The organism is Streptomyces akebiae (assembly GCF_019599145.1).
In the GTDB taxonomy this organism is placed as follows: domain Bacteria; phylum Actinomycetota; class Actinomycetes; order Streptomycetales; family Streptomycetaceae; genus Streptomyces; species Streptomyces akebiae.
This window is the reverse complement of sequence record NZ_CP080647.1, coordinates 1,604,223-1,661,893: the sequence shown is the minus strand read 5'-3', so window position 1 is coordinate 1,661,893 and position 57,671 is coordinate 1,604,223. Positions and strand designations below refer to the sequence as shown.

Annotated in this window: 45 protein-coding genes and 1 tRNA gene (1 of these 46 only partly in view); 26 read left to right on the top strand and 20 right to left on the bottom strand. The window is 70.1% G+C overall.

Annotated features, from left to right (window positions below):
- Nucleotides 1-35: 35 nt before the first annotated feature.
- Both K1J60_RS07255 and K1J60_RS07250 read right to left on the bottom strand, forming a co-directional pair.
- Nucleotides 36-1,475, bottom strand: a complete 1,440-nt coding sequence (locus tag K1J60_RS07255) for a hypothetical protein (RefSeq protein ID WP_220645453.1) — start codon at nt 1,473-1,475, stop codon at nt 36-38.
- A 37-nt stretch (nt 1,476-1,512) separates the two neighbouring features.
- Nucleotides 1,513-1,983 (bottom strand): GtrA family protein, encoded by a 471-nt coding sequence (locus K1J60_RS07250; protein WP_259407602.1) that lies wholly within the window; start codon nt 1,981-1,983, stop codon nt 1,513-1,515.
- 100 nt (nt 1,984-2,083) lie between these two features.
- On the opposite strand from K1J60_RS07250, the gene K1J60_RS07245 reads away from it, so the two are divergent.
- Nucleotides 2,084-3,076: a glycosyltransferase family 2 protein gene (locus K1J60_RS07245; RefSeq protein ID WP_220645452.1), complete on the top strand. Its 993-nt coding sequence runs from the start codon at nt 2,084-2,086 to the stop codon at nt 3,074-3,076.
- Nucleotides 3,077-3,142: 66 nt separating this feature from the next.
- Here the strand turns inward: K1J60_RS07245 and K1J60_RS07240 are convergent, their stop codons facing one another.
- A complete protein-coding gene (locus tag K1J60_RS07240) occupies nt 3,143-3,691 on the bottom strand; it encodes a YciI family protein (protein ID WP_220645451.1) in 549 nt (182 codons plus the stop codon).
- A gap of 229 nt (nt 3,692-3,920) precedes the next feature.
- Here K1J60_RS07240 and K1J60_RS07235 point away from each other — a divergent pair, with 229 nt between their 5' ends.
- The 17 genes from K1J60_RS07235 (at nt 3,921) to K1J60_RS07155 (ending at nt 25,259) form a co-directional block, all read left to right on the top strand.
- The gene (locus K1J60_RS07235; protein WP_033529733.1) at nt 3,921-4,859 is read left to right on the top strand and encodes a beta-ketoacyl-ACP synthase III; all 939 of its coding nucleotides are present in this window, start codon (nt 3,921-3,923) and stop codon (nt 4,857-4,859) included.
- A gap of 218 nt (nt 4,860-5,077) precedes the next feature.
- Nucleotides 5,078-5,752, top strand: a complete 675-nt coding sequence (locus K1J60_RS07230; protein ID WP_220645450.1) for a GntR family transcriptional regulator — start codon at nt 5,078-5,080, stop codon at nt 5,750-5,752.
- A 325-nt stretch (nt 5,753-6,077) separates the two neighbouring features.
- Nucleotides 6,078-7,259 carry an ROK family transcriptional regulator gene (locus K1J60_RS07225; protein WP_220645449.1) on the top strand — a complete coding sequence of 394 codons (1,182 nt, stop codon included), beginning with the start codon at nt 6,078-6,080 and terminating at the stop codon, nt 7,257-7,259.
- Between the two features lie 140 nt (nt 7,260-7,399).
- Entirely contained in the window at nt 7,400-8,941 is a 1,542-nt protein-coding gene (locus tag K1J60_RS07220; RefSeq protein ID WP_220645448.1) for a sugar ABC transporter ATP-binding protein, read from the top strand.
- A complete protein-coding gene (locus K1J60_RS07215) occupies nt 8,938-9,957 on the top strand; it encodes an ABC transporter permease (RefSeq protein ID WP_220645447.1) in 1,020 nt (339 codons plus the stop codon). The genes K1J60_RS07220 and K1J60_RS07215 overlap by 4 nt, the downstream gene beginning before the upstream one ends.
- Nucleotides 9,958-9,993: 36 nt before the next feature.
- A complete protein-coding gene (locus K1J60_RS07210; RefSeq protein WP_220645446.1) occupies nt 9,994-11,031 on the top strand; it encodes a substrate-binding domain-containing protein in 1,038 nt (345 codons plus the stop codon).
- 104 nt (nt 11,032-11,135) lie between these two features.
- Nucleotides 11,136-12,521, top strand: coding sequence for a Gfo/Idh/MocA family protein (locus tag K1J60_RS07205; protein ID WP_220645445.1), 1,386 nt, complete (start codon nt 11,136-11,138; stop codon nt 12,519-12,521).
- 11 nt (nt 12,522-12,532) lie between these two features.
- Complete coding sequence (locus tag K1J60_RS07200; protein ID WP_220645444.1) at nt 12,533-13,537, top strand: sugar phosphate isomerase/epimerase family protein; 1,005 nt, start codon at nt 12,533-12,535, stop codon at nt 13,535-13,537.
- A 93-nt stretch (nt 13,538-13,630) separates the two neighbouring features.
- Complete coding sequence (locus tag K1J60_RS07195) at nt 13,631-16,123, top strand: PQQ-dependent sugar dehydrogenase (protein ID WP_220645443.1); 2,493 nt, start codon at nt 13,631-13,633, stop codon at nt 16,121-16,123.
- 9 nt (nt 16,124-16,132) lie between these two features.
- On the top strand, nt 16,133-17,557 hold the full coding sequence (locus K1J60_RS07190; protein ID WP_220645442.1) for a ThuA domain-containing protein: 1,425 nt from the start codon (nt 16,133-16,135) through the stop codon (nt 17,555-17,557).
- Between the two features lie 129 nt (nt 17,558-17,686).
- Nucleotides 17,687-18,871, top strand: a complete 1,185-nt coding sequence (locus tag K1J60_RS07185) for an inositol-3-phosphate synthase (protein ID WP_220645441.1) — start codon at nt 17,687-17,689, stop codon at nt 18,869-18,871.
- On the top strand, nt 18,868-19,995 hold the full coding sequence (locus K1J60_RS07180; RefSeq protein WP_259407601.1) for a sugar phosphate isomerase/epimerase family protein: 1,128 nt from the start codon (nt 18,868-18,870) through the stop codon (nt 19,993-19,995). The genes K1J60_RS07185 and K1J60_RS07180 overlap by 4 nt, the downstream gene beginning before the upstream one ends.
- A complete protein-coding gene (locus K1J60_RS07175) occupies nt 19,992-20,696 on the top strand; it encodes an EboA domain-containing protein (protein ID WP_398683139.1) in 705 nt (234 codons plus the stop codon). Before K1J60_RS07180 ends, K1J60_RS07175 begins: the two co-directional genes overlap by 4 nt.
- Nucleotides 20,696-21,544, top strand: a complete 849-nt coding sequence (locus tag K1J60_RS07170) for a TatD family hydrolase (RefSeq protein ID WP_220645440.1) — start codon at nt 20,696-20,698, stop codon at nt 21,542-21,544. Before K1J60_RS07175 ends, K1J60_RS07170 begins: the two co-directional genes overlap by 1 nt.
- Nucleotides 21,545-21,547: 3 nt before the next feature.
- Nucleotides 21,548-22,717 (top strand): metabolite traffic protein EboE, encoded by a 1,170-nt coding sequence (gene eboE, locus K1J60_RS07165; protein ID WP_220645439.1) that lies wholly within the window; start codon nt 21,548-21,550, stop codon nt 22,715-22,717.
- Between the two features lie 16 nt (nt 22,718-22,733).
- A complete protein-coding gene (locus tag K1J60_RS07160; RefSeq protein WP_220645438.1) occupies nt 22,734-24,128 on the top strand; it encodes a nucleotide pyrophosphatase/phosphodiesterase family protein in 1,395 nt (464 codons plus the stop codon).
- Nucleotides 24,129-24,215: 87 nt separating this feature from the next.
- On the top strand, nt 24,216-25,259 hold the full coding sequence (locus K1J60_RS07155) for a sugar phosphate isomerase/epimerase family protein (RefSeq protein ID WP_220645437.1): 1,044 nt from the start codon (nt 24,216-24,218) through the stop codon (nt 25,257-25,259).
- An 84-nt stretch (nt 25,260-25,343) separates the two neighbouring features.
- Here the strand turns inward: K1J60_RS07155 and K1J60_RS07150 are convergent, their stop codons facing one another.
- The 4 genes from K1J60_RS07150 to K1J60_RS07135 all read right to left on the bottom strand — a co-directional run bounded on the left by K1J60_RS07150 (nt 25,344) and on the right by K1J60_RS07135 (nt 31,945).
- Complete coding sequence (locus K1J60_RS07150) at nt 25,344-26,732, bottom strand: OFA family MFS transporter (protein ID WP_220645436.1); 1,389 nt, start codon at nt 26,730-26,732, stop codon at nt 25,344-25,346.
- 118 nt (nt 26,733-26,850) lie between these two features.
- Nucleotides 26,851-28,995 carry an acetate--CoA ligase family protein gene (locus K1J60_RS07145; protein WP_220645435.1) on the bottom strand — a complete coding sequence of 715 codons (2,145 nt, stop codon included), beginning with the start codon at nt 28,993-28,995 and terminating at the stop codon, nt 26,851-26,853.
- 3 nt (nt 28,996-28,998) lie between these two features.
- Entirely contained in the window at nt 28,999-30,249 is a 1,251-nt protein-coding gene (gene frc, locus K1J60_RS07140; RefSeq protein ID WP_220645434.1) for a formyl-CoA transferase, read from the bottom strand.
- A 10-nt stretch (nt 30,250-30,259) separates the two neighbouring features.
- Nucleotides 30,260-31,945, bottom strand: coding sequence for a thiamine pyrophosphate-binding protein (locus K1J60_RS07135; RefSeq protein WP_220645433.1), 1,686 nt, complete (start codon nt 31,943-31,945; stop codon nt 30,260-30,262).
- Between the two features lie 155 nt (nt 31,946-32,100).
- Here K1J60_RS07135 and sucC point away from each other — a divergent pair, with 155 nt between their 5' ends.
- The 4 genes from sucC to K1J60_RS07115 all read left to right on the top strand — a co-directional run bounded on the left by sucC (nt 32,101) and on the right by K1J60_RS07115 (nt 35,970).
- Nucleotides 32,101-33,231, top strand: coding sequence for an ADP-forming succinate--CoA ligase subunit beta (sucC, locus tag K1J60_RS07130; RefSeq protein ID WP_220645432.1), 1,131 nt, complete (start codon nt 32,101-32,103; stop codon nt 33,229-33,231).
- A gap of 11 nt (nt 33,232-33,242) precedes the next feature.
- Nucleotides 33,243-34,127, top strand: a complete 885-nt coding sequence (sucD, locus tag K1J60_RS07125; RefSeq protein WP_220645431.1) for a succinate--CoA ligase subunit alpha — start codon at nt 33,243-33,245, stop codon at nt 34,125-34,127.
- 1 nt (nt 34,128) lies between these two features.
- Complete coding sequence (locus K1J60_RS07120; protein ID WP_220645430.1) at nt 34,129-35,697, top strand: aldehyde dehydrogenase family protein; 1,569 nt, start codon at nt 34,129-34,131, stop codon at nt 35,695-35,697.
- Between the two features lie 185 nt (nt 35,698-35,882).
- Nucleotides 35,883-35,970 (top strand) — tRNA-Leu (locus K1J60_RS07115).
- 241 nt (nt 35,971-36,211) lie between these two features.
- On the opposite strand, the gene K1J60_RS07110 is transcribed toward K1J60_RS07115, so the two are convergent.
- Together K1J60_RS07110 and K1J60_RS07105 are read right to left on the bottom strand one after the other, a co-directional pair.
- Nucleotides 36,212-38,110, bottom strand: a complete 1,899-nt coding sequence (locus K1J60_RS07110) for a hypothetical protein (RefSeq protein ID WP_220645429.1) — start codon at nt 38,108-38,110, stop codon at nt 36,212-36,214.
- Nucleotides 38,107-39,111 (bottom strand): site-specific integrase, encoded by a 1,005-nt coding sequence (locus K1J60_RS07105; protein WP_220645428.1) that lies wholly within the window; start codon nt 39,109-39,111, stop codon nt 38,107-38,109. The genes K1J60_RS07110 and K1J60_RS07105 overlap by 4 nt, the downstream gene beginning before the upstream one ends.
- A gap of 21 nt (nt 39,112-39,132) precedes the next feature.
- On the opposite strand from K1J60_RS07105, the gene K1J60_RS07100 reads away from it, so the two are divergent.
- Nucleotides 39,133-39,453 carry a helix-turn-helix domain-containing protein gene (locus K1J60_RS07100; protein ID WP_079259476.1) on the top strand — a complete coding sequence of 107 codons (321 nt, stop codon included), beginning with the start codon at nt 39,133-39,135 and terminating at the stop codon, nt 39,451-39,453.
- A gap of 210 nt (nt 39,454-39,663) precedes the next feature.
- Here K1J60_RS07100 and K1J60_RS07095 read toward each other — a convergent pair whose 3' ends face one another.
- On the bottom strand, nt 39,664-40,185 hold the full coding sequence (locus K1J60_RS07095) for a hypothetical protein (RefSeq protein ID WP_220645427.1): 522 nt from the start codon (nt 40,183-40,185) through the stop codon (nt 39,664-39,666).
- 278 nt (nt 40,186-40,463) lie between these two features.
- Here K1J60_RS07095 and K1J60_RS07090 point away from each other — a divergent pair, with 278 nt between their 5' ends.
- Complete coding sequence (locus K1J60_RS07090; RefSeq protein ID WP_220645426.1) at nt 40,464-41,231, top strand: IclR family transcriptional regulator; 768 nt, start codon at nt 40,464-40,466, stop codon at nt 41,229-41,231.
- 24 nt (nt 41,232-41,255) lie between these two features.
- On the opposite strand, the gene K1J60_RS47095 is transcribed toward K1J60_RS07090, so the two are convergent.
- From K1J60_RS47095 to K1J60_RS07060, 6 genes are all read right to left on the bottom strand, one after another.
- Nucleotides 41,256-41,702: an NUDIX hydrolase gene (locus K1J60_RS47095; protein ID WP_398684231.1), complete on the bottom strand. Its 447-nt coding sequence runs from the start codon at nt 41,700-41,702 to the stop codon at nt 41,256-41,258.
- Nucleotides 41,703-41,834: 132 nt separating this feature from the next.
- Nucleotides 41,835-42,545, bottom strand: coding sequence for a DUF262 domain-containing protein (locus tag K1J60_RS07080; RefSeq protein WP_259407600.1), 711 nt, complete (start codon nt 42,543-42,545; stop codon nt 41,835-41,837).
- 88 nt (nt 42,546-42,633) lie between these two features.
- Nucleotides 42,634-44,814 (bottom strand): UvrD-helicase domain-containing protein, encoded by a 2,181-nt coding sequence (locus K1J60_RS07075; RefSeq protein WP_220645424.1) that lies wholly within the window; start codon nt 44,812-44,814, stop codon nt 42,634-42,636.
- 49 nt (nt 44,815-44,863) lie between these two features.
- Nucleotides 44,864-46,408: a serine/threonine-protein kinase gene (locus K1J60_RS07070; protein WP_398684230.1), complete on the bottom strand. Its 1,545-nt coding sequence runs from the start codon at nt 46,406-46,408 to the stop codon at nt 44,864-44,866.
- 169 nt (nt 46,409-46,577) lie between these two features.
- Nucleotides 46,578-47,039 (bottom strand): ATP-binding protein, encoded by a 462-nt coding sequence (locus K1J60_RS07065; RefSeq protein WP_259407599.1) that lies wholly within the window; start codon nt 47,037-47,039, stop codon nt 46,578-46,580.
- Nucleotides 47,040-47,208: 169 nt separating this feature from the next.
- On the bottom strand, nt 47,209-47,544 hold the full coding sequence (locus tag K1J60_RS07060) for a hypothetical protein (RefSeq protein WP_220645422.1): 336 nt from the start codon (nt 47,542-47,544) through the stop codon (nt 47,209-47,211).
- A gap of 1,079 nt (nt 47,545-48,623) precedes the next feature.
- Between K1J60_RS07060 and K1J60_RS07055 the strand changes: the two genes are divergently transcribed.
- Nucleotides 48,624-49,460: a helix-turn-helix domain-containing protein gene (locus K1J60_RS07055; RefSeq protein ID WP_220645421.1), complete on the top strand. Its 837-nt coding sequence runs from the start codon at nt 48,624-48,626 to the stop codon at nt 49,458-49,460.
- A complete protein-coding gene (locus K1J60_RS07050; RefSeq protein WP_220645420.1) occupies nt 49,457-49,639 on the top strand; it encodes a DUF397 domain-containing protein in 183 nt (60 codons plus the stop codon). Before K1J60_RS07055 ends, K1J60_RS07050 begins: the two co-directional genes overlap by 4 nt.
- 54 nt (nt 49,640-49,693) lie before the next feature.
- Here the strand turns inward: K1J60_RS07050 and K1J60_RS07045 are convergent, their stop codons facing one another.
- The 4 genes from K1J60_RS07045 to K1J60_RS07030 all read right to left on the bottom strand — a co-directional run.
- Entirely contained in the window at nt 49,694-52,879 is a 3,186-nt protein-coding gene (locus K1J60_RS07045; protein ID WP_220645419.1) for a type I restriction endonuclease subunit R, read from the bottom strand.
- Nucleotides 52,876-54,081: a restriction endonuclease subunit S domain-containing protein gene (locus tag K1J60_RS07040; protein WP_220645418.1), complete on the bottom strand. Its 1,206-nt coding sequence runs from the start codon at nt 54,079-54,081 to the stop codon at nt 52,876-52,878. Before K1J60_RS07040 ends, K1J60_RS07045 begins: the two co-directional genes overlap by 4 nt.
- A 41-nt stretch (nt 54,082-54,122) precedes the next feature.
- A complete protein-coding gene (locus tag K1J60_RS07035; protein ID WP_220645417.1) occupies nt 54,123-56,114 on the bottom strand; it encodes a type I restriction-modification system subunit M in 1,992 nt (663 codons plus the stop codon).
- Nucleotides 56,115-56,242: 128 nt separating this feature from the next.
- On the bottom strand, nt 56,243-57,671 hold the 3' portion of the coding sequence (locus K1J60_RS07030; protein WP_259407598.1) for an N-6 DNA methylase. It continues 791 nt past the right edge of the window; the window shows 1,429 of its 2,220 coding nt (coding positions 792-2,220); the start codon falls outside the window, past its right edge — the gene reads right to left on this strand; it ends in the stop codon at nt 56,243-56,245.

Sequence of the window (57,671 nt, the reverse complement as noted above, 5' to 3'; positions counted from 1 at the left end):
GCGTCGCCCACCCCGCACACTCGGTGGAGAGGTCGTCACGTCGGAGGCCGGTCCTCGGGGGGAGTCGGCTGATGTGCCGTCACGGCGCTGGGGACGGTGACGGCGGCGCTGCCGCGCTGGACGCCGGAACCGGCCGTGGTCCGGCCCGGTCTGCCGCGGTCCAGCCACAGCAGGACGAGACCGAGCGCGCAGGCGAGCGCGGGCCAGTAGACGTAGCGGTAGTTCGTCGCCGGCACGATGGGCAGGTAGCCGAGCACGTAGGCCAACGAGCTGATGCCCAGGGCCCGGATCGGCAGGGAGAACGTCCCCCGGCCCGGGCGGACCGCCAGGACGAGCGCGACGGCCACCCAGAACCATCCCCGGAACAGCGGCTTCAGATCGGTGGCCGCGCCGTTGACGTACGAGGCGAGGGTGGCCTCCAGCCGGGGACGGGCCACCTCGATGCCGAGGTCGTTGGCGAAGACCCCCGGCTGGTACGGGTAGCCGGTCTCGAAGAGCAGGGCGGTGAACACCCGCAGCCGGTACTGGAGATATCCGGAGGCGTGTCCGCGCATCTCGCGCAGCCACAGGGACGTGAGCTCGTCCGCGTCCCCGGTCAATCCGTCCGCCGGGCGTTGGTAGCAGGCCCAGTAGGTGTCCGACAGGGCGCCGACGCGCTCGCATTCCCCGGCGGCGGCCACCAGACGGTCCCGCAGGTCCGGCCGGACATCGGCCGACCGCAGGTCCTCCACGGTCAGGACGTGGAGCAGGTCGTCGAGCATGATCTGCGCGCCCTGATCCGTCTGTACGGGCCGTGCGATCAAGGAGATCGCGGCGGCGGGCAGGACGACGGCGGCCACGAGCGCCGCCGTGCACGCGGCCCAGGTGCGGCGCCCCGGGGAGCGCCACAGCGCGAGGACGAGCAGGACGAACATCGGGATCGCGGCGAGGAACGCGTTCTTGCGCACGAGCACCGCGTAGGAGAGGAAGAGCACGCCCAGCCAGAGCAGACCCCAGCGCGTCCTGGCGGAGAGGCCGCGGTCCCGCAGTCGCAGCCCGATGAACGACACCGCGCAGGCCGCCAGCAGCGCGCAGGCCGCGTGGACGTCCTTCCACACCACGCCGACGAACGTCAGCACGGGGGGAGTCAGCCCGAGGCCGAGAACGGCGAGCGAACCGGCACGGCTCGCGGTCAGCTCCCAGACGCACCGGGCGAGTACCCACAGCGCTCCCCACAGGACGAGGGACTGGAGAGCGGCCATGGCCGCGGGCGTGCCGGTGACGGCGATGAGCGCGCGCCACACCAGGCTCAGCACCGGCGGATGCCAGTCGGTCAGGGGCGTCCTGCCCATGGCCTGTTGGAGCTGGTCGATGCTGTCGGGACTCATGTACCCGGGGATGAAGACGACGATCGTGGTCACGCAACACGCCGCGGCGACAGCGGCCAGCCACCAGTTCCAGCGCCTTTCGCCTGAAATGAGGGTGTTTTGTCCCATGTGGCGGATGCTAACAGCGCCGACCGGACCGAACGGATCAGGGCGCGACGAAGACGTAGCGCCGGTAGGTGACGAAGCGGAACAGAGTGGCGAGGACCCAGCCGAGGACGCGGGCGGCGTTGTCGCTGCCCATCGATTCCAGCCCGAGCAGATGCCGCGAGGCGAAGACCGTGCCCGCGGTGATGGCGACACCGACCACGTTCACGAACAGGAACAGGGCCAGTTCCTGCGTCATGTTCTCGCGATGCTGGTGGCGGTAGGTCCAGTAGCGGTTCCCCGCCCAGCTGAAGAGCGCCGCGGCGGCTGTCGCGACGACGGAGGCCCGCACGGGCGCGGCCCGCATCACCCCGCCCTCCGTGCCGCCGGGAAGACCGAACACCAGCAGGTTGTAGCCGCCGTTGTCCACCACGAAGGCCAGCGCCCCGACGACCCCGAACTTGGCGGCCTCGCGCCAGACGCCCCGGACGGCGTCACGCACACGCAGCGCCATGGATACGAGGACCAGCACACGGCGAGAGTAACGACCCGGCGCGTCCCGACCACCCGGACGCGCCCATAACGCATTATTTCGTATCGTAATCCGACACTGGGTCAGGTAAGGAGCGGCCGTGCAACCGACGATCGCGTGTGTCGTGCCGTGCCACAACGAGGAGGCCGCCGTCGGCAAGGTGGTGCGCGACCTGAGGATGGCACTGCCCGAGGCCGACATCTACGTGTACGACAACGCCTCGACCGACCGCACGGTCGAGGTCGCCCGTGCGGCGGGCGCGATCGTCCGGGAGGAACCGCGCAAGGGGAAGGGCAACGTCATCCGGCGTGCCTTCGCCGATGTCGACGCCGACGCCCTGCTCATCATCGACGGTGACGACACCTACGACGCGTCCCGGGCGCGCGACCTGGTCAACCTGCTCTTCGAAGGACCGTACGACCAGGTGGTCGGCGCCCGCCGCGAAACGGTCAGCGCCGCCTACCGGGCGGGGCACGCGACCGGCAACAGGCTGCTCACGGGCGCGGTGCGGTTCCTGTTCGGCAACGACGTGACCGACATGCTGAGCGGCTACCGCGTCTTCTCGCGCCGCTTCGTCAAGTCCTTCCCGGCACTGGCCCGCCAGTTCGAGACCGAGACCGAGATGACCGTCCACGCACTCCACCTCCGGCTCCCCACGGCCGAGGTGGAGGTGGACTACCGGGTCAGGCCCGCCGGGAGCGAGAGCAAGCTGCACACCTTCCGGGACGGCTGGCGCATCCTGCGGGTCATCCTCGATCTCGCGCGGCGCGAGCGGCCTTCGCTCGTCCACGCCGTCGTCGCGGGACTCCTCGCCCTCGTCTCGGTCGTCCTCGGCGTCCCCGTCATCGCCGACTTCGTCCGCACGGGCACCGTGCCGCGCATCCCCACGGCGATCCTCGCCGCCGCGATCATGACGATCGCGGTGCTCGTCCTGCTCGTCGGGTACATCCTGGAGTCCCTCATGCACATGCGTCAGGAACACTCCCGGCTCGTGCACCTCGCCTACGCGGCGCCGGGCCGCACACCGCGCCACATCAGACCCCGGCCCGGCTCCGGCCCGGCGCCCGCCAGAAACATCTCCGGCAGCCGCTGACAGCCGCTGACCGGCCGGGGCGTCCAGGTGCGGCCCGTGCGGGTGGGAGCGGAGCCCTCCGATCCGTCAGCGTCGTCCGCCGAACTCCCAGTCGTGGACCTCGATGTCGGCGTACCGGTCCGCGGTCAGCACGGCGCGCGCCGTGGCCGGGTCCGGGGCCCTGAGCAGCACCGCCGTCCCCAGCCACGTGGCGCCGTCGTCGGACAGCAGCGGCCCGTACGCGATCAGATCGTCCCGCCCGCACGGCACGTCGACGTCGGCGGCCTCCCCCGATCCCAGGCCGAGCACCAGATACCGGTTGCCGCCGCTCCGGCCACCGGGGAATTCCCCCATGGTGCGCCCCAGCAGGTTGCGCCACCGGCGCAGCAGGACGTCCCGGTACGCGCCGGCCTGGTAGTTGGGCTCGTCGAAGGCGAACGCGCGGGCGGCGGCGGGATCGGGCAGGTCGACGATGTGCACGCTGCCGGTGGGGGTCTCACCGTCGTCGGCGAAGGTCGGACCGCGCGCGATCAGCTCCTTCGCGTACCCGTCCATGTAGGACCAGTGCGCTTCCAGCAACTCCTCGCGCAACGGGAGCGATCCGAGCCGGTCGCGGTGATAGCAGAAGTACTCCATGGGCCCGACCCTCCACCACACCCGCAGGCGCGTCCCCCTCCCGCTCTGTGAGCCTTCTCACGAAGCGGTCACCGCAACAGACTCGCGGCGTTTCCGGAAGCCGACGCGGCTCTGACAGAAGCCCACAACTCGGGCCACGCTTTACTGTCGCCTCACCCGTCCTCGTACCGGTGAGTCACTGATCAGACTGGTGGATCCCGCTGACCACAGGCAACGAGGGGAACCACCCATGAACGGCTCGCGAATCGCCGCCGTCGGCCACTACCAGCCCGCCAAGGTCCTCACCAACGAGGACCTGGCCGGCCTGGTCGACACCAGTGACGAGTGGATCACGAGCCGCGTGGGCATCCGCACCCGGCACATCGCGGGACCCGACGAGCCGGTGGACGAGCTGGCCGGGCACGCCGCCGCCAAGGCGCTCGCCGCCGCCGGACTCGGCCCGGAGGCCATCGACCTGGTCGTGGTCGCCACCTCCACCGCCGTCGACCGCTCCCCGAACATGGCGGCCAGGGTCGCGAACCGGCTCTCCATCCCGAACCCGGCCGCCATGGACGTCAACGTCGTCTGCGCCGGGTTCACCCACGCCCTCGCCACCGCCGACCACGCCGTGCGCGCGGGCGCCGCCACCCGGGCGCTCGTCATCGGCGCCGACAAGATGTCCGAGGTCGCCGACTGGACCGACCGCACGACCTGTGTCCTCGTCGGGGACGGGGCGGGCGCGGCCGTCGTCGAGGCGGCGGAGGAGCCCGGCATCGGGCCGGTGCTGTGGGGGTCGGTGCCCGAGATGGGCAACGCCGTACGGATCGAGGGCACGCCCGCCCGCTTCGCGCAGGAGGGGCAGAGCGTCTACCGCTGGGCCACCACCAAGCTGCCGCCCCTCGCCCGTGCCGCCTGCGAGAAGGCCGGGCTCGTGCCCGCCGACCTCGCCGCGGTCGTGCTCCACCAGGCCAATCTGCGCATCATCGAGCCCCTCGCCGAGAAGATCGGCGCGGTGAACGCCGTCGTCGCCCGGGACGTCGTCCACTCCGGCAACACCTCGGCCGCCAGCATCCCCCTCGCCTTCTCCAAACTCGTCGAACGCGGTGAGATCTCCTCCGGCGACCCCGTGCTGCTGTTCGGCTTCGGCGGCAACCTCTCGTACGCGGGACAGGTCGTCCGCTGCCCCTGAGCTGGGCGGTCGTGACGCGGTGACGGCGATGTGACGAGTCCGACCCTCCATCGGGCTGGCCCTTGTGGGCCGTAGACTGTAGACGAAAGACAATCCATACTGGCTGTGACTTGGGAATTCCCGTTCTTCCCGTTCTTCCCGTTCTTCCTGTTCTTTCCAGTGCGGGCCGTCGACTTTCCGTGTGCAGTACATCCAGTGGTGCTCTGGAGGGGGACCCGATGTTGTCCACAGGACTTCCGCAAGGGGCCGTGCCCAAGCTCGAACGCCCCGGTCCGCTGCGCGACCGTGTCTACGAGGCCCTGCTCGAACTCATCACCACACGCGCGCTGCGCCCCGGCCAGCACCTCGTCGAGAGCGAACTCGCCGGGCACCTCGGGGTGTCCCGGCAGCCCGTCCGCGAGGCCCTGCAACGCCTCAACACCGAGGGGTGGGTCGATCTCCGGCCCGCGCAGGGCGCGTTCGTGCACGAGCCGACGGAGGCGGAGGCCGACCAACTCCTCACGGTCCGCACCCTGTTGGAGGCCGAGGCCGCCCGCCTCGCCGCGGCGAACGCCGGTACGGCGGGCATCGCGGCCCTGGAGGAACTCTGCGCGGAGGGCGAGCGAGCCGTCGAGGCCGACGACGTCGACGCGGCCGTCGCCCTCAACGCCCGCTTCCACGCCAAGGTCATGGAGCTGGCCGGCAACACCGTCCTCGCCGAACTCGCCGCCCAGGTCGACCGTCGCGTCCGCTGGTACTACACCCCCGTCGCCCGCCGGCGCGGCCACCAGTCCTGGATCGAACACCGCGACCTCATCACGGCGATCTCGGACCGCGACGAACAGAGGGCCACGGAGGTCATGCGGGCCCACACGGAGCACACGCGGAAGACGTACCACGAGCGGGAGAAGTGACCGAGGCGCGGGTGGCGGGCGGACATCGGTGACGCCGTAACCGCAGTTCGCCGCCGGCCGTCGTCGCCCGCCGTCGCCCGTCCGGGAAGCCCCGTACCCTCTCCGGATCCTCGTCCACGTGCCCCGCGGCGCGGGGTGGTCCGGCGTACCGCCGCGAGACCCTTTGTCCTGTCAGTGGAGAAAGTTGGCGGCAATCTGTGCGTGACTTCTTCCCAGCCCCGGCAGCCGCTGCTACGTTCCCCTGCGAAAGGTCGGTCGCGGTGATGCGGCCGACAACCCGACGGACGTAGCGGCCGGTTGAGGCGGGGAGGGGCTTGTGAGACGTATGACGGCTCGACCCGCGAACGCGCATCAGGCACGGCTGCTGCGGCTGTTGCGGGACGGTGGCCCCAACTCACGGGCCCAGCTCGGCGATCGGGTGGATCTCTCGCGGTCGAAACTGGCCGTGGAGGTGGACCGGCTCCTGGAGACGGGACTCGTCGTGGCCGACGGGCTCGCCGCCTCGCGCGGTGGCCGCCGGTCGCACAACATCCGGCTGGCTCCCCAACTGCGTTTCCTGGGCGTCGACATCGGCGCCACCTCGATCGACGTGGCCGTCACCAACGCCGAGTTGGAGATCCTCGGCCACATCAACCAGCCGATGGACGTGCGGGAGGGCCCGGTCGCCGTCTTCGAGCAGGTGCTGTCCATGGCGGCCAAGCTGAAGGCCTCCGGCCTCGCGGAAGGGTTCGACGGCGCCGGCATCGGCGTCCCCGGACCGGTCCGCTTCCCGGAGGGCGTCCCGGTCGCCCCGCCGATCATGCCGGGCTGGGACGGGTTCCCGGTCCGCGAGGCGCTCAGCCAGGAACTCGGCTGCCCCGTCATGGTCGACAACGACGTGAACCTCATGGCGATGGGGGAGCAGCACGCGGGCGTGGCCCGCTCCGTGGGCGACTTCCTCTGCGTCAAGATCGGCACCGGCATCGGCTGCGGCATCGTCGTCGGCGGTGAGGTCCACCGCGGTACGACGGGCAGCGCCGGCGACATAGGGCACATCCTCGCCGTACCGGACGGCCGCCCCTGCGCCTGCGGCAACCGGGGCTGTCTGGAGGCCCACTTCAGCGGCGCCGCGCTCGCCCGCGACGCCAAGGAAGCCGCCCAGCACGGGCTTTCGGCGGAACTCGCCTCGCGTCTGGAGACCAACGGCACCCTGACCGCCGTCGACGTGGCCGCCGCGGCCGCTGCCGGCGACGCCACCGCGCTCGACCTGATACGCGAGGGCGGCAACCGCACCGGCCAGGTCATCGCCGGGCTCGTCAGCTTCTTCAACCCCGGCCTGGTGGTGATCGGTGGTGGGGTGACCGGCCTCGGCCACACCCTGCTCGCCGCCATCCGCACCCAGGTCTACCGTCAGTCACTGCCCCTCGCGACCGGCAATCTGCCCATCGTGCTGGGGGAGTTGGGGCCCACGGCCGGAGTCATCGGCGCGGCCCGTCTCATCAGCGACCACCTGTTCTCACCCGCGTGAGCCCTCTCCCGTTCGCACTCGCCTAGGCCCTGTTCCGCCCGGGCCCTCCAGCACAGCGCTCTGCCTCGCCCTGCCCGAAACGCCTGCCCAGCAGACGGATTCGCCCTGAAACCGGCCCGCACGCCCGCCAAGGGGAACTCATGGCACCAGAACCACCGCTGCTCACCATGTCCGGCATCACCAAGTCGTTCCCCGGAGTCCGGGCCCTGGACGGCGTCGACCTCGACGTCCAGGCCGGAGAGGTCCACTGTCTGCTCGGCCAGAACGGCGCCGGGAAGTCGACCCTGATCAAGGTCCTGGCAGGCGCCCACCAGCCCGACGACGGCACCATCACCTGGCGCGGCGAACCCGTCACCCTGAAGTCCCCGATCGCCGCCATGCGCCTCGGCATCGCCACCATCTACCAGGAACTCGACCTGGTGGAGGGCCTGTCGGTGGCCGAGAACGTCCACCTCGGACACGAGCCCACCGCCGCCGGCTTCGTCGTACGGGGGAAGGCGGCGCGGGCGTCGACGGCCGCACTGCTGAGGCGACTCGGCCATCCGGAGGTCGATCCGGCGCGGCTGGTCGGTGAGTTGTCGGCCGCCCAGCAGCAGATCGTGTCCATGGCGCGGGCCCTCTCCCACGACGTACGGCTGATCGTGATGGACGAACCGTCGGCCGCGCTCGACCCGGACGAGGTCGACAACCTGTTCAGGATCGTCGGCGACCTGACCGCCGACGGGGTGGCCGTCGTCTACATCTCGCACCGCCTGGAGGAGATCCGCCGGATCGGCGACCGGGTGACCGTACTGAAGGACGGGCGGGCCGTGGCGGGCGGGCTGCCCGCGAAGTCCACGCCGACGCGCGAGGTCGTGGCCCTGATGACCGGACGCAACGTCGAGTACGTCTTCCCCGACCGGCCGCCCGCGCCCCCGGCCGCGGTCGAGCCCGTCCTCCAGGTGCGGGGACTGGCGCGTGCCGGGGAGTTCGAGCCGTTCGACCTGGAGGTGCGGCCCGGCGAGATCGTGGGGCTCGCCGGACTCGTCGGTTCGGGACGCTCGGAGATCCTGGAGACGATCTACGGCGCCCGAAAGCCCACGGCCGGTCACGTCAGTGTGGACGGGCGGCAGTTGCGGCTCGGCAGCGTACGGGCCGCCGTACGGGCCGGGCTCGGGCTCGCCCCCGAGGAGCGCAAGGCGCAGGCACTGCTGATGCTGGAGTCCGTCACCAGAAACGTTTCCGTGTCGTCGATGTCCCGCTTCGCACGCGTCGGCTGGATCGACCGAGGCGCCGAACACCGTGCCGCGCGAGCCGCGACCCGTGAGCTGTCCCTGCGCCCCGACAACCCCGCCGTACCCGTGCGCACGCTCTCCGGGGGCAACCAGCAGAAGGCGGTCCTCGCCCGCTGGCTGCTGCGCGGCTGCCGGGTCCTGCTGCTCGACGAGCCGACCCGGGGCGTCGATGTCGGAGCCCGCGCCGAGCTGTACGCCGTGGTCCGCCGACTCGCCGACGAGGGGCTCGCCGTACTGCTGGTCTCCAGCGAGGTGCCCGAAGTCCTCGGCCTCGCCGACCGGGTGCTCGTCCTGCGCGAGGGCCGGGTCGTGCACACCGCGCCCGCCCGTGAACTCGACGAACACCGTGTCCTCGACCTCGTCATGGAAGGAAGCCCCGTGGCCACAGAAGGGAGCCCGGCGTCATGACGCAGCCCGTGTCCCCGCCCAGGGACAGCATCGACAAGGCCCCCGCGGCTAGCGGGCCCCCGGCCTGGCGGACCATGCTGTTCCGGGCCGACGTCCGCACGCTCTCCCTCCTCGGCGTCCTCGCCGCGCTGATCCTCATCGGCGGCGTCACCAAGCCCGACGAGTTCCTCGACACCCGCAACCTCCAACTCGTGCTCACCCAGGCCTCGGTGATCGGCGTGGTCACCGTCGGCATGACGTTCGTCATCACCTCCGGCGGCATCGACCTGTCCGTCGGCGCGATCGTCGCCCTGGCGTCGGTCTGGGCGACGACCGTCGCCACACAGGAGTACGGCTTCGTCGGCATCCTCTTCACGGCGGTGATCGTCGGCGTCGGCTGCGGCCTGGTGAACGGGCTGCTCATCGCGTACGGCGGGATGGTCCCCTTCATCGCCACCCTCGCCATGCTGGCCTCGGCCCGCGGCCTGGCCCTCCAGATCACCGACGGCAGTACCCAGGTCGTCACCGTCGACGCCATCCTCGACCTCGGCGAGCGCGACGCCTACGTCCTCGGGATCCCGCCGCTCGTGCTGGTCTTCGCACTCGTGACGATCATCGGCTGGCTGGTGCTGAACCGCACGACCTTCGGCCGGCGCACGGTCGCCGTCGGCGGCAACGCGGAGGCGGCCCGGCTCGCGGGCATCGACGTCCGCCGCCAGCGGCTCTATCTGTACCTGCTCTCCGGACTGTGCTGCGGCATCGCCGCCTTCCTGCTGATCGTGCTCTCCGGCTCGGGCCAGAACACCAACGGCAACCTCTACGAACTCGACGCCATCGCCGCCGCGATCATCGGCGGCACCCTCCTCAGCGGTGGCCGGGGCACCATCACCGGCTCCGTCCTCGGCGTCCTGATCTTCACCACGATCACCAACATCTTCGCCCTCAACAACCTGCAGAGCGACGTCCAGCAGATCGCCAAGGGCGCGATCATCGTCGCCGCGGTCCTGGTCCAGCGACGCACGGCCAGCACGACCTGACACACCGAAGAGCCGACACGCGAAAGGTCCACCGCCATGCCAGAGTTCACCAGCCGCAGAGGACTGCTCTTCGGGACCGCCGCCGTCTCGGCCGGCGCCCTCCTCGTGGGTTGCACCAGCAACGAGACCAAGGACGATCCGGCGGCGAACGACCAGCCGGCCGCCGACGACAAGCCCGGCAAGGCGGTCACCATCGGCTTCGCCGGACCGCAGGCCGACCACGGCTGGCTCAACGCGATCAACCAGAACGCCAAGAGCCGCGCCGAGCGGTACGAGGACGTCACCCTGGAGATCACCGAAGGGTCGAACGACACCGCCCAGCAGATCGGGCAGATCGAGACCCTCATCAACAAGAAGGTCGACGTCCTGGTCGTGCTGCCCGCCGACGGCAAGGCGCTCACCCAGGTAGGTCTCAAGGCGATGCGGGCCGGTATCCCCGTCGTCAACCTCGACCGCATCTTCAACTCCCCGCAGGCGTACCGCTGCTGGATCGGCGGCGACAACTACGGCATGGGCCTCAACGCCGGCCACTACATCGGCGAGAAGCTCAAGGACAAGGGCGACGCCAGGGTCATCGAGCTCGCCGGGCTGGACAACCTGGAGCTGACCAAGCAGCGCACCCAGGGCTTCGACGACGCCCTGAAGAACTACCCGAACATCAAGAAGGTGGCCCGGCAGGCCGCCGAGTTCACCGTCGAGTCCGGGCAGGCCAAGATGGCCCAGCTCCTCCAGGCCCAGTCGGACTTCGACGCCCTGTGGAACCACGACGACGACCAGGGTGTCGGTGCCCTGCGCGCCATCGAGCAGGCCGGGCGCGACGACTTCCTGATGGTCGGCGGCGCGGGCGCGCTCTCCGCCTTCCAGGCGATCAAGAAGGACGACGGCGTGCTCAAGGCGACCGTCCTCTACCCGCCGACCATGGCCGCCTCCGCGATCGACCTCGCCCGCGCCCTCGGCCAGGGCAAGGGGGTCGGCGGCCTCGCCGAGTTCGAGATCCCGTCCTCGCTGACGCTGTACTCGGCCGTCGTCGACAAGGACAACGTCGACCAGTACATGGCCACCGGCTTCAAGTGACGGGTCCCGCCCGACGGGCCCGGGCCGGGTCGACGCGGGACACGGCCCCGGGCCGCCGAGTCGGGCCCCACCCCCCACCGCGCCACCACGAGGAGGACACACGCATGGGACAGCCGCAGCAGCCCGACCAGGCCGAGGCGGAGGAGCCAGCAGCGCCGGGGCCCGACGCGGGGGCCGGGACCGTTCCCCGTGCCGGTGCCGGTGCCGGTGCCGGTGCCGGTGCCGTGGCCCCGCCCGCCGGTCCGAGGGACGGCGACGGTCCTCGCGTCGGGTACCGGCCCGCCGGGCTCGCCGGTGTGACGGAGAAGCCGCAGCTGCGGGTCGGGATGGTCGGCTACGCCTTCATGGGCGCCGCGCACTCGCAGGGGTGGCGCACGGCGGGACGGGTCTTCGACCTGCCGCTCACCCCCGTGCTCGCCGCCGTGTGCGGGCGGGACGGTGACGCGGTGCGGGCCATGGCGGACCGGCACGGGTGGGCGGGGACGGAGACCGACTGGCGGCAGTTGATCGCCCGCGACGACATCGACCTCGTGGACATCTGCACCCCCGGCGACAGCCATGCCGAGATCGCCCTCGCCGCACTGGCCGCCGGCAAGCACGTGCTCTGCGAGAAGCCTCTCGCCAACACGGTCGCCGAGGCGGAGCAGATGGCGGCGGCGGCCGAAGAGGCGTACGCGCACGGCGGGTTGGCGATGGTCGGCTTCAACTACCGCCGGGTGCCCGCCACCGCGCTCGCCCGCCGCATGGTCGCCGAGGGCCGGCTGGGGTCTCTGCGGCACGTGCGGGTGACGTACCTTCAGGACTGGCTCGTGGACCCGGAGTTCCCGCTGACCTGGCGCCTGCGCAAGGAGTCCGCCGGTTCCGGGGCGCTCGGCGACCTGGGCGCCCACATCGTCGACCTCGCGCAGTACCTGGCGGGGGAGCCGGTGGTCGGGGTGTCCGCGCTGATGGAGACCTTCGTACGCGAACGGCCCCTGCCGGCCGGGGCGTCCAGCGGCCTCGCGTCCTCCGGTGGCACCGCCGGCCGGGGCGCGGTCACCGTCGACGACACGGCCCTGTTCACCGGTCGCTTCGCCTCCGGAGCCGTCGCCTCCTTCGAGGCCACCCGCTTCGCCACCGGCCGCAAGAACGCCCTGCGCATCGAACTCAACGGTGAACGCGGCTCCCTGGCCTTCGACCTGGAACGGCTCAACGAACTCGCCTACCACGACCACACCGAGCCCGCCGCCCACGCCGGCTTCCGTCGCATCCTCGTCACCGAGCCCGACCACCCCTACCTGGACGCCTGGTGGCCGCCGGGGCACGGCCTCGGGTACGAGCACACCTTCGTCCACCAGGCCCGCGACCTGGTCCACGCCGTCGCCGCGGGCCGGCGGCCCGAGCCGTCGTTCGCCGACGGGCTGCAGGTGCAGCGGGTGCTCGCGGCGGTCGAGGAGAGCGCCGAGAAGAACTCCGTCTACACCCCGACCCACACCCCCACAGCGGTCTGAGGAGACCCGACATGCCGCGCGACTTCACGCTCTTCACCGGCCAGTGGGCCGACCTGCCCCTCGAAGAGGTCTGCCGCCTCGCCCGCGACTTCGGCTACGACGGGCTCGAACTCGCCTGCTGGGGCGACCACTTCGAGGTCGACAAGGCGCTCGCCGACCCGTCGTACCTCGCTTCGCGCCACCAGCTCCTCGACAAGTACGGCCTCAAGTGCTGGGCCATCTCCAACCACCTGGTGGGACAGGCGGTGTGCGACGCCATCATCGACGAACGCCACCGGGCCATCCTGCCCGCCCGTATCTGGGGCGACGGCGAGCCCGAGGGCGTACGGCAGCGGGCCGCCGCCGAGATCGCCGACACCGCGCGGGCCGCCGCCGCCTTCGGCGTGGACACCGTCATCGGCTTCACCGGCTCCGCCATCTGGCATCTGGTCGCCATGTTCCCGCCCGCCCCCGAGTCGATGATCGAGCGCGGCTACGACGACTTCGCGACGCGCTGGAACCCGATCCTCGACGTCTTCGACGCCCAGGGCGTGCGCTTCGCGCACGAGGTCCACCCGAGCGAGATCGCCTACGACTACTGGACGACCCAGCGCGCGCTGGACGCGGTCGACCACCGACCGGCGTTCGGACTGAACTTCGACCCCTCGCACTTCGTGTGGCAGGACCTCGACCCGGTCGGGTTCCTGTGGGACTTCCGCGACCGGATCTACCACGTCGACTGCAAAGAGGCCCGCAAGCGGCTCGACGGACGCAACGGCCGCCTCGGCTCGCACCTGCCCTGGGGCGACCCGCGCCGAGGCTGGGACTTCGTGTCCGCCGGCCACGGCGACGTCCCCTGGGAGGACGTCTTCCGGATGCTCCGCTCGATCGACTACCGGGGCCCCGTCTCCGTCGAGTGGGAGGACGCCGGCATGGACCGGCTCCAGGGCGCCCCCGAGGCCCTCACCCACCTCAAGGCATTCGACTTCGAGCCGCCCACCGCCTCGTTCGACGCGGCCTTCGGCGGCAACGAGTAGCGCTCTCTCCGTCTTCCGGGGTGACGGCGCACCCCGGCGTACCGCACACACCCGTACACCTCCGTACGACCAGCCCCTTACTGGAGGCATTTCGTGCACCCGTACGACGACAACAGACACCCCACCAGCATCTTCGGACGCCGTGGACTGCGCGGACCGATCGCCCTGCTGAGCGGGCTGCTGCTCGCGGGCGCGTCGCTCTCGCTCACCGCGCCCGCGGCGGGTGCGGCCGACGCCGAGCCGAAGGCCGCCGCTGCCGAGGACTTCCAACAGGTCACCCTCGCCAAGGGCGAACCGGAGGTCGGCGAGCCCATGTCGCTCGCCGTCCTCCCCGACCGCTCGGTCCTGCACACCTCGCGCGACGGTGAACTGCGGCTGACCGACGCGGCGGGCAACACCGAACTCGCCGGCAAGCTCGACGTGTACTCCCACGACGAGGAGGGCCTGCAGGGCATCGGCGTCGACCCGGGCTTCGCCGACAACCGCTTCATCTACCTGTACTACGCGCCCCCGCTGAACACCCCGGCCGGTGACGCTCCCGAGACCGGGACGGCCGCGGACTTCGCGCCCTTCGACGGCGTCAACCGGCTCTCCCGCTTCGTCCTGAGGACCGACGGCACCCTGGACAAGGCCAGCGAGACGAAGGTCCTCGACGTCCCCGCCTCGCGCGGCATCTGCTGCCACGTCGGCGGTGACATCGACTTCGACGCGGCGGGCAACCTGTACCTGTCGACGGGCGACGACAGCAACCCGTTCCAGTCGGACGGCTTCACCCCCATCGACGAGCGGTCCCACCGCAACCCGGCCTTCGACGCCCAGCGCACCTCCGGCAACACCAACGACCTGCGCGGCAAGATCCTGCGCATCAAGGTGAACGCCGACGGCTCGTACTCCGTCCCCGACGGCAACCTCTTCGCGCCCGGCACGGACAAGACGCGCCCCGAGATCTACGCGATGGGCTTCCGCAACCCGTTCCGGTTCAGCGTCGACAAGAAGACCGGCATCCTCTACGTCGGCGAGTACGGCCCCGACGCCGGCGCCGCCAACGCCTCGCGCGGCCCGGCCGGACAGGTCGAGTTCGCCCGTGTCACCAAGCCGGGCAACTTCGGCTGGCCGTACTGCACCGGCAAGAACGACGCCTACGTCGACTACGACTTCGCCACCGGCACCTCCGGCGCGGCCTTCGACTGCGCGGCGCCGAAGAACACCTCGCCGAACAACACCGGCCTCACCGACCTGCCGCCCGCCGAGCCCGCGTGGATCCCCTACAACGGCAACTCCGTCCCGGAGTTCGGCGACGGCTCCGAGTCCCCGATGGGCGGCCCGGTCTACGACTACGACGCCTCGCTCGACTCCCCGGTGAAGTTCCCCGAGGCGTACGACGGCGACTTCTTCGCCGGTGAGTTCGGCCGCCGCTGGATCAAGCGGATCAGCAGCGACGCCGACGGCACGGTCCAGTCCATCGACGACGTGCCCTGGACGGGAACCCAGGTCATGGACATGGCCTTCGGCCCGGACGGCGCGCTGTACGTCCTCGACTACGGCATCTCCTGGTTCGGCGGCGACGAACACTCCGCCCTGTACCGGATCGAGAACGCCACCGACGGCCACTCCCCGGTCGCCCAGGCCGCCGCCGACCGCACCTCCGGCCAGGCGAGACTGAAGGTCCGCTTCTCCTCCGCCGGCACCAGCGACCAGGACGGCGACGCCCTCACGTACAGCTGGGACTTCGGCGACGGCGGCACCTCCACGGCCGCGAACCCGACGCACACCTACAAGAAGAACGGGACCTACACGGCGACCGTGACCGCGAAGGACCCCTCGGGCCGCACCGGCAGCGCGAGCGTGCAGATCGTCGTCGGCAACACCGCGCCCGAGGTGACGCTGGAACTCCCGCAGGACGGCCAGCTGTTCGCCTTCGGTGACGCCGTACCGTTCAAGGTGAGGGTGAGCGACCCGGAGGACGGCCGCCCGATCGACTGCGCCAAGGTCAAGGTCACCTTCATCCTCGGCCACGACAGCCACGGCCACCCGGTGACCTCCGCCAACGGCTGCACCGGCACCATCCAGACCAGCGCCGACGGCGGCCACGACGAGAACGCCAACATCTTCGGTGTCCTCGACGCCGAGTACACCGACGGCGGAGGCGGCGGCCAGGCCCCGCTGACCACCCACGACCGACACGTCGTCCAGCCCACCCACCGCCAGGCCGAGCACTACGGCGACTCCTCCGGCATCGCGGTCCAGTCGAAGCCCACGGCCCACGGCGGCAAGACGGTCGGGGACATCGACAACGGCGACTGGATCTCCTTCAAGCCCTACGTCCTCTCCGACGCCACGAAGATCACCGCGCGTATCTCCTCCGGGGGCGCCGGCGGCAAGCTGGAGGTCCGGGCGGGTTCGCCGACCGGCCGTCTCCTCGGCAGCGCGACCGTGCCGGTGACCGGCGGCTGGGAGAACTTCCAGGACGTCACCGCGAACCTGTCCCGCGCCCCGCGCGGCACCACGACGCTCCACCTGGTGTTCAAGGGGACCGGCTCCGGCGGCCTGTTCGACGTGGACGACTTCACGTTCACGAAGCGGTGAGGGGGCGTCATGCCGACGAACGGACGAGGACGCCTGTGGGCCGCGCTGGGTGGCGCCGCCCTGCTGATCGGCGGCGTGTCGGGGCCGGCCGTGTCGGACGAGGCGGGCGGCTCCGGCGGCCGGGGCGGTCCCGGAGGTCCGGGGCAGCACGGGGAGGAGCGCCGGGTGCTGGTCTTCTCCAAGACCGCCGGCTTCCGCCACGACTCGATCCCCGAGGGCATCACGGCCGTACGGGAACTGGGGGCCGCCCACGGCTTCGCGGTCGACGCCACGGAGGACGCGGGCGCCTTCACCGCCCGCAACCTCGGGCGCTACGACGCCGTGGTCTTCCTCTCCACGACCGGTGACGTCCTGAACGCGGCCCAACAGGGCGCGTTCGAGCGGTACATCAAACGCGGGGGCGCCTACGTCGGCGTCCACGCGGCCGCCGACACCGAGTACGACTGGGCCTTCTACGGCGGGCTCGCGGGCGCGTACTTCCAGTCGCACCCCGCGATCCAGCCCGCGACGATCGACGTCGAGGACCACGCCCACCCGGCCACCGCCCATCTGGGCGCCACCTGGAACCGCACGGACGAGTGGTACGACTACCGCTCCAACCCCCGTGAGAGGGCCCATGTCCTCGCGTCGCTCGACGAGTCGTCGTACAGCGGCGGCACCATGAACGGCGACCATCCGATCGCCTGGTGCCAGGACTACCGGGGCGGGCGCGCCTTCTACACCGGCGGTGGCCACACCAAGGAGTCCTTCGCCGAGCCCGCCTTCCGGCAGCACCTGCTGGGCGGCATCCGGTGGGCGATCGGCGAGGCCCAGGCCGACTGCCGTCCGGAGAACGGCTACCGGCCGCTGTTCGACGGCACCGCCGACTCGCTCGCGGCATGGCGACAGGCGGGCCCGGGGTCCTTCACCCTGTCCGACGACGGCACGATCACGTCGTCCGGTGGGATGGGCATGCTCTGGTACGCGGACCGGAGCTTCGGGTCGTACTCCCTGAAGCTCGACTGGAGGATGTCCGGCCCCTCGGGCGACGACAACTCCGGTGTCTTCCTCGGTTTCCCGCCCTCCGACGACCCGTGGTCGGCCGTGAACAACGGTTACGAGGTCCAGATCGACGCCACGGACGTACCCGAGAGGACCACCGGGTCCGTCTACGGCTTCCGCTCCGCCGACATCGGCAAGCGCGACCGTGCGCTGAACCCGCCGGGGGAGTGGAACACGTACGAGATCCGCGTGGAGGGCGAGCGCCTGCGCGTCTGGCTCAACGGCGTGAAGATCAACGAGTTCACCAACACCGATCCGGTACGGAGCCTGCGCGACGGCCACTTCGGCATCCAGAACCACGGATCCGCCGATCAGGTGTCCTTCCGTGACATCCGGATCAAGGAACTGCCCGCGCGGGCCGCCGACAGGGTGGATTCGCCCCCGGGCGACTGAGCGACGGCGGGCGGGGGACGCCGGACCTCCGCCCGCCGTCTTGCCCCTTTCGCTAGCCCCTTCCCCTTCCCTTTTCCCCACGGAGGGTTCCCGGCCCTTCCCACCACTGGCCCGACGAGGAGGCTGCCCATGTCCGCGTCCGTGTCCGTCACCCCACCCAGCGTCGGCGTCTGGCTGATCGGGGCACGGGGTTCCGTCGCCACCACCGTCGTCGCGGGCTGCGCGGCCGTCACGGCGGGCCTGCACACCCCGACGGGCATGGTCACCGAGACCCCTGTCTTCGCCGACACGCGCCTTCCGCCCCTGTCCTCCCTCGTCTTCGGCGGCCACGACACGGTCGACTGCCCCCTGCCCAAACGTGCCGAAGCCCTCGCGGCCGGGGGCGTCCTGCCCCAGGGCCTTCCCGTGGCCGTCGGAGCCGAACTGGCCGCCGCCGACCGGGAGATCAGGCCCGGCGGCCCCCTCCCCGGCGACACCAGGACCCCCGACGAGCTGATCTCCTCCCACGCCGCCGACATCCAGGACTTCGTACGACGCCGGGGGCTGGCCCGGGCCGTGGTGGTGAACGTCGCCTCCACGGAACCGGCGCCCACCGGCGCGGCACTGCCCCCGAGTTCCCTCTACGCGGCGGCGGCCCTGCGCGCCGGCTGCCCCTACGTGAACTTCACGCCGTCGACCGGCCTCCAGCACCCGGCCCTGGCCTCGCTCGTCGCCTCCTGTGGACTTCCGTACGCGGGCCGTGACGGCAAGACGGGCCAGACCCTGCTCCGCTCGGTCCTGGGCCCGATGTTCGCGCAACGGGCCCTGACCGTCCGGGCGTGGTCCGGCACCAACCTGCTCGGCGGTGGCGACGGCGCCGCCCTCGCCGACCCGGCCGCCGCCGCTGCCAAGAACGCCGGCAAGGAGCGCGTCCTGACCGACAGTCTCGGGGCGACCCCCGAGGGCGAGACCCACATCGACGACGTCCCCGCCCTCGGCGACTGGAAGACCGCCTGGGACCACATCGCCTTCGAGGGCTTCCTCGGCACCCGGATGGTCCTTCAGACCACCTGGCAGGGCTGCGACTCCGCCCTCGCCGCTCCCCTGGTGCTCGACCTCGCCCGCCTCCTGGCCCGCGCCCACGAAGCGGGCCTCACCGGCCCCTTGGCCGAGCTGGGCTTCTACTTCAAGGACCCGGTGGGGGAGAGCCCGGCGGCACTGGGGGAGCAGTACGCGGAGCTGACGGGACTGGCGGAGCGACTGCGGGCCGCGGGGCCGCCGCTCGGCGAGCCCGGTGCCGGTCAGCATCCGACGCCGCACGAGGAGACCCGATGAGCGGGGGCCGTCGTCGAGGGCGGGCCGACGCCGACGCGGCCGCCGAAGCCGCTCGCTCACCCCGTCCGCCGCACACGCCCCGACCGCCTCTGCCCTCCCGGCCACTCCAGCCCTCCCCACCGCCTCTGTCCTCCCGGTCACTCCACACCTCCTCCCAGCCGTCCGAGTCACCTCAGCCGACCGCCCCGACCGCCCCGACCGCCCCGACCGCCCCGACCGTCACCTCCCCGACCACCCCCCTCTCCTTCGGCTACGGCACCAACGGCCTCGCCGACCTCCGGCTCGACGACGCGCTCGCCCTCCTCGCCGACCTCGGCTACGACGGGGTCGGTCTCACGCTCGACCACATGCATCTCGACCCGCTCGCCCCCGACCTCGCCGCCCGGACCCGGCGGCTCTCCCGGCGGCTGGACGAGCTCGGTCTGTCCGTCACCGTGGAGACCGGCGCCCGTTATGTGCTGGACCCGCGCCGCAAACACGGCCCCACACTCCTGGACCCCGACCCGGACGACCGCGCCCGCCGGGCCGACCTGCTCGTCCGTGCCGTGCGCGTCGCGGCCGACCTCGGCGCCCACGCCGTGCACTGCTTCAGCGGGGTCACCCCACCGGGCACGGACGAGGACACCGCCTGGAAACGTCTCCCCGACGCACTCGCCCCCGTCCTCGACGCCGCCACCGCCGCCGGTGTTCCCCTCGCGATCGAACCCGAACCCGGTCACCTCCTCGCCACGCTCGCCGACTTCCACCGCCTCCGCGCCGCCCTCGACAGCCCCGCCGTGCTCGGCCTCACCCTCGACATCGGCCACTGCCAGTGCCTCGAACCCCTCCCTCCGGCCGACTGCGTCCGCGCCGCCGCGCCCTGGCTGCGCCATGTGCAGATCGAGGACATGCGCCGCGGTGTCCACGAACACCTCCCCCTCGGCGAGGGCGAGATCGACTTCCCGCCCGTCCTCGCGGCGCTCGCCGCCGTCGACCACCGGGGCCTGACCGTCGTCGAACTGCCCCGTCACTCCCACGCGGGCCCGCACTTCGCCGAGCAGTCGCTCTCCTTCCTCGAACAGTCCCTCACCCTCCGCCACGACGACACGTCCGGCCGCACCGCCCTTCCCGGGAGCAGCTCGTGATCCACCACCACACCCCGGCCGCGCAGACGACCGGTCAGGCCCACCCGGCCCACCACCCGGCCCACACCGCCCTCGCCGACCTGCGCCGCCACCTGGACGCCCATCTCACGGGCGCCGCCCACGCCTGGCTGGGCCGGGCGCTGGACGAGGCCGCCGATCACCCGGACAGCCACGGGCCGATCTCCGCGTGGGAGTTGCGCCTCGCCGAGGCGGGCAGGCGCTGCGGCACCGAGCACGCCGACGCCGTCCGCGTCCTGATCCTGCACGCGGCCCGCGCCGACACCGACGCGCTCACCCGGGTCTACCGCCAGGGCACCGCCGACGAACGCCGCGCGGTCCTGCACGCGCTGCCCCACCTCGTGCCGGGCCCCGAGGCGCTGCACCTCGTCGAGGACGCCCTGCGCACCAACGACACCCGCCTCGTCGCCGCCGCCCTCGGCCCGTACGGCGCCCGCAGGCTGGCCCCGCACCCGTGGCGGCAGGCCGTCCTCAAATGCCTGTTCGCCGGCGTGCGCGTCGACGAGGTCGCCGACCTGGCCCGCCGTGCCCGGGGCGACACCGAACTCGCCCGGATGCTCCGCGCCTTCGCCGAGGAGCGCACCGCCGCGGGCCGTTCCGTACCCGAGGACCTGTACCGCGTCCTGGCCCTGACCGCGCCCCCACCGGCCGCCGAGCACGGCCTCGACGGCGAGGAGTCCTGATGCGCATCTTCGACCCCCACATCCACATGACGTCACGCACCACCGACGACTACGAGGCGATGCACGCGGCGGGCGTCCGCGCGGTCGTGGAACCGGCCTTCTGGCTGGGACAGCCCCGCACGTCGCCGAACTCCTTCGTCGACTACTTCGACTCCCTGCTCGGCTGGGAACCCTTCCGCGCCGCCCAGTACGGCATCGCCCACCACTGCGCCCTCGCCCTCAACCCCAAGGAGGCGAACGACCCGCGGTGCACCCCTGTGCTGGACCTGCTGCCCCGCTACCTGCTCAAGGACCGGGTCGTGGCGGTCGGCGAGATCGGCTACGACTCCATGACCCCGGCCGAGGACCACGCGCTCGAACACCAGCTTCAGCTGGCCGCCGACCACGGCCTGCCCGCCCTCGTCCACACCCCCCACCGGGACAAGCTCGCCGGTCTGCGCCGCACCCTCGACGTCGTACGGGCGTCCGCCCTGCCCGTCGAGCGGGTGCTGCTCGACCACCTCAACGAGACCACCGTCGAGGAGGCCAGGGACAGCGGCGCCTGGCTCGGCTTCTCCGTCTACCCGGACACCAAGATGGACGAGGAGCGCATGGTCGCCGTCCTCAAGAAGTTCGGGCCGGAGAAGGTGCTGGTCAACTCCGCCGCCGACTGGGGCAGAAGCGACCCCCTGAAGACCCGCAAGGTGGCCGACGCCCTGCTCGACGCCGGCTTCGACGAGGACGACGTCGACCTCGTGCTGTGGCGCAACCCGGTCGCCTTCTACGGACTCAGCGGCCGGCTCGACCTCGACGTCACCGCGACGGACGCCACGCACGAGGGCAACAGCATCCTGCGCGGCGGTGAGTGACCGATGCGCTTCCGCCACCCCGACGGCTCCACCGTCCACCTCGCCTACTGCACCAACGTGCACCCGGCCGAGACCCTCGACGGCGTCCTCGCCCAGCTCCGCGACCACTGCGAGCCCGTACGCCGCCGCCTCGGCCGCGACCGCCTCGGCATCGGCCTGTGGCTGGCCAGGGACGCCGCCGCGGCCCTGGTGACCGACCCGTCCGCGCTGCGCGGCCTGCGCACCGAACTCGACCGGCGCGGCCTCGAAGTGGTCACCCTCAACGGCTTCCCCTACCAGGGCTTCGGCGCCGAAGAGGTCAAGTACCGCGTCTACCGGCCGGACTGGGCCGACCCCGAGCGCCTCGACCACACCACCTCCCTCGCCCGGGTGCTCGCCCAACTCCTCCCGGACGACGTCACCGAGGGCACCATCTCCACCCTGCCCCTGGCCTGGCGCACCGCCTACGACGACACCCGCGCCGCCCTGTCCCACACAGCCCTGCGCACCCTCGCCGAACGGCTCGACGTCGTGGCCGAACTGACCGGCCGCTCCATCCGCATCGGCCTGGAACCCGAACCGGGCTGCACGGTCGAGACCACCGCCGACGCCATCGGCCCCCTGACCGACATCGGCCACGACCGCATCGGCATCTGCGTCGACACCTGCCACCTCGCCACCTCCTTCGAAGACCCGCACACCGCCCTGGACGCGCTCACCCGAGCCCGTGTCCCCCTCGTCAAATCCCAGCTCTCGGCCGCCCTGCACGCCGAACACCCCCACCTCCCCGAGGTCCGCGACGCCCTCGCCGCCTTCGACGAGCCCCGCTTCCTGCACCAGACCCGCACCTCCACCGCCGCCGGCCTGCGCGGCACCGACGACCTGGGCGAGGCCCTCACGGGCGACACGCTGCCCGACGCCTCCCCCTGGCGCGCCCACTTCCACGTCCCGCTCCACGCGGCCCCCGCCGCGCCCCTCACCTCCACACTCCCCGTCCTCAAGGCCGCCCTGGCCCACCTGGTCGGCGGCGCCCACCCCCTCACCCGCCATCTGGAGGTCGAGACCTACACCTGGCAGGCCCTGCCCACCGCACTGCGTCCCAGCACCCGCGCCCAGCTCGCCGACGGCATCGCCGCCGAACTCGCCCTGGCCCGCGACCTGTTGACAGACCTCGGACTCAAGGAGCTGCCGTGAACCCCGAGGAGCAGCCATGACCCCGCAACCCGACGCCGGGCCCACCCCTCTCCTCGTCCTGGACGTCGTCGGCCTCACCCCCCGTCTCCTCGACCACATGCCCCACCTCAAGGCCCTCGGCCGGTCCGGCTCCCGGGCCCCGCTCGGCACCGTCCTGCCCGCCGTCACCTGCGCCGCCCAGTCCACCTTCCTGACCGGCACGCTCCCCGCCGAGCACGGCATCGTCGGCAACGGCTGGTACTTCCGCGAACTCGGTGACGTCCTGCTGTGGCGCCAGCACAACGGGCTCGTCGCCGGCGACAGACTCTGGGACGCCGCCCGCCGCGCCCACCCCGGCTACACGGTCGCCAACATCTGCTGGTGGTACGCCATGGGCGCCGACACCGACATCACCGTCACCCCCCGCCCGATCTACTACTCCGACGGCCGCAAGGAACCCGACTGCTACACCCGCCCCCCGGCCCTGCACGACGAACTCACCGCCGAACTCGGCACGTTCCCCCTGTTCCACTTCTGGGGACCGGGCGCCGACCTGGTCTCCAGCCGCTGGATCATCGACGCGACCCGCCATGTCCTCCGCACCCGCCATCCCGACCTGGCGCTCTGCTACCTCCCCCACCTCGACTACGACCTGCAGCGCTACGGCCCCGACGACCCGCGCTCCCTGAAGGCCGCCGCCGACCTGGACAGGGCCGTGGCGCCCCTCCTCGACGACGCCCGCGCGCAGGGCCGTACCGTCGTCGCGCTCTCCGAGTACGGCATCACCCGCGCCGACCGCCCCGTCGACATCAACCGCGCCCTGCGCCGCGCCGGCCTCCTCGACGTGCACACCCAGGACGGCATGGAGTACCTCGACCCGATGGCCTCACGGGCCTTCGCGGTCGCCGACCACCAGATCGCCCATGTGTACGTGCGCCGCGCCGAGGACCTGGACGCCACCAGGGAAGCCCTCATGGACCTGCCCGGGATCGATCAACTCCTCGACGACGAGGGCAAGAAGGCCCATCACCTCGACCATCCACGCTCCGGCGAGTTCGTCGCCGTCGCGGAGCCGGACGCCTGGTTCACGTACTACTACTGGCTCGACGACGACCGCGCGCCCGACTTCGCACGCACCGTCGAGATCCATCGCAAACCCGGCTACGACCCGGTCGAGCTGTTCATGGACCCGCTCGACCCGTGGGTGAAGTTCAAGGCGGCCACGGCACTGGCCCGCAAGAAACTCGGCCTGCGCTACCGCATGGCGGTCGTGCCGCTGGACCCCTCACCTATTCGCGGCAGCCACGGCCGCCTTCCCGCGAGCGACGACGACGGTCCGCTCATCATCTGCTCCACCCCCCGAGCCGTCGGTGACCGGGTGGCGGCCACCGATGTGAAAGCACTCCTGCTCCGACTTGCCGGTCTGTCCTGACCGGTGCCCAGGACCCACGGGTCCTGACTGGTCACCAGTGAAGCACCCACCACTGACAACGCCCTTCCACGCAGAGGAGCCCCAGACATGAGCCGCACCCACCAGCCGGATCCCGAACTCACCCACCGCCTCAGCAGACGAGGCATGCTCGGCGTCGCCGCCGGCGCCACGGTCGCCGCCCTGCTGGGCGCGGCAGCCCCGGCGCAGGCCGCCGCGGACACCGAGTCGGCGGCCGCGGGCAAGGGCCGGGGCCGCCCCGTCCTCCCGCCCGGCCGGCTCGGCATCCAGCTCTACAGCCTGCGCGACAAGGTCTCCACCCTCGGCTTCGCCCCCGTCTTCGCCGAGCTGGAGAAGTACGGCTACGACGAGGTCGAGTTCGCCGGCTACACCCAGGGCTCGGCGGGCCCCATCACCCTCGCCCAGCTGAGGCGCCTGGCCCGCGACCACGGCCTCACCCCGATCGGCAGCCACGTCGGTTACTACGCGAGCGACCCGAACGCGTACACCTTCGCCCAGAACCTCACCAAGGTCCTCGACGACGCCCAGGCCCTGGGCCTCAAGCACATCGGCACCGCCGCCGGTCCCTTCCGCTACGGCATGACCGTCGACGCGATGAAGCGGGCCGCCCACGAGTTCAACACCTACGGCGCGGCGGCCAGGGCGCGGGGCATGAAGTTCTACCAGCACAACCACTCCGAGGAGTTCTCCTTCGCCACCGACAACCCCAAGGTCCGTCTCTACGACGTGCTGCTCCGGGAGACCGACCCCGACCTGGTCTTCCTGGAGATGGACATCTTCTGGGCGTACGTGGCCCAGTTCCGGTTCTCCAAGCGGCCCGACGGCACCTCCGCGCCCTTCGAGCCCCTCGACTACGTCCTGCGCCGCCCGAACCGCTACCCGCTCTTCCACGTCAAGGACGGCGAGAGCGACCCGTCGAACCCCTTCGGCTACCGCATGGTGGACGTCGGCGACGGCGACATCGACTACCAGAAGTTCATCTCGGCCGTCACCCGGCTGAAGGGCCACCGTCTCGCCCACCACTGGCAGGCCGAGCACGACAACCCCGCCGAGTCCTTCACGTTCGCCCGCCGTTCCAGCGAGCACCTGCACTCGCTGCGGGAGAAGTGCTGACCGACGCCGGGCGACAACGGCAGCAGGCGGCCGCCCCGTGGTGCGAGACCACGGGGCGGCCGCATGCTGCCGTACGCGAGGGCGTCAGGCCACTTCGTCACCGAGCGGACGGGGGTTGGGAGTGATCCGACGGTTGCGGGGCCGCCCCGGTGGGTGCAGGAAGACCGCCACGCAACCGGCGAACAGCGAGATGGTACCGGCGAGCAGGAAGGCGCCCGCGTAGTCCCAGGCGCCCACGACCACGGCGCCCATACCGGAGCCGAGCAGACCGGAGACCAGCTTGGAGCTGTAGACCAGACCGTAGTTGGAGGCGTTGTTGTTCTCGCCGAAGTAGTCCGCGGTCATCGCCGCGAACATCGGGAAGATGGCGCCGCCGCCGAAGCCGGAGATGCTGGAGAACACCAGGAAGAGCGGCAGGTTGCCGATGTTGCCGGACCACAGGATGCCGTACTGGGACAGGCCCAGCACGATGCACACGAAGATCAGGCACTGCTTGCGGCCGTAGCGGTCGGAGAGCCAGCCGATCACACCGCGTCCCGTGCCGTTGACGATCGCCTTCAGGGACATGGCGGTCGCCACGATCCCGCCCGCGAACCCCGCCTCGTTGCCGAACGGCACCTGGAAGGCGATGCCGAAGATGTTCACACCCGAGGTGCACAGCAGACAGAACCACATCAACGCGACCCGGCCCGTCCGCCAGGCCTCGCCCGGCGTGTACTGCTTCACGGCGGGCGGGTTCTTCTCCAGCGCCCGCCGCGCGCGCGGGTCGTCCGGCTTGCGCAGTGGGTCGACCTCGGCCGGCCACCAGTTCTTCGGCGGGTCCTGGAAGAAATAGCCGGCCACGGCGACGACCGTCGCGAGGAACACACCGACACAGACGAGCACCCAGCGGAAGTTCGTCAGGTCCATGTACCCGGTGAAGATGAACACGAAGGGCACCGAGCCGTAGGCGAAACCGCCGTTGACGAAGCCGGTCTTGCCGCCCTTACGCTCCGGGTACCACTTGCCGACCATGTTCACGCAGGTCGCGTACACCATGCCGGCGCCCATGCCGCTGAACATGCCGAAGCCGATGTACGCGACGACGACGTGCGGTGCGAACGCGAGGGACACGTACCCGAGCAGGGTGCCCACGGCGCCCAGCATCATCGCCCAGCGGGCGGGCAGTTTGCCGTTCTCACGGAGCTTGCCGGCCGGGAAGGCCACCGCTGCCTGGAAGAACACCCAGACGCCCAGCATCCAGAAGATGTGCTGGTTGCTCCAGCTGTGCGCCGTGTGCAGGGTCTCCTCGGCGGACGCGAACGCGTACTCCGCCGAGCTGATGCCCATCATGCCCACCCACGGCAGGATGACCATCCACTTGCGTTTGCGGCCCATGATGTCCAGGTCGGACTCGCCGATCCGGTACATCCGGCCGCCTGCGTCCGTCACCTCCCGGTAGGGGACGGGTGTGGAGATGTCAGTTGTCGCCATGTCGATCGAACCCTCCGCGTGGAAGAAGTCTGGCCAGCGCCCCCTGTCCGTGCTTCTTTGCGCCGGGGCCCGCGGTGAGCGGTCGCCGCGGGCCCCGTGGTTCGAGCCGTCGCTCAGCTCATCGACCGCCCCCCAACAGTCCCGCCGCCCGGGCCCAGCGGTACTTCGCGCCGAGGACGGCCACGGGCTTCTCGGTCGTGTACGGGTACGCCACGACCCCCCGCTCGAAGAGGTACTGGCAGGCCTCCTCCACCTCGACGTCGCCCGCGAGCGACGCGACGACCGGCTTCTCGACGCCGCGCTCGCGGAACTCGGCCACCACGCGCGCGGTGAGTTCCGCGAAGACCATCGGTGGGGTGACGATGGTGTGCCAGTAGCCGAGGACGAGCGCGTGGATGCGCGGGTCCTCCAGGCCCAGCCGGATCGTCGCCTCGTACGTCGACGGCGGCTCGCCCCCGGTGATGTCGACCGGGTTGCCGGCCGCCCCGAACGGCGGGATGAACGTCCGGAACGACGCGTCGAGGTCCGGCGGGATCTCCATCAGGGTCAGCCCGTTGTCGGTCACCGCGTCCGACAGCAGCACGCCACTGCCGCCGGCCCCCGTGATGATCACGACGTTGTCGCCCCGCGGAGCCGGCAGCACCGGCAACGCGCGCGCGTACTCCAGCATGTCGTTCAGCCCCGGCGCCCTGATGACACCCGCCTGCTTGAGGATGTCCTCGTACACGGCGTCGTCGCCCGCGAGCGCGCCCGTGTGCGAGCCAGCTGCCTTCGCCCCGGCCGCCGTACGGCCCGCCTTCAGGACGACGACCGGCTTCTTCGGGACGGTCGCCCGCGCGGCCTCCACGAAGGCCCGCCCGTCCTTCAGATCCTCCAGGTGCATGGCGATGCACTCGGTGTGCGGGTCCTCGCCGAACCAGGTCAGCAGGTCGTCCTCGTCCAGGTCCGACTTGTTGCCGAGCCCGACGATCGCCGACACCCCCGTCTTCGTGGTGCGCGCGAAGCCCAGGATGGCCATCCCGATGCCGCCGGACTGCGAGGTCAGCGCCACCCCGCCCTTGACGTCGTACGGCGTGCAGAACGTGGCGCAGAGGTCCTGCCAGGTCGAGTAGTAGCCGTAGATGTTCGGCCCGAGCAGCCGGACGCCGTACCGTTCGGCGATCGCCACGATCTCGCCCTGGAGTTCGTGCTCGCCGGTCTCCGCGAAACCCGACGGGATCAGTACGGCGTTGGGGATGCCCTTGCGGCCCACCTCCTCCAGAGCCGCGGCCACGAACTTGGCGGGGATCGCGAAGACCGCCACATCCACCTCACCGGGAACGTCCGTGACACTCTTGTACGCCTTGCGGCCCAGAATGTCATCGGCCTTGGGGTTCACCGGATGGATCTCCCCGGCGAAACCCCCGTCGACGAGGTTGCGCATCACCGAATTGCCGATCTTGCCCTGCTCGTTGGAAGCCCCGATCACGGCGACCGACGACGGCTGCATCAGCCGACGCATCGACGTGAGGATCTCCTCGCGCGTGTACCTTCGCCGCGGCTTCGGCACCGACTCCGCGAGGATCACCCGGATGTCCGCCGCGACCGCCCCCTCCGGGGTCGCGATCACCGGGTTGAGATCCACCTCGGCGATCTCCGGGAAGTCAGCGACGAGTTCGGAGACCCGGCGGATCTGCTCGGCGATCGCCCACCGGTCCACGGCCGGCGCCCCGCGCACCCCGTGCAGGATCTCCGCCGCGCGGATCGAGTCCAGCATCGACAGCGCCTCGTCCGCGTCGACCGGCGCGAGCCGGAACGTCACGTCCTTGAGGACCTCCACCAGCACGCCGCCGAGCCCGAACGCGACGACCTTCCCGAACGTCGGGTCCGTCACCGCGCCGACGATGACCTCCTGCCCCTTCGGCAGCAGCTCCTGCACCTGGACGCCCTCGATACGGGCGGCGGGCGCGTACGCGCGCGCGTTGTCGACGACGGTGTGGAACGCGGCCCGTACGTCGGCCGCGCCCTCCACCCCGACGATCACACCGCCCGCGTCGGTCTTGTGCAGGATGTCCGGCGACACGATCTTCATCACCACCGGCCCGCCGAAGCGCGCCGCGTACGACACCGCCTCCTCGACGTCCCGCGCCAGTTCCTCGCCGGGTACGGCGATCCCGTACGCGTCGGCGATCACCTTGCCCTCGGGAGCGGTCAGCGCACTGCGGCCCTCGGCCCGTACGGCGTCGAGGAGCGTGCGCACCCTCAGCACCCGGTCTTCGGCCATCAATCAGATCACTCCGTTCGACTTGAGCAGGCGCAGTTCCTCGTCGCCGAGGCCCAGCTCGCCGACGTAGACCTCTTCGTTGTGCTCGCCGAGCAAGGGGGAACTGGTCACGTCCACGGGGGAGTCGGACAGCTTCAGCGGGCTGCCGACGGTCACGAACTCGCCGCGCTCGGGGTGCGGCACGGTGACGACCATCTCGTTGGAGACCAGCGACTCGTCCTCGATGATCTCCTTGGTGGAGAGGATCGGCCCGCAGGGGATGTTGTGCGCGTTGAGGCGCTCCAGCACCTCCCACTTGGGGAGCGTGGCCGACCACTCCTCGATGAGCTGGAACATCTTGTTGAGCTTGGGGAGGCGGGCCTCCGGCGTCGCCCACTCGGGGTCGTCCGCGAGCTCCGGCCGGCCGATGAGTTCGCTGAGCGGCTGCCAGCCGACGGGCTGCACGATGACGTACACGTAGTCGTTCGGGCCGCCCGGCGCGCACCTCACGGCCCAGCCGGGCTGACCTCCGCCGGACGCGTTGCCGGACCTGGGAACCTCGTCGCCGAAGTCCTCGTTGGGATATTCACGCAGCGGGCCGTGTGCCAGCCGCTGCTGGTCCCTCAGCTTCACCCGGCAGAGGTTGAGAACGGCGTGCTGCATGGCCACGTTGACCCGCTGGCCGCGCCCGGTGCTCTCCCGCTGGTACAGCGCCGCGAGGATCCCCGCCACGGCGTGGACGCCCGTTCCGGAGTCCCCGATCTGGGCCCCCGTCGCCAGCGGCGGTCCCTCCTCGAAGCCGGTGGTCGCCATGGACCCGCCCATGGCCTGCGCGACGACCTCGTACGCTTTGAAGTTGGTGTAGGGACCGTCCCCGAACCCCTTGATGGAGGCATAGACGATCCGCGGATTGATCTCCTGGATGCGGTCCCAGGTGAAGCCCATGCGGTCGACCGCGCCCGGTCCGAAGTTCTCGACCATGACGTCGGAGCGCCGGATCAGTTCGGTGAGGATCTCCTTGCCGCGCTCGGTCTTGGTGTTGAGGGTGATGCTCCGCTTGTTGCAGTTGAGCATCGTGAAGTAGAGGGAGTCGACGTCCGGGAGGTCGCGCAGCTGCTTGCGCGTGATGTCCCCGGTCGGCGCCTCCAGCTTCACCACGTCCGCGCCGAGCCAGGCGAGCAGTTGGGTGGCGGACGGGCCGGACTGGACGTGCGTCATGTCGAGGACGCGGATGCCTTCGAGAGCCTTGGTCGACGTTCCTGCGGTAGGGGTCATCGGGGGCACCTCACTTGTACATCGTCTGGTTCATGGTTCCGGGGGCGTACGCGTCCGGGTCGACCCAGACGTTGATGAGCGACGGCTTGCCGGACTCACGGGCGCGCCGGAGCGCGGGCCCGATGTCGGCGGGGTCGCGGACCTCCTCGCCGTAACCGCCCAGCATCTGGGCGAACTTGTCGTAGTGGACGTCGCCGAGGGTGTTGCCGATCCGTTCCCGCTCCTCGCCGTACTTGGCCTTCTGGCCGTAACGGATCTGGTTCATCGAGGAGTTGTTGCCGACGATCCCGACGAAGGGCAGGTCGTAGCGGACCAGGGTCTCGAAGTCCCAGCCGGTGAGGGAGAAGGCGCCGTCGCCGAAGAGGGCCACCACCTCCTTGTCGGGCCGTGCCTTCTTCGCGGCGAGCACGAAGGGGACGCCGACGCCGAGCGTGCCGAGGGGGCCCGGGTCCATCCAGTGCCCGGGTGACTTGGGCTGCACGACCTGACCGGAGAAGGTGACGATGTCGCCGCCGTCGCCGATGTAGACGGAGTCCTCGGTGAGGAAGTCGTTGATCTCGCTGACCAGCCGGTAGGGGTGGATGGGCGAGGCGTCGGACCTCAGGCTGGGCAGCCGCTTCTCGATGGCGGTCTGCTCGGCGGCACGCAGCTCGTCGAGCCACTCCTTGCGCTTCGACGCGCCCCCGTTGAGGCGCCCGGAGGCCGCCTCCGTCACCGACTTGAGCACGAGGCCCGCGTCGCCGACGATCCCGAGGTCGATGTCGCGGTTCTTGCCGACGGTCCGGTAGTCGAGGTCGATCTGCACGACGGTCGCGTCCGGCGACAGCCGCTTGCCGTAGCCCATGCGGAAGTCGAAGGGCGTGCCGACGATGACGATGACGTCGGCGCCTGAGAACGCGTACCGGCGGGAGAGCTGGAAGTGGTGCGGGTCGCCGGGCGGGAGCGTGCCCCGCCCCGCGCCGTTCATGTAGGCCGGGATGTTCAGCGTCCGCACCAGCTCGATCGCGGACTCGGTGCCGCGCGTGGTCCACACCTGGCTGCCCAGCAGGATCGCGGGCCTCTCCGCGTGCACCAGCAGGTCGGCGAGCTTCTCGATGGCCTCGGGGTCGCCGGCCGAGCGGGTCGAGGCCCGGTAGGCGCCGGCCTTCGGTACGCGCGCCTTCTCGACGGGCACCTTGGCGTCGAGGACGTCACGCGGGATCTCCAGGAAGGAGGGCCCGGGGGCGCCGTGGTAGCACTCGCGGAACGCCATCGACACCATGTCGGCGGCGCGGGCCGTGTCCGGCACGGTGGCCGCGAACTTGGTGATCGGGGTCATCATGTCGACGTGCGGCAGGTCCTGGAGGGACCCCATCTTGTGCTGGGTGTGCGCGCCCTGGCCGCCGATCAGCAGCATCGGGGACTCCGCGCGGAAGGCGTTGGCGACGCCGGTCACGGCGTCGGTCGTACCGGGGCCGGCGGTGACGACCGCGCAGCCGGGCCTGCCGGTGATCCGGGCGTAGCCGTCGGCGGCGTGGGCGGCGACCTGCTCGTGGCGGACGTCGACGACCTCGATGCCCTCGTCGACGCAGCCGTCGTAGATGTCGATGATGTGGCCGCCGCACAGGGTGTAGATGACCTCCACACCCTCCGCTTTGAGTGCCTTCGCGACGAGGTGACCACCGGAAATGAGGTCCTGGCTGTTGCCGTCGGGCATGGCGGAGTCCTGTCCCTTCGTAGGGGTCTTCCTAGGGGTTGGAGCGCGCTCGCGGTTGATTGCATACAGTCGACGAATACTGTATGAAGCTTGTTATCCCGCATCCGGTGGGTGGTGTCCAGGGGGCGTGCGGCACTTTTGAGTCAGGAGCCGGAATGGACCTGTTCGAACACCAGGCAAGGGAACTCTTCGAGGAACACGGCATCCCGGTGCCACGGGCGGAGGTCACGGACTCGCCCAAGGAGGCGCGCGAGATCGCCCGCCGACTCGGCGGACGCGTCGTCGTCAAGGCCCAGGTGAAGACCGGCGGACGCGGCAAGGCGGGCGGGGTCAAGCTCGCCGCCGACCCCGCCGCCACCGAACTGACCGCACGGCAGATCCTCGGCATGGACATCAAGGGCCACACCGTCCGCCAGGTGATGATCGCCGAACCCGTCGCGATCGAGAGCGAGTTCTACGTCTCGTACGTCCTCGACCGCGCCGCCGGCCGCTTCCTCGCGATCGCCTCGGCCGAGGGCGGCATGGACATCGAGGAGGTCGCGGCGACCAGGCCGGAAGCCGTGGCCCGGATACCCGTCGACCCCGTCGAGGGCGTCACCTCCGCGAAGGCGTCCGAGATCGCCGAGGCGGCCGGTCTGCCGCCGCAGACCGTCGACGTCCTCATGCGGCTCTGGGAGGTGCTGACCCGCGAGGACGCCCTCCTCGTCGAGGTCAACCCGCTCGTCCGCACCGAAAAGGGCCGCATCCTCGCCCTCGACGGCAAGGTCACCCTCGACGACAACGCCGGTTTCCGGCAGACCCGTTGGGGCGACGAGGGCTTCGCGCCCGACGACCCGCTGGAGGCGGCGGCCGCCGCCAAGGGCCTCAACTACGTGAAACTGGACGGCGAGGTCGGCGTCATCGGCAACGGCGCCGGACTCGTCATGTCGACCCTCGACGTGGTCGCCGGCTGCGGCGCCCGCCCCGCCAACTTCCTCGACATCGGCGGCGGCGCCTCCGCCCAGATCATGGCCGACGGCCTCTCCGTCATCCTCTCCGACCCGGCCGTGAAGTCCGTCTTCGTCAACGTCTTCGGCGGGATCACCGCCTGCGACGCGGTCGCCGACGGCATCGTCCAGGCCCTGGACAGCGTCCAGTTGACCAAACCGCTCGTCGTCCGCCTCGACGGCAACAACGCCGTACGCGGCCGGGCGATCCTCGACGACCGCGACCACCCCCTCGTCCACCAGGCCACCACCATGGACGGCGCCGCGCGCCGCGCCGCCGACCTCGCCCACGCGAACTGAGGAGCCCGGACATGGCCATCTACCTCACCAAGGAGAGCAAGGTCCTCGTCCAGGGCATGACCGGCGGCGAGGGCATGAAGCACACCCGCCGCATGCTCGCGGCCGGCACGAACGTCGTCGGCGGCGTCAACCCCCGCAAGGCCGGCCGCACGGTCGACTTCGACGACCGTGCCGTCCCCGTCTTCGGCTCGGTCCACGAGGGCATCGAGGCCACCGGCGCCGACGTCACCGTCGTCTTCGTCCCGCCCGCCTTCGCCAAGGCGGCCGTCGTCGAGGCAGCCGACGCGGGGATCGGCCTCGCCGTCGTCATCACCGAGGGCATCCCCGTCCACGACTCCGTCGCCTTCACGGCCTACGCGCGGGCCAAGGGCACCCGGATCGTCGGCCCCAACTGCCCCGGCCTGATCACCCCCGGCCAGTCCAACGCGGGCATCATCCCCGCCGACATCACCAAGCCCGGACGCGTCGGCCTCGTCTCCAAGTCCGGCACCCTGACCTACCAGCTCATGTACGAACTCCGCGACACCGGCTTCTCCACCTGCGTCGGCATCGGCGGCGACCCCGTCGTCGGCACCACCCACATCGACTGCCTCGCCGCCTTCCAGGACGACCCCGACACCGAACTGATCGTCCTCATCGGCGAGATCGGCGGCGACGCCGAGGAACGCGCCGCCGCGTACGTCCGCGACCACGTCACCAAGCCGGTCGTCGGCTACATCGCCGGCTTCACCGCTCCCGAGGGCAGGACGATGGGCCACGCCGGCGCGATCGTCTCCGGCTCCTCCGGTACGGCGCGGGCGAAGAAGGAGGCGCTGGAGGCGGTCGGGGTACGGGTCGGGAACACCCCCACCGAGACGGCCCGCCTCGTCCTGGCCGCCCTGGAAGGCGGTGCGTGACATGACCCCCACACCGACACCCGCCCCCGCCCTCACCCTCAAGGCCGGCACCGCCTGGACCGACGCCTGGCGGCGCTGTCTCGCCGTCGCCCCCGAGGCCTTCCGGGACGACCGGGTCCTCAACCTCTGGAACAACTCCTGGCAGGCCGACGGCCGGGCGCTGCCCGCCACCAGCCCCGTCGACGGCAGCCCCGTCGCGGGCCCGCCCCGACTGGACGGCGCCACCGCCCACCACGCCGTCCGGGCCTGTCTCGACCAGCACCGCGCCTGGCGCCACGTCCCCCTCGCCGAACGCCGCGCCCGGGTCGCCGCCACCCTCGACGCCCTCACCCAGCACCGCGAACTGCTCGCCCTGCTCCTCGTCTGGGAGATCGGCAAGCCCTGGCGGCTGGCACAGGCCGACGTGGACCGGGCCATCGACGGCGTCCGCTGGTACGTCGACGGCATCGAACCCATGGTCCAAGGGCGCGTCCCCCTCGACGGCCCGGTCTCCAACATCGCCAGCTGGAACTACCCCATGAGCGTGCTCGTCCACGCGATGCTGGTCCAAGCACTGGCGGGCAACGCCGTCATCGCCAAGACACCCACCGACGGCGGCGTCGCCTGCCTCACCCTCGCCAGTGCGCTCGCCGCCCGCGAAGGCGTCCCCGTCACGCTGGTCAGCGGCAGCGGACGTGAACTGTCCGAGGCGCTGGTCCGCGCCCCCGAGATCGGCTGCGTCTCCTTCGTCGGCGGCCGCGACACGGGCGCCGCCGTGGCCACAGCCGTCGCCGACCTCGGCAAACGCCACGTCCTGGAACAGGAGGGCCTGAACACCTGGGGCATCTGGAACCACACCGACTGGGAGACCCTCACCGCCGTCGTCCCCAAACTCTTCGACTACGGCAAACAGCGCTGCACGGCCTATCCGCGCTTCGTCGTCCAGCGCGAGCTGTTCGACGAGTTCCTCGCGGCGTACCTCCCCGCGGTCCGCACCCTCAGAGTGGGCCACCCGCTGGCCGTGGAGCACCCCGACGACCCGTACCCGCCGCTGGACTTCGGGCCCGTCATCAACGCGGCCAAGGCCAAGGAGCTGACCGACCAGGTCGCCGAGGCCGTCGACCGGGGCGCCGTTCCGCTGCACCGGGGCCGACTCGCCGACGCGCGCTTCCTGCCCGGCCAGGACACCGGCGCGTACGTCCAGCCCGTCACCCTCCTCGGCCCGCCCTCGTCCTCCCCGCTCCACCACGCGGAACCCTTCGGCCCGGTCGACACGATCGTCCTGGTCGACACCGAGGCCGAGCTGCTCGCGGCGATGAACGCCTCGAACGGCGCGCTCGTCGCCACCCTGTCCACCGACGACCGGGCGACCTACGAGCGGCTCGCACCCCAGATCCGGGCGTTCAAGGTCGGCCACGGCAGGCCCCGCTCACGCGGCGACCGCGACGAGCTCTTCGGCGGCTTCGGCGCCTCGTGGCGGGGTGCCTTCGTCGGCGGCGAGCTGCTGGTGAAGGCCGTCACCCGTGGCCCGGCGGGGGAGCGGCTGCCGGGGAACTTCCCCGAGTACCACCTCATGCCGTCCGCGGCCTGACCTGGTCTGGAGTGGCCGGATCGTGACCGTCCGATCACCTCTGGTGAGGCCGTGCGGAGCCGCCCGACCGGGCCCCGCACGGCCCCGCCCGGGGCCCGGATATGCAGGTGAAAGGCACTCCGAAACCTTGGTATTGTTGTCCATGTCGCCGCCGGGAACACCCCTGGCAAGGCGGCAGACACCTGGTCCGGGTGGCGGAATGGCAGACGCGCTAGCTTGAGGTGCTAGTGCCCTTTATCGGGCGTGGGGGTTCAAGTCCCCCCTCGGACACCACAGGGACGTTCACGATATCGTCCCGAAGCGTTCACGAATTACCGGTCGAGTCATGTGACTCGCCGGTATTTCGTCGTTTCTGGGGCCTTGAGCCTCGTGATCGGCTCGATGAGGGGGTGAGGCGGTGGCGGTCCAGGTACTGCGCCTCTCACCTGCGGAAACAGGACATGCCTGCGCGACGGCTGGTAGCCGTGGCGCAGGCATGTGGGGTTTTCAGGGGGCGGAGCGCGACGGAGGTGCGTCACTCGCGTGGCGGAGGCTCGACCTCCTCGGTCGGAAGCGGTCGCGCCAGGGGCGGATCGGAGGGCTCACCGGGTTGGGTGCCGGCGCTCTGCGTGCTGGCCTTGCGGGGCTGGATGCCCTGGTCGCGGAGGAACCGTCGGATGGCTCTGAGGTTCGCCACAAAGATGATGACGGCATTGAGCAGGGTCTGTGCGACGCGTCCGTGCGGCAGGCGGAGCTGGGGATTGTCGATGCTGTCGAGGGCGGACTTCTTGAGGTTGCCGTTGCCGCCCTCGTTCTGACTGCGCAGTCCGGACCAGGCTTCCTGCCACAGAGGGGTGAACAGGGGGTACTTCTGCCGCCACTTGGCCAACACGGTGCCCGGGACGGTGATGCTCTTCCCCCTGCAGATATCGGGGTAGACGGGGGTGTCCCGGTTGGGCCTGGGGATGGTGGGCAGGGCTGCCGGGGTACGGACAGTGGGGGCGTCGAGGTCGACGACGGTGGACGGGCGTGGCTGGGGCCGGCGGTAGCAGGTGACCGTGGCGTGGGACCCGAGGGCGGGGCACTGTCGACGCTGGTCCCCTGCGGGCCCGTACTCCTTGATCTTGGTCTGGTAGTCCTTCCGGGACTGGATCAGGTTGAGTGCGTGGGCGCGGTCCTCGTCCGTGCGGCTGTCGATGTATGTGGCGCCCGCGGTGATCAACGGGGTGGGCATCAGCGGGCAATAGAACTCGCCGCCGACCAGCTGCATGCCGCGGAACTCTCCCTGCCGGTCGACCTTGTCGTCGTTGTAGTGCTTCACCGCGTTGAGGCCGAGTTTGAGCAGCTGCAGATGCAGGTTGTGAGGCTTGGCCTGGGTGATGCCCCGGTCGGCGCAGAACAGGTCTTTGACCAGGCCTCGTTCGAAGGCCGGCTGGATGGCGCGCAGGGTGGCCGGGCCGGGTTCGGTGCCCGGGGTGTGAAGGATCATGCCGAGGCAGACCGCGGGGTAGGCGCCAGCGAGGTCGCCATGGCCATGGCCTGGGAACGCGGCCATCATGGCGTAGCGGAACTCTCTCTTCTCCGGCGCCTTGGCCTTCTTCTCCCGTGCCGACTTGGTCTTGCGAGGCACTGGCTTGTTTGCCGTGCCGCGCCGGGTGCCAGTGTTCGTGGAGGCCGCAGCTTTGCCGCTGGGCGACTTCTTCTGCGTTCCTCCCTTCACGTACATCCCGGCGGTGATCTCAAGCGAGGCCCGGTCCTGGTGGTAGTCCGGCTCTTTGCCCCAGACCGGAACCGGAGTGTCGTCGACCGCGATGTGACCAGGCCACCGAGCGAAGTCGCCGCGCCGGTAGGAAGCCATCACCGGAGCGAGAATCAGATCCTGGGCGATGGCCTCCAGGTTACGCACGGTGTCCTGGTTGTCACGGGCATTCCACTTCCGTCGGATCTTCTTGGCCTCGCTGAGAGACAGCCGCTTGCGGCGGTCGTGCGGTGCAGGGTCGAGGCGCCGGGTCATCGAGGACCAGGACCGGTAGACGCGCTTCGACGTTGCGTACTGGTGGTGCGCGATGCGGTCGATTTCTTCTCGGGTTGCGCCCTCGCGGATGTGCAGGTCGACGTCGGGGACGTCAAGGAGGGCTTTGGACCCTGGAGACAAGGCGAAGAAGAGCGTCTCCCATGCGTCGTTGATGTTCGCGCTCTCGCCCATGTACTGCGACAAGATCAGGCCGATCAGCACTGTGCGGAACGGGAAGCCCTTCGGGCCTGGCCGGTGCTCGTTGGAGGGAAGGCGTTCCAGTACTCCGCTGTGGCGCACGAGGTCGAAGACTTGCCTCACAACGCGGTCGTTGAGGGTCCGGCCGGGGGCCTGCGGTGCAGGGCGTAAAGCGAGGCCGGTACGCCGGCAGGGTTTGTCTTCCGGGTTCTTCCTGCTCATGCCGCCGCCCCCCGCAACAGATCGGATGCCTCCGCTTCGGGCACGTCGTGGAGGAAGACGAGGTATCGCGAGAGGCTGTGCAGGGTCCCGAGTCCGGACGCTTTGAGGATCACCTTCAGCGGAATACCTGCATTCAGCAGATCGACGAGCCAGGTCGTGCGCAGCCGCTGGGTCTGCAGCACTGCACCGTCACTACGGCCGATGATCCGCGGGTACCTGGCCAGCCAGTCCGATGCGATGTGCTTGCTGGTGCGGTCCTGCCAGTCCGGCCGGAAGGCGTACGCGTCTGCCGGGATGTGGGCGGCTTCCGCCAGCAAAAGTTCCTCGTAGGCGTACCGGCATACGACAGTGCGCGGACGGCGCCCGTGCACCTTCACCAGTGCCCGGCCGGTAGGGCCCGCCAGGATGTCCCGCCCCTGAACGTACACAAGATCCTCAACGGCGAGCCCGCAACCGACGCCGAGACAGAACAGCAGGCAGGCGTTGCGCCGTTGGGCCGAGGTGGGCAGGCTCTGCGCCCAGATCAGCCAGTAGGCGATTTCCGCTGGCGGGTAGGGGGCTACTGGGGCGGCGGTGGCCTTCAGCCGGATCGGCGGATGCTGTCCGAGCTGGTCCAACAAGAGCGCTTCGGAGGCCCGGCGCAGCTGGCTGCTGCAGGTTCGGCGGCTGTTGGCGGCCATGTCGCGGCAGCCGACGAGGATGAAGCGTTCGACGGTGCTCTGGTCAAGGATCACCGAGGGGTCGAGCGGGAGGCCCTGGGCCTCGACCCAGGCGACCAGCCGTGCGAGCGGCGTCATGACCACGTCTGGGCCGTAGGGCCCCGCTGCGACGGCCATGAATCCCAGCGAGCGGACGACCGGAGCGATGCGGCGCCACTGGGCGGGTGGCACCGTCTCCGCCTTCGGTGTGTAGGCCAGCAGGCGATTCGACACAGCGACCTCCAGGCGCAAGGCCCATGACAGGTGGCCGGTTAACCGGCCACTGGTGTCAGTGTCGATCACGATCTGAAGGAACGCATCTTTATGACCGGAGGCCGAGCGCGCACGGCGCCGCCATGGAGCTACGCCGTCGATCCGGAGGAGTGGCCGGATGCCCGGATCGCCGGGGAGCCCGCCGCGGCGGTGGTCCAGACGATTGCCCGCCGCCTCGCCGCCGCCCTGCGTGAGAGGCCGGAGCTCTCGCTGCGTGCCCTGGCCGCCCAGAGCAACGTCGGCAGACAGACCATCGGCGATCTGCTGGCGGGCGCCACCTGGCCGGATGTGCTGACGGTCTGCCGACTGGAGCGCGCCCTGGGCCTGGCGCTCTGGCCCGGATCGAATGCGACCCAATGTGCTCATGACTGATCCCCAATTGCCAATTTGAGGTCAGTCGTGCACGCTCAAGTACGGAATGGCGTAGACGCCCTATAGCGCCACCCATGGGAGCGCTAGAGTGAACGTGCGCGACGGACCGGAACCCTGCTAGGAGAAGCGTCCGTTCGCGTGTTTGGCGGCCTCCCTCGACCGCTAATCGAGGGAGGCCTGCTGGTTGGGTTAGGGTCGTTCTCGGGTGGATCAAGCAGCCCGGGATGACAGCACGGCCCGGAACATTCCCGGTGCTACGCTTTCCACCTCACCAAGTTGCTTCATGCGGTTGAGGGTTTTTCCTACGGATGATCGGACCGTCGCGTCCGCTCCCGGGCGCACCGCTGCCGCGATATCGGTGATGGACATTGCCTCTTGAGCAGCGCACAGGAGTGTGAGGATCGCATCGCGCATGCTTCCGTTACGCGGTGGCCCCAGGGTCCGAGTGCCAATCCCCGGGCGCGCATCTTCGGACGAAGGATCCTCGTCGGCGACAGAAACTTCAGACGGACTCTCCCGGGAAGCCTGGGCGGTTTCCGCGTCCTCGCCAGTGACCGGCGGCTCCTCGCGGACATCGGTGGATTCGGCGCCCTGGCACATCATCGCGTACACAGCCTCCAATGTCGCCAACTCGCCGCGCAGTGAAGTGATCAGCTCCTTCACGGCATGCCGGGCCTGGCCGATGTAGACACCCTTGTCTGACGCAGGTGCGCTGGTCCGGTATCCCGCCATAGCGAACTCCTAAGGAAGGTCGCTGCCAGTGTAGGGACGGCACACTGTGGCACGCACGCAGTTCCTGTGAGGCACTATCAAACGGTCAACAGTGCGCTCAAGCGCGGCAAGTCCGGTCGGGGTTATCGCAGGACTCGACCTGTCTTGGCGCAGAGTTGGCTAGCCGGGTTCGTGCGATGCCGCACCGGAACTGTGAGACGTGCCATCGCGGAATTCTGACGTGTGGATTCTGTCGAAGCTCCCGGTCTCCGGGAACGTGTGAGCGTTACGGTTCCTTCATGGTGGATGGCAAGCATCTGTCGGCGACAGAGGCCTTGGCGTCGGTGACGAAGGCCCTGGATGTTCTAGTCCTGGCGTATGACCGGGGGGAAGTCGGTGTTACCGAAACTGCCCGGGAGCTCGGTATCTCACGTTCCACCGCACACCGCATCCTGGTCACCCTGCAGCGCACGGGTTTCCTCCGCCACGATGCTGGCCAGCACGGATACTCAGCGGGGCCGCAGCTCGTACGCATGGGACTGGCCGCAATCGCCCAGCTGGACGTCCGACGACAGGCGCGCAGACCCCTGGAGGAGCTCTCCGAGAAGCTGCAGGAGACGGTGTGCCTGTACTCCCTGGATGCGGCCGTCGTCCGACTACTCGACGGAGTCGAGTGCCGGCATGTCCTGCGCGTCAGCGTTCCGCTCGGACAGGAGCTCCCCGCCCACGTCACAGCGGCGGGCAAGGCTTTGCTCGCACTGCGCGACCCGGCAGATGTACGCGCGACACTCCCGGCCGCGCTCCCTGCCACGGCGGCAGGAAGCATCACTGAGTGGCCGCTGCTTCAGGTGGAGTTGGAGGAAGTCAGAGTCCGGGGATGGGCGGCAGACCTCGAGGAAAGTGCACACGACCTGCACGGCGTAGGCGTGGCCATCCGCAACCGCATCGGGGAACCGCTCGCCGCGATCTCCGTGTACGCACCCGCCGTGCGTCTGCGTGAACAGAACATGCCAGCGGTTGCTGCGGCCCTTCAGGAGACCGCCGCCACGATCGCCAGGGCCGAGTGACGGAGGGTGTCGAGATGCCGGGGTTCAAGGCTCCAAAGTGATCCGCCCGTCCGGGATCCACCCCTCCAGGTATCCCGTCAACAGCACATCCACATTCGGCAGATCACACCATGCGCGCAACTCCTGCCACTGCTCAGGCCCCGCCCAGCGTGTCGTTCCCCTCCAGGACAGATGATCCGGCGGATCACCAGCTTCAGCGAGACGAAAGACGAACACGTGGGCCTCTCGACGGCTCCGGCCTACGGGCACAGGCACCTGAGCCCAGCGGCATCCTTCAACAGCGCCCCCGCGCACCGGCATCGCGCCGACCGCATCGCGGAGTACGCGCACTGCCGCCTCACGATAGGTCTCTGTGGCTCGGACGGATCCTGAAGGGAGCACCCATCGGGGAGGAACTCCGGGCAGATAGTCTGCCACCAGGGCAAGCCGCCCGTCCCGGCTCAGCAACGCGACGAACACCACCCGCCGCATCCTGGGAGGCGGCACGGCAGGGAGCCCCGAACTCTCGGCAGCGTCCAGGAAAACAGGCACAGCCCGATCCTGACATGCGGCCGTTTAACCGGCCACTCGTGTCCCGGATCGACGCGAGTTTCATCTCTGAGCTCAATGCGGTGAGTGTGATCCGCGCCTGGGCAGCCCACAAGCCGTACGGAGATCGGCCTGGCTGAGCTTGAGACCGGTGTTGTTGAGCGACTCGAAGATGCGGTGCACATTGTCACCGCGCTCGGCGGTGACGGCGACGAGCGTGAGCCTGGAGGTGATGGCCTGCTCGATACGGAAGACGTCTTCGGGACTGGCCGGATTGTTGGCCTCGACCAGTTTGCGCCTGAAGAAGCGGTAGGCGGCGGTCACTCGGTCCCCGGCAGCCTGATCCGCTGGGGTGTCCAGGATGTGCGCGGCGTACTGCGGTCGGTCGGCCTGCGTTGGCAGCAGACGGTACCGGTCGGCGCCCTTGCGGCGCTTGTTGATCAGGTATTCCTCGTCCACCCGCTCGGCTTCGTCAGGTTCGGAATCCGCGATGTGATCACGGATCGCGGCCAGCGCCAGTGTCGTGAGGCGCTGCTGTCCGTCCACCACCAGCCAGCGCGGGAACGTCGGCTCGTTCTGCGGCGAGGGCCCGAGGACCACCGAGCCGAGGAAGTGGGTGCTCCATTTGTCCCCGGGCTCCACCAACTCCGCCTGCTCCAGGATGTCGTCCCACAACTGCGCGAGTTGTTTCTCCGTCCAGGAGTACGTCCTCTGGCAGAGCGGCACTTGGGACTGCTGTGCCCGCCCCGGCACGAGATCGTCGAACAACGTCTCTTTCGCCTGCAACTTCGCGCCCCTCTTCACCGATGACCTTCGTCATGCGTCGGGCGGGCACTCTATGACGTCACGCCGGACGGCACGGTGATGCTTATGGTCACCCCGCCGGACTCTCCTGAGGCGTACCGGCCCCCACTCCGGCCTCCACCAGGAACGGACTCGCCTCGCCCGACCACGACACGTACAGACTGTCGCGCGCTCTCGTGCAGGCGACGAACAGCAGGCAGCGTTCCGACATCATGTCCGTCTCGTGCTGCTTGGCGTCCAGCTCGGCCGGCGTCACCGCCTTCGCGAACGGCACGGCACCGTCGTTGGCGCCGATCACCGCGACGCAGCGGAACTCGAGTCCCTTGAACGAGTGCATGGTTCCGACCCGTACGGCATCCGCCGCGCCCGCTGTGTCGGCGGACCGCAGTGATACGGCGGGGATGCCGGCGGTCTTGAGGTGGGTCACCGCCTTGGCGCACGTCTTGTTGAACCGGGTGCTCACCCCGATCTCCTCGGCGCCGACGCCCGCATCCAGCCACGTCCGCACTTGGGCGACCAGAGCCGCGAGTTCGACGTCCTCGTCCGCCGCCGCGTGCACGGCAGGCCCGTCGCCGTGCAGGGCGGAGCGGTAGCCGAGCAGCGTGTCGTCGCGGCCCTCGTCCTCCAACTGGGCGATGGGACGGCCGATGAGCAGGGCGGTGGACCAGCGCAGGATCTCCTGGGTGCTGCGGTAGTTCTTGCGCAGTTTCACCGACCGCCCGGTGACCTTGATGCCGAGCGACTTCAAGGACACCTTCGAGTCGTAGATGCGCTGGTGCGGGTCGCCCGCGATGAACAGGTCGTCCGGGCGGGCGGGCACGGCTGCGCGCAGCAGACGCCACTGCGCCGGGTGCAGGTCCTGCGCCTCGTCCACCACCACGTGCCGGTACTGCGGCCCCTTCTCCGCCAGCAGCCGCGCCGCCTCCGCGCAGGTCTGCAGCCAGGTGCGGGCCCCGTCTGCGGCCAGGCCGTCCCTGAACCGCTCCACCGTCTCCCACACCAGCGGCCGTTCGGTCGCGGTCAGCCGGCTCCCGCGCCCGCGCCGGTCCGCCGACTCGTACTCGGCGAGGCTCCGGATGTCCTGGGCAAGGATGACGTGCCGGTACTCCTGGGCGAGGAACTGCGCGCTGCCCGGGAACCCGGTCGCCTTGGCGGCCTTGCCCCAGCGGCTCTCCTCCTCGTTGTTCATCAGCGGCCGCAGAGCCACCGCGCCCGGCGCCTCTGCGACGACCCGGCTGGCGAATCCGTCCACCGTCGAGATGTCCACCTTCTCGCGCAGTTCCGGGTCCTCCACCAGCGACTCGAGGCCGGAGCGGAGCGCGTTGACGAGCGCGTTGGTGTAGGTGGTGAGCAGGATGCGGTCCCCGTCGCGCAGGTGCCCCAGCAGGTGCTTGACGCGGTGCAGGGCGACGACGGTCTTGCCGGTGCCGGGCCCGCCGGTGACCTGGGCCGGCCCCGAGTACGACGCCCGGTAGGCCACCTTGCGCTGCGAGGGGTGCAGGAACACCCGCCAGGCCGCGAACGGCTTCTCCAGGATGTCCCGCAGCTCCTCCGGCGCCGTGACCAGCGCGATGCGCGCCCGGGTGTGCCGGATCGCCGTCTCGTAGTCGTCCGTGTCCACCGGCTGAGTCGACGCCTGGAGGGCGGGCGCGACGATGTCCTGCCACACCTCCTGGATCGGGATCCCCTCGGCGAGGTACTGCAGCACCTCCCGCTGGTCCTGCGGCAGCAGCGGCGCGAACACCTCCAACTGCTCCTTGTCGACGAGCGACCGCGCCTGCCGCAGCGTCTCGTCGTCGATGCCGAGAGCCTTAAGGTCCCCGTCGGAGAACTCCGCGAACAGCCGCTTCTTCGGGGAGCCCTCCGCGACCCGCTCGTACGCCGGCGTGAGCTCGTCCAGGGTCGCGGCGTCCCGGATCTCGACGGCCCGCGTCACCTCGTTGATGCTGGCCTTCTGCTTCTTCGCCCAGGCGATCGCCTTGTCGTGCTGCATGACCCGCAGCAGGATGAACGTGTCCCCGGTCGGCGGAGCGAGGACCACACCGCGCCAGAACTGGTCGATGCGGATCGTCCGTATCTGCTTGTCCTTGGCGTTCGTCAGGCTCTCCAGCTTCAGTCCCTGATCCTTGAAGAGCTGATCGAGGGTGAGCTGGTTGAACTTCTCCCACGCCTCCAGCACGCCCTTCCTGACCGGCGGCTGAAGCTTGGGGAGTTCGGCGAAGAAACCGATGTCGAAGGCGAGCTGCGGCATGAGGGGATCCTAAGGGCCGGGCGGAGTGCGATGTGGGCGGAGTGCCAGGTCAGGAGGAGGAGCCGGGGCTGCCGCCGTCGAGATCCAGACGGATCACGGCCAGCGTCTCGGCCACCTCGGCGGTGAGTTCGTCGTCCGGGCCGAACACCATGCACAGGTCCTCGTGCAGCGGCTCCAGGACGGTGAAGGCGTCCGCGGCCCGGCCCTGCGCGAGCAGCAGCATGCCGATGTCGCGCCGCAGTTCCACGGCCGTCTCGCTCACGTCGCCGTCCACGGACCGGACGACGTCGAGGACGTCGTGCAACCCCGCCAACGCCTCGGTCACCTGGCCGAGTTCGCCCCGGCAGCGGGCCGCCTGCGCCCGGCTGTCCAGCGCCTCCTCACTGCCCGCGCCGCTCACCCGCCCGTAGGCGTCGGCGAGCGCCTCGAACTCGGGCAGCGCGGCCCGGTGGTCGCCCGCCAACTGGCGGCTGACCGCCCGTCGCATGCGCAGCCCGAGGACCGCCTTGTTCTCCGAGCCGAGGGCACGCGCGGCGGGCTCGATCATCTCGCCCACCACCTCGGCGGCCTGCGCGTACCGCTCCTCCTCCAGCAGGGCGCGGTAGTGCGCGTGGACCTCCCGGATCTGCTCCCGCAGCGCCTCCCGCTCGGCCGCCGGAACGGCGGGCGGGAGACCGGGCCCGGCGGCGGCACCGGCGGGCCGCGCGCCCGCGCTGCCGGCGCGCGAGCGGGGCGCGTACGGGCGGCGGAAGATCCCGGTCGGGTCGGGCGTCCCGGCGGGCCCCGCCTCCTCCGGCGCGGACTCCTCGCCGGGCGGGGGCAGGAAGGGCCGCAGCCGCTCGTACACCTCCTGCACGTCCGCCGGACGCGCCTCGGGCGCCTTGCGGAGCAGGTGCAGGACCAGGGTCTCGAGCTCCGCCGGCACCTCGGGACGCAGTTGCCGCAGCGGCGTCGGGGTGGCGTTGACGTGCTGCATCATCAGTTGCCACTCGCTGTCCCCGGCGAACAGCGGCCGCCCGCAGAGCAGTTCGTGCAGTACGCACCCGAGCGCGTACAGGTCGGCGCGCGGCGTGACCCGCCCGCCGCGCACCTGTTCCGGTGCCATGTACTGGTGCGTCCCGATGGGGCTGCCGGTCGCGGTCAGCTTGGTGACGTCCGTCCGCAGGATCGCCGCGATGCCGAAGTCGAGCACCTTCACCGTGCCGTCGCGGGCGACCAGGATGTTGCTCGGCTTCAGGTCACGGTGCACCACGGGCACGTCGTGCGCGTACGACAGCACGGTCGCCACCTGCGCCGCCACGGCCACCGCCCAGCTCACCGGGAGCGGCCGCTCCGGGTGCACGTAGGCGGTCAGCGGCACGCCGTCGACCAGCTCCATCACCAGGAACAGTTGCTCGTACGACTCGTCGAGCACCGCGTCGTACACCTGCGGCACGCCCGGATGCTGGATCCGTGCGGTGATCCGCGCCTCGCGCCGGAACCGTTTCTCGAACTCCTCCGCCAAGTGCGGCGACGCCACGGCCTGCGGGCGGATCAGCTTCACCGCGACCGGCCGGTCCAGGACGGTGTCATAACCCCGCCACACGTCCCCCATGCCGCCGTGGCCGAACTGTTCCAACAGCTCGTACCGTCCCGCGATCCGCCGTGGCTCCGGCACCTGCTCCCCGCCCCCGCCCCCGTCGAGTTACCGAAGTGGTCTTCGATGCGCTGGGAAGCAGTTTCGCGGGTGCGGGTTCCGTGCGTCCAACCGGGTCGCGAGCGACCTACGTGATCAGGTCACGCGGGGCGGCGCACTCGGCGGCGCACTCCGCCCAGACGGTCTTACCTGGCCCGCCGGTGGCGCGGGGCGACCAGCCCCACCGGTCGGCCAACGCCTCGACGAGCAGCAGGCCGCGCCCGCCGTCGCCGTCCGGCGGCGCAGTGGGAATGCGGGGAAGGCGTTCACCGCGGGTGTCGCTGACCTCGATGCGTACGGTGCAGGTGGCCGGGTCGGCGGTGAGCAGGACGTGAAAGTCCCGGCCGGCGACGTGCCCGTGCCGGACGGCATTGGCGCACAGCTCCGCCGAGACGAGGGTGACGACGTCGTGCGCGTCGCTGCCGTAGGGGATGCCCCAGGCGTCGAGCCGGGTCCCGCACAGCCGTCGGGCCAGGCGGGCGCCGCGCGGGGTCGAGCTGAAGCACATCGCGAACTTGTGCACAGTGAGGGGAGATTGTGCTGCGGCCATGCACTCACGGTGGCGTGTCGTGGCAGAGCGTCACCAGGGGTGACGCGCTGACGTCGGCTCTTCGTACGGGGCGGGTGGGCGCTCTGTACGTGGTGGTACGCGAGTACGCGGGGAAGGGGCCGCACCCTCTTGCGGCCGTGCTCGCTGGGCCGGCGGGCCGGCGGACCGGTCAGTGGGTCAGGACAAGGACGAGGACGACGAGGGCGACGACCGTTGCCACCGCCAGGAAGACCTTCCTCCGCCCCTCCTCCGACACCCGCCGCCGGACGTCGAGTCGTCCGTCACTGCTTCGGAAGACGTAGAACTCCAGGTTGTCGGAGTAGGGCGGCGTCGCCTTGACGACCGTGAGCCGCTTGATCACGACCTCTCGCTCCTTCTCGCCCTTCCGTAGGCGCAGGTGCGGTTCGAGGGCCGAGCGATGGTCAGGGGAGAGGTCGTCGGGAAGCGGATCCTGAATGCCGAGCCGGTCCGTGTGCCAGCCGCCCGAGCCCAGTCCCGAGGCCACTTGCCGGGGCCGTGGGACAGGGGGTGACACTCTCTCGGTCTGTGAGGGCCACTTGATCCGTCCTGCCGTCCAGGACGTCAGGTTCCCGTGTCCACGGCAGGTGGCGCACTCGACGGTGCCTGCCCCGTTGCACGGTACGCAGGGGATGCGCCCACTCGCCTGGCACTCGTGACACCTGACCTTCCCCCAGCCCCGGCACCCGGGACACGCGCTGTCGGGTGTCTGGCAGGCCTCGCAGTTCACCCGTTCGTCGGGTCGGTCGGCCCGGCCCGGCCTGGGGGGCCTGGGCGGGGTGCTGGGCAGACCGCCGTGCTTGAGGGTTTGCGTGCATGCGGTGACCCCCTGGCACACGGTGCATACGCGGGCGGGCTCGCACGGGCGGTACTTCATGCCGTTGCAGTCGGCACACCGGCGCCGGCCGTTGCCGCAGTCACAGGACCGGAGATGCACCGTGCCGCGCTTGACCAGGTCGAGCGGCCGGTCTCCGGGCTTCTCGTGCGGGCTCAGCTTGTAGTTTTCCAGCACGTCGTACACCGGTCGCTCCGAGAGGTCGACGGCGCCGGGCTCGTGCTGTGTCCCCTCGGTGCGTTGCTCGACGCGCCGGGTGACGGTGCCTTCAAGCAGGTGCAGGCGGGTGAGGTGGAAATCCGCAGGGGCCGCGCCAAGACGCCTGCTCCGGCCGCGTGCCAGGAAGGCGCTGAGCGCCGCACGCACCTCGTCGTCGGACGGATCGTTGGGTGCCACCACGAAACTTGCTCCCCCCAAGCAGTGCCTTTCCCGCCCGAGAGCAGGGGCCGAACCGGTGCCGAGCGCCCCCAGTGTGACGGGACAGGGCCCGCCGCGAAAGGGCGCGAAAGGGAGAGCTCATGTTGCCGCCCGTCTGCGCGGCGCGCGCAGCAGTCTGTGCCGGAAGCGGTGCTCACCAAGCCTGGCCACCGCGGGCACGGCGGGCGGCGCGTCGGCCCCTGGGCGTGGCGTGACCTGTGGTGATGCCACGGCGTTAACCCATCGGGGCGGGCTCGACCCCTGTGTCCGGCGAGGTGCGGCAAGAGGTGGGCAGGGCGGTGACCGTGAGGGACATGGAAGCGGAGCAGCGGCAGAAGCGGCCGGAGGACGAGCCGGGCACGGGCGTGGTGACCGCGTTCGGGCGGCAGTTGAAGCTGCTGCGGGTCCGGGCGGGGATGGACCGGGCGGAGTTCGGCAAGCGGGTCGGCTACTCGGCGGACACCGTGGCGTCGATCGAGCAGGGGAGGCGGATCCCGCAGGCCCGGTTCATTGAGCGGGCGGATGAGGTGCTGGGGGCGGGAGGGTTGCTCACGGCGTTGAAGGAGGAGGTGGGGCGGGCTCAGTATCCGGTGTTCTTCCGGGACGCGGCGAGGTTGGAGGCCGATGCGCACGAACTCTTCCTGTACGCGGTACAGGCGATCCCCGGGCTTCTGCAGACCGAGGAGTACACGCGTGCTCTCCTCGCCATGCGGCGACCGCTACTGGACGAAGACACAATGGAACAGCGAGTCGCAGCGAGGCTGTCACGCCAAGAGATCTTGAGCCGCTGGCCAGCACCTCTCATGAGCTTTGTCATCGAAGAGGCCGTGCTCCGTAAACCCTTCGGCGGTACGCCGGTTCTGCGCGGTGTCCTCGAAAACGTCCTACTGACCGGGCAGAAACGCAACGTGGAGATCCAGGTCATGCCGAACGACCGCGAGGACAACGCCGGCGTGGACGGCCCCTTCACGTTGATCACCCCGAGGCGGGGTGACCAGATCGCGTACCTGGAAGTACAAGGACGCAGCATCCTGGTCAGCGACCGGGACGAAGTACGGTCCATCTCAGCACGTTATGGGATCATCCGAAGTCAGGCTCTCACTCCGCGAGAGTCCCTGGGATTCGTAGAGAAGGTGCTGGGAGAGCTATGAACACGGGTGAGTCGTGGCGCAAGAGCAGCTACAGCGGCGCGGAGGGCGGCGAGTGCATCGAGGTTGCCGAGACGAGCGGAGCCATCTGGGTACGTGACTCCAAGCGACCGACGGAAGCCAGACTGTCCTTCGGGGCCGACGCATGGGCCGACTTTGTGCGGATGACCGCACGACGCTGAACTGACTGAAACTGCTGGGGCTCGGTGCGCGCGTCGCTCCGAGCCCCGAGCATGTCAGATATCCTCCAGCCCCTCCTCCCGGCGGATCATCCGCCAGGCCGCGCGGCGGGCGCTGCGGTCGAGGTTGGACTTGAAGTCACGGTCCGTGCCGAAGTACCGCTTACCGAGGCTGTCGATGGTGGAGACATGATCCATCATGTTCTCCTCGAACTTCTTGTCGAAGACGATGCCGAAGTTCTCCTCGTCGTTGACGAGGGCGGCGGCCCGGACCTTCGGGTCCTTCTTGGTGGCGTTGAAGGCCGGGAGGACGTCCTCCTCGGTGAACTCCGTGCCGAACTTGGCGTTGAACTTCTCGATCAGCTCGGACAGCAGGGACTTCTCGGAGTCCTTCGCGCCGCCCGCCCCGTCCCCGAAGCCCTTGAGCTCGGCGGGGCCCTCCGGGTTGAGGGACACGTCGTACTCGCCGGTCTTCTCGACGCGCAGGTGGCTCAGGTCCACCTCACCTATGTCCACTCCGCCGTCCGCGAGGCGGGGGAGCCGGTTGAGCAGGTAGCGGCCGTAGAGGTACAGGCGCTCCAACTCGGCGTCCTGGTAGGGCACGATCTGCGCGAGGAAGCCGTACTTGCGGACGTAGTCGTTGAGGTTGGCCCGGAAGTCCTCGGCGGCTTCGACGTCGTCCTCTTCGTCGCTCTCCAGGAGGTGGGTGACGCGGGTGACGGCGGGGGACAGGAGCCGGTACAACTCGGCGTGCAGCTTCTCCCACTTGGACTGCGAGCCGCCCGCCTTCTCCTGCGCCTCGAAGTACGCGGCGACGAACTCGTCCATGTCCTGCTCCGAGATGATCGGTGCGGACATGACGCGGCTCTGGGCCGAGTACAGGAGGTTCGGGTCGGAGGGCAGGGTCTGCGCCTCCTCGAAGTACGGGCGGAACGCTTCCCTGATGTCCTCGGCGTCGTTGACGAAGTCCAGGACGGCGAGGTCGGCCTGGGACTTGCGTTCAGCGGTGCGGTTGAGGCGCGAGAGGGTCTGCACGGCGGCGATGCCGGTCAGCGTCTTGTTGACGTACATCGTCGTGAGGAGCGGCTGGTCGAAGCCGGTCTGGTACTTCTCGGCGACGACCAGGATCCGGTACTCCTGCTGCCGTCCCTTGCCGCCCGCCTTCGCGGCCTTGTCGTCGGCGCGGGTGTAGCCGAACGCCTTCGGCAGCGCGCTCTCCGAGAGACCGCCGTTCTCCTTGCTCTCGGTGGTCTCCTCACCGTCGATGGTGAGGGTCCCGGAGAAGGCGACCAGGACACCGACGTCCGGGTACTTGGTGTCGTAGTCGCGGTCGGCGATGTAACTGCGGATGGCGCGGCCCATCTGCACGGCGGAGAGGCGGGAGGCCGTGACCACCATGGCCTTCGCGCGTCCGCCGAGCCGGCCGCGGGTGTGGTGGACGAAGTGCTCGACGATCACCTGGGCGTGCTGGGACACCGTGTGCTCGTGCATGAGCGCGAACCGGGCGAGCAGGCTGTTGGCCTTGGAGGGGTCGACCTCCTTCTCGTCGTGGTTGAGGTTCGCGAGCTTCCAGTAGGTGTCGTAGGTGACGTAGTTGCGCAGTGGGTCGAGGATGAAGCCCTCCTCGATGGCCTGGCGCATGGAGTAGGTGTGGAAGGGCCGGTAGACGGTCTTGCCGTTCTCCACGTCTTCCGTGCCGAAGAGTTCGAGCGTCTTGGACTTGGGGGTGGCGGTGAAGGCGAAGTAGGAGAGGTTGCCGGCCCGGGAGCGTGCCACCGCCTTGGCCTTCAGCTGGTCGTCCAGGGTGACCGTGGTCGCGCCCTCGTCGTCCGAGTCGGCGTCCAGGCCGAGGTCGCGCAAGGCGGACTTCACGGCGGTGGCGGCGTCGCCGGACTGGGAGGAGTGAGCCTCGTCGACGATGATCGCGAAGCGGCTGCCCTTGATCTCGGTCGGGTTGCGCTTGATGTAGTCCAGCAGGGCCGGGAACGAGTGCAGGGTGACCGTGACGATCTTCCCGGTGTCCCGGGAGAGGGCGCGGGCGAGCTGCTCGCTCTTCGCCCCGTGCTTCTCGTCGACCTTCACGACCAGGCCGTCCGTCTGCGAGAAGCTGCCGACCGTCGCCGAGAGCTGGGCGTCCAGCGCGCGGCGGTCGGTGATGACGATGACCTTGTCGAAGACGGGCTCGCCGGGCTTGATGCGGCCGTCGGCGAGGGCGTCGGGCCGGAGGGAGTGCGGATCCGTGCGGGCGTGCAGGTCGCTGAGGCGGTGGGCCAGCCAGCCGATGGTATTCGACTTGCCGGAGCCGGCGGAGGCCATCACCAGGTAGTTCTGGCCGGCGCCGTGTACGGACGCGTGCGCGGTGAGCTTCCGGACCACGTCCCACTGGTGGAAGCGGGGGAAGATCGTCGACTTGGTGGTGCCACCGCCGGGCGTCTTGTGTTTCTGCTGGTGCACGAAACGCTGGAGCAGGTCGAGCCAGTTGTCCCGCTGCCAGACCTGTTCCCACAGGTAGGAGGTGGCGTACGTGCCGTGGGCCGTGGGCGCAGGGTTCCCGGCTCCGCCGGGCTGGCCGGGGCCGTTCGAGCCGGTGTTGAACGGCAGGAACTGGGTGCTCTTGCCGCGCAGTTGCGTGGTGACGAAGACCAGGTCCGGGTCGACGGCGAAGTTGGCGATGACGCGCCGCGTGAAGATCAGCTCGGTCGGGTCGCGGTCGGTCCGGTACTGCTCCTTGGCCTGCTCGACCCCTTGCCCAGTCAGTGGGTTCTTCAACTCGGCCGTGGCGACCGGGATGCCGTTGAGGAACAGGGTCAGGTCGAGCCGGTGACCCCAGTCGGCCTGCTTGGTGGCGTAGGGGAGTTCCCGGACGACGGTGAGACGGTTGGCCCGGTATCCGTCGAGGACGGAGTCGGCGGAGATGAGGTTGGGCTTGAAGTAGGCGACGCGGAGGCGCACACCGCGGTCCTTGACGCCGCTGCGGAGGACGTGCAGCAGCCCGTCATCGGCGATGGCCCGGTCAAGCCGCTGAGCGAAGCCGCGCTGCGCCTCGTTGGGGTTGCCGCCGTAGACGGTGAGCAGTTCGTTCCACTCGTCGGGCTGCGTGGCGCCGATGAAGGTGAACAGTTCGTTGGTGTCGAGCCCAAGGTCGGGTCGGTAGTCCTCAGGGTTCGCCTCCCGCCAACCTCGCTCGCACAGCGCGGCGACGATGGCCGACCCGAAGGAGGACTCGTTGTGCACGGGGCTCATACGGTGACTCCTTCGGTTACGTTGCGGCCGCTAGCGGTGGTTACGTCAAACTGGCCGGTTACGGCGGCGACGATGAGGGCTTGACGGCGCTCGCTGAGCAGGGCTAGCTGTTTCTGCGCCAGGTCAAAGAGTCGGAGGCTGGCATCCCTGCCTTCCTGAATCTGCATGACCAGCGCATCCTGCTGACCCAGCGGCGGACAGAAGACCAGAAGCTTGAGGCCGTCACCGACACGCATGTGCTCATGAAGTGACCCGGCCCCGAGCGTACGTAGCTGGCGATTCATGTGAGAACCCAGGAAGTTGAAGAGAAGGAGTTCCTTCCTGATACGCGATTCATTCGCCCGATAGAGCATAATACGCTGTCCGAGGAAGACCTTTTCATCGCTGCGCAGCATTCCAACCTGACCCAATGGGGCCTCACGGGTGAAAAGAATGTCACCGGATCGAGGTGTGCCACGTCGGTTCCACTCGGTGAAGACCTCCTTCTCCACGGAGAAGGTGTTGGTCAGGTCCACCTCGCCGTTTCGGATGTTCGATGTCCTGATCATCTTGTACGGAGTGGTCTCGGCTGATACCGGAGCCGTCTTATTCACGCAGTCGACGATGGCACGACAGACAGCCGATACCGGAACGCGGGATTCATTCCCACATTCCGCGAAGGCGCTGTCAATTATGGCTCGGACACGTTCCTGGGCGAGATCGGAAAGCCGACGGAAGCGCTGGGACACCTCGTCGATGCGAGCGGTCTCGGCGTCGAGGAAGTCAGCGATGCGGCGCTGTTCCCGCAAAGGCGGTACCGGCAACTGGACGTTGGCCAACGTGGGCGCGTCGAAGGCGGTCGAGCGTTCCCGAATGCCCTTCGCCAGGGTGGTGATGTAGCCGCTCAGAGCCATGGTGCGCAGGGTGTATGCCATGTACCGCGCGTCAACATTCCCGTTCGGCGTGTAGGCGTGCACCACTGGTGATGCCTTGCCGTCGGAGTCCGCGACGCCGATGGCACCGGCGAAGCCGTCCATGCCATGTACCACGAGGTCACCCTTGCGGATCCCCTGGTATCCGATTTCCTGAATGGCGTTCGTGAAGCCCTCAGTGCGCCGGTTCTCTCGAAGGGTTACCTGTCCGTCGCGGAAGGCCGTCACGATTCCGTCTTCCGGCCGTATGCCCCTGCGCCGACGGCTCAGCAACCACTTGGCGCGTTCCACGGTCCAATGAGAGGGACCACCGCCCAGAGCAGGAATGGCTTTCATTCCGTGACCTCCCCCAGCAGCTCCTGAATCTCCGCCTCTAGCGCCTTCAACTCTGCGTCGATCTCTGCCAGCGGTCGCGGCGGCTCGTACACATAGAAGTGCCGCGTGAACGGAATCTCGTACCCGATCTTCGTCTTTCCGTGGTCGATCCACGCATCCGGCACATGCGGGTGGACCTCCCGCTCCAGGTACTCCTCGACGTCCTCACCCAACGGCACGTTCTCGAAGTCCCGAAGCTCCGCGTCCGGCTCAGGCTCGCCCTTGACGCGCTGCACCTCGCCCTCCGGGTCCCGCACCCCGACAACCTCACGCAGCGCCTTGTTGAATGGCGCCCCCGTCGGCCACGTCCCGCCGGCCTGGACCACCGCGTCCTTCAACGCGAGCCATGCTTCCTGCTTCGTGTCCCAGCTCGACCCCATCAGGGACTTGAAGGCGTCCGCCAGGGCCGGAGCCTGCGGGAGCTTCTGAATGGCCTTGGATGCCTCTAGTGCCGCCAGCGTCTCCTCAGTCACCTCGAACCGCAGCTTCAGGGGACGCTCCACCGTGATCCGCTGGTAGCCGAAGTCCTCGTTGGCGAAGACCTTCACCTTGCCGTGCAGCGGGTGCTCCGCGTCCCCCGCCACCGCCAGGGCCTCGCCGTACAGCTTGACCACCGTCGCGATGTGGTCCTTGCCCAGCGCCTTGCGCTTGTCGCCCAGCGACTTGCGCATCTTCTGCCACTGGTCGCGGGCGTCCAGCAGTACGACCTTGCCCTTGTGGTCCGGGCTCTTGCGGTTGGTCAGGATCCAGAAGTACGTCGAGATGCCGGTGTTGTAGAAGAGCTGGTCCGGCAGGGCGACGATGCCCTCAAGCCAGTCGTTCTCCAGGATCCAGCGGCGGATCTCCGACTCGCCCGAGCCGGCCGCGCCCGTGAACAGGGGCGAGCCGTTGAAGACGATGGCGAGGCGCGAACCGCCCCCGCCGTTCACATCCACCGGCTTCATCTTCGAGATCATGTGCTGGAGGAACAGCAGCGACCCGTCGTTGATGCGCGGCAGCCCCGCCCCGAAGCGGCCGGCCTCGCCCAGCGACTTGTGCTCGGCCTCGACCTCCTCCTTGACCTTCTTCCACTCCACGCCGAACGGCGGGTTGGCCAGCATGTAGTCGAAGGACTTCCGGGCGTGCCCGTCGTCGGAGAAGGAGTTGCCGAAGGCGATGTTCTCCGGGTCCTGGCCCTTGATCATGAGGTCGGACCGGCAGATCGCCCAAGACTCGGGGTTGAGCTCCTGCCCGTACACCTCCACCGTGGCGTCCGGGTTGAGCTCCTTGATCAGGTCGTCCATCGCGGAGAGCATGCCGCCCGTGCCGCAGGCCGGGTCGAGGACCGTGCGCACCGCACCCGGCAACTGCAACGCATCCCCGTCCGGCGCGACGAGCAGCCGCACCATGAGCTGGATGACCTCACGCGGCGTGAAGTGCTCACCGGCCGTCTCGTTCGACTGCTCGGCGAAGCGGCGGATCAACTCCTCGAAGATGTAGCCCATGTTGTGGTTGGGCACGACCTCGGGGCGCAGGTCCAGGTCCGTGAACTTGCCGATGACCTGGTAGAGCAGCCCGGCGCTGTCCAGCCGCTTGATCTGCTGCGCGAACTCGAAGCGGTCCAGCACACCCCGCGCGTTGTCGGAGAAGGCCCCCACGTACACCATGAGGTTCTGTGCCGCGTTCTGCGGGTCGTTCGCGATCTGCTTCAGGGTGAGCGTGGAGGTGTTGTAGAAGGAGTGGCCGGAGGCTTTGCGGAGGAACTTGTCCGCGACGATGTCCTGGCCCTCGAACTGCGCCACGGTCTCCGCGACCTTCTGGCGCGTGGGTTCGAGCACACACTCCAGCCGCCGCAGCACCGTGAACGGCAGGATGACCTTGCCGTAGTCGGACTGCTTGTAGTCCCCCCGCAGGAGGTCGGCGACGGACCACGCGTGGTTCGCCAACTCCGTGTGCTTGCTGCTGTTCAACTAAATCCCCGGATTCCTTCCGAAATGTCCCAACCCCACCGCCCGGGCCTAGCCCAGCCGAGTCGATCGGCCGGCCGACCGACCAGGACGGTCCGACAAGTGTGGTCTATGTGTGAGAGGCCATGTGCCTAATGGGGCGAATCGCCACCCCGTCCGCCCGCCTCCGCCGCGCCCGCCGGCTCCCGTGACGGCAGCAATTGGCCGCCCGTGAGCCCGCCCGCCAGCAGCCGTGCCGTCTGCTCTGCCAGCCGTGTCGCCCGCTGGGCCTCCGCCCGCAGTTCGTGCACGTGCCGGAACGCCTCCCCGTATCGCCGCTGTTCCTCCAGCGGCAGCAGCGGCACCCGCAGCCGGCCCGGGCTGACCGTCAGGACCGTGCTGCCGGTCGACGCGCCCGCAATGTTCTCCTCCGCGCCCAGGAACCCCGCGAGGAACCAGGGGTCCAGGCGTGCCGGGTCCGGCCGGAAGAGGTGGACGTGGGGGCCGAGCAGCGCGCCGGCGTCCGCCTCTTCCGCCACCCGGGCCATCGGGCCTTCCGCGCTGGCGACCGCCCGTACGAGCACGTCGCCGACGGCGATCACGGGTGCCGTGTCGTCGTACAGGCCCATCGGGTCCCCGGTGGGACCTGACCCGGTCGCGATGTCGGAGCCGGTGAGCACCGGCCGCGTCTCGGGCCTCCCGCCCCCGCCGGTCCCGCCGCCCGCGGCCTGCGCGCGGGTGCGCACGCTGTCCGGCAGATTCCGCAGCAGGGTGAGCGCCCCGCCGCGCGTGAGGTCGGACGCGGTCGCCGTCCGCCACTGGCGGGTCGTGACGCCTGCGGCGCTCCAGGTCTCCTGACCGGCCGTCCGCCCGAGGGACCTCGCGGCCTCGACGAGATCCCGGCGGGTGGTGTCGACCTCGGCCGACAGTTCCGCCGGGTCGACCTCGGCCCGTGACGCCCGTACGAGTCGCGTCGGCGTCAGGTCGACCACGTCGTCGAGCAGGTCCACCACGCCGACGGCGTGCGCGACGCCGGGCTCGCCCTCGAACGTGTCCGGGCTCTCCGTGAACGCTCGCCAGGCGTCCAGCGCGCGCGCAGTGATTCCCTCCCAATCCGGGGCGACGGACCTGCTTCCGCCCCGCGTCCGCGCGCTCACCGTCGTCGTCCCGCCGTGTCCGGCCGCCGTCGCCGCATCCGCCGCCGTGTCGACGAACAGGGCCGACTTGCGTTCCGGGCCGCCCGGTTCGGGCCGTTGCAGCACCCAGATCTGGAGGCCGACGTGCAGGGGTACCGACGCGCCGGGCGGCAGGGCGATCACGGCGCGCAGGGCGCCGCTGCGGACGAGTTCTGCCCGTACACGGCGGCCCGACGAGCGGCCTGCGGTGGCCGGCGGGAGGAGCAGGGCGGCATGGCCGCCGGGAGTGAGGTGGGAGAGGGCGTGCTGTACCCAGGCCAGTTCCGATTCGGCGCGGGGCGGTACGCCGTAGGCCCAGCGGGGGTCGTAGGCAAGTTCGTCGTGGCCCCAGTCGCGGTCGCCGAAGGGCGGGTTGCACAGGACGGCGTCGGCGAGGAGGCCGGGG

Coding starts and splice junctions, on each gene's coding strand:
- K1J60_RS07120 (WP_220645430.1), top strand. CDS start 34,129: ATGACCCCCACACCGACACCCGCCCCCGCCCTCACCCTCAAGGCCGGC.
- K1J60_RS07220 (WP_220645448.1), top strand. CDS start 7,400: ATGGCACCAGAACCACCGCTGCTCACCATGTCCGGCATCACCAAGTCG.
- K1J60_RS07075 (WP_220645424.1), bottom strand. CDS start 44,814: ATGCCGCAGCTCGCCTTCGACATCGGTTTCTTCGCCGAACTCCCCAAG.
- K1J60_RS07210 (WP_220645446.1), top strand. CDS start 9,994: ATGCCAGAGTTCACCAGCCGCAGAGGACTGCTCTTCGGGACCGCCGCC.
- K1J60_RS07150 (WP_220645436.1), bottom strand. CDS start 26,732: ATGGCGACAACTGACATCTCCACACCCGTCCCCTACCGGGAGGTGACG.
- K1J60_RS07045 (WP_220645419.1), bottom strand. CDS start 52,879: ATGAGCCCCGTGCACAACGAGTCCTCCTTCGGGTCGGCCATCGTCGCC.
- K1J60_RS07200 (WP_220645444.1), top strand. CDS start 12,533: ATGCCGCGCGACTTCACGCTCTTCACCGGCCAGTGGGCCGACCTGCCC.
- K1J60_RS07205 (WP_220645445.1), top strand. CDS start 11,136: ATGGGACAGCCGCAGCAGCCCGACCAGGCCGAGGCGGAGGAGCCAGCA.
- K1J60_RS07160 (WP_220645438.1), top strand. CDS start 22,734: ATGACCCCGCAACCCGACGCCGGGCCCACCCCTCTCCTCGTCCTGGAC.
- K1J60_RS07090 (WP_220645426.1), top strand. CDS start 40,464: ATGGTGGATGGCAAGCATCTGTCGGCGACAGAGGCCTTGGCGTCGGTG.
- K1J60_RS07110 (WP_220645429.1), bottom strand. CDS start 38,110: ATGAGCAGGAAGAACCCGGAAGACAAACCCTGCCGGCGTACCGGCCTC.
- sucC (WP_220645432.1), top strand. CDS start 32,101: ATGGACCTGTTCGAACACCAGGCAAGGGAACTCTTCGAGGAACACGGC.
- K1J60_RS07190 (WP_220645442.1), top strand. CDS start 16,133: ATGCCGACGAACGGACGAGGACGCCTGTGGGCCGCGCTGGGTGGCGCC.
- K1J60_RS07225 (WP_220645449.1), top strand. CDS start 6,078: ATGACGGCTCGACCCGCGAACGCGCATCAGGCACGGCTGCTGCGGCTG.
- K1J60_RS07170 (WP_220645440.1), top strand. CDS start 20,696: ATGCGCATCTTCGACCCCCACATCCACATGACGTCACGCACCACCGAC.
- K1J60_RS07235 (WP_033529733.1), top strand. CDS start 3,921: ATGAACGGCTCGCGAATCGCCGCCGTCGGCCACTACCAGCCCGCCAAG.
- frc (WP_220645434.1), bottom strand. CDS start 30,249: ATGACCCCTACCGCAGGAACGTCGACCAAGGCTCTCGAAGGCATCCGC.
- K1J60_RS07050 (WP_220645420.1), top strand. CDS start 49,457: ATGAACACGGGTGAGTCGTGGCGCAAGAGCAGCTACAGCGGCGCGGAG.
- K1J60_RS07215 (WP_220645447.1), top strand. CDS start 8,938: ATGACGCAGCCCGTGTCCCCGCCCAGGGACAGCATCGACAAGGCCCCC.
- K1J60_RS07185 (WP_220645441.1), top strand. CDS start 17,687: ATGTCCGCGTCCGTGTCCGTCACCCCACCCAGCGTCGGCGTCTGGCTG.
- K1J60_RS47095 (WP_398684231.1), bottom strand. CDS start 41,702: ATGCGGCGGGTGGTGTTCGTCGCGTTGCTGAGCCGGGACGGGCGGCTT.
- sucD (WP_220645431.1), top strand. CDS start 33,243: ATGGCCATCTACCTCACCAAGGAGAGCAAGGTCCTCGTCCAGGGCATG.
- K1J60_RS07240 (WP_220645451.1), bottom strand. CDS start 3,691: ATGGAGTACTTCTGCTATCACCGCGACCGGCTCGGATCGCTCCCGTTG.
- K1J60_RS07180 (WP_259407601.1), top strand. CDS start 18,868: ATGAGCGGGGGCCGTCGTCGAGGGCGGGCCGACGCCGACGCGGCCGCC.
- K1J60_RS07070 (WP_398684230.1), bottom strand. CDS start 46,408: ATGGGGGACGTGTGGCGGGGTTATGACACCGTCCTGGACCGGCCGGTC.
- eboE (WP_220645439.1), top strand. CDS start 21,548: ATGCGCTTCCGCCACCCCGACGGCTCCACCGTCCACCTCGCCTACTGC.
- K1J60_RS07055 (WP_220645421.1), top strand. CDS start 48,624: ATGGAAGCGGAGCAGCGGCAGAAGCGGCCGGAGGACGAGCCGGGCACG.
- K1J60_RS07135 (WP_220645433.1), bottom strand. CDS start 31,945: ATGCCCGACGGCAACAGCCAGGACCTCATTTCCGGTGGTCACCTCGTC.
- K1J60_RS07145 (WP_220645435.1), bottom strand. CDS start 28,995: ATGGCCGAAGACCGGGTGCTGAGGGTGCGCACGCTCCTCGACGCCGTA.
- K1J60_RS07255 (WP_220645453.1), bottom strand. CDS start 1,475: ATGGGACAAAACACCCTCATTTCAGGCGAAAGGCGCTGGAACTGGTGG.
- K1J60_RS07065 (WP_259407599.1), bottom strand. CDS start 47,039: ATGGCCGCAGCACAATCTCCCCTCACTGTGCACAAGTTCGCGATGTGC.
- K1J60_RS07100 (WP_079259476.1), top strand. CDS start 39,133: ATGACCGGAGGCCGAGCGCGCACGGCGCCGCCATGGAGCTACGCCGTC.
- K1J60_RS07095 (WP_220645427.1), bottom strand. CDS start 40,185: ATGGCGGGATACCGGACCAGCGCACCTGCGTCAGACAAGGGTGTCTAC.
- K1J60_RS07155 (WP_220645437.1), top strand. CDS start 24,216: ATGAGCCGCACCCACCAGCCGGATCCCGAACTCACCCACCGCCTCAGC.
- K1J60_RS07230 (WP_220645450.1), top strand. CDS start 5,078: ATGTTGTCCACAGGACTTCCGCAAGGGGCCGTGCCCAAGCTCGAACGC.